This window comes from Pseudomonas sp. GM_Psu_1 (assembly GCF_026544185.1).
GTDB lineage: Bacteria > Pseudomonadota > Gammaproteobacteria > Pseudomonadales > Pseudomonadaceae > Chryseomonas > Chryseomonas oryzihabitans.
The window spans coordinates 1-55,307 of sequence record NZ_JALNUX010000014.1; the positions used below are offsets into that span (position 1 = coordinate 1).

The following is a 55,307-nucleotide window of genomic DNA, read 5'->3' on the forward strand; positions in this document are numbered from 1 at the left end:
TCACTCACGCGGGTGTCGGGGCGTCCTCCGGCAGCACGCCGATCTCGCGCAGGTTGCGCCAGAAGGCGGCGGGGATGGGCGCCCGCAGCAGCTCGGCGTTCTGTCGGGCCCGCTCCGGGGTGCTGCTGCCGGGAATGGTGGCGGCCACCGTGGGATGGGCCAGGCAGAACTGCAGGGCCGCGGCGCGGATGTCCACCCCGTGATCCTGGCAGACGCCCTCGATCAACTCGACCTTGCGGCGCAGTGCCGGCTCGGCTTCGGCATAGTTGTAGTGCTTGCCGCCCGCCAGCAGACCGGAGTTGTAGGGCCCACCCACCACGATGCCCACGCCGCGGCGTTCGCATTCGGGAAAGAGGGTGTCCAGGGCTTCGCGGTGGTCCAGCAGGGAATAGCGACCGGCCAGCAGGAAGGCGTCGGGATCGCTCTGCTCCAGTGCCAGGCGGCAGGGCTCCACCAGGTTGACGCCCAGGCCCCAGCCCATGATCAGGCCCTCTTCGCGCATCTCGGTAAGGGCCTTGGCCGCACCTTGCATGGCCTGGGCGAAGTAGTCGCGCCAGGCCGGGCCGTGCTGGTCCTCGGACAGGTCGTGGATCCAGACCAGGTCGAGGCGGTCGGTCTTTAGGCGTTCCAGGCTGGCCTCGATGGAGCGGCGGGCGCCGTCGGCGGAATAGTCGAGCACCCGCTTGAAGGGCAATTCATTGACGAACGGCGGCGCGTTTTCCGGCTGATCGGCCGGTTCCAGCAGGCGGCCGACCTTGCTGCAGAGGACGAAATCGTCGCGCGGCTTGTCGGCCAGCACCTCGGCGAAACGTCGCTCCGACAGCCCGGCGCCATAGTGGGGCGAGGTGTCATAGAGGCGGATGCCCGCGTCCCAGGCGGCTTCGAGGGTCGCCCGGGCCTCGGCGTCGCCTACCTCGCGGAACATGTTGCCCAGCGGGGCACCGCCGAATCCGAGGGAGGGGATATCGATACGCATGAGAGGTCTCCAGGGGTACGTGTCTGCATCCCGACCGGTGCCCCGCCGCTCCTGTTCCCCTAATCCGCCGGACGTAGCAGCGCCACCTCTGCGGGCGTGAGTGGACGACAGGCGCCCTCGGCCAGCGCCGGATCCAGTTCCAGGCTGCCGATGCGATCGCGGTGCAGGGCGATGACCTCGATGCCGAAGCGGCCGAACATGCGCTTGACCTGGTGATAGCGACCTTCGACCAGGGTCAGGTAGGCGGTGTGCTCGTCCAGCAGCTCCAGCCGCGCCGGTTGGGTGGTGAGGTCTTCGTAGGCGAAGTAGAGGCCCTCGGCAAAGGCCGCGACCAGGTGCTGGGGGATGACCTCGGCGGTGGTGACCTGGTAGCGCTTGGTCTGCTTGTGGCGCGGATGACTCAGGCCGCGCGACCACTGGCCGTCGTTGGTGAGCAGCAGCAGGCCGGTGGTGTTGAAGTCCAGCCGTCCGGCCAGGTGCAGATCGGCACGCTGGTCCGGGGCGAGACAGTCCAGCACCGTGGCATGGCGGGCGTCGACGGTAGCGCTCACGCAGCCGCGCGGCTTGTGCAGCATCAGGTAGCGGCCGCCGGGACCGTCCTGCAGCAGGCGCTCGTCGGCCTCGATGCGATCGAAGGCGAACACCTCCTGCGCGGCCTGCAGGGTGGTGGCGCCGTTGACCCTTACCCGGCCTTCCGCGAGCAGGCGCCGGGCGAGCTGCCGTCCCAGCTCGGGTCGGTTGCCCAGCCAGCGGTCCAGGCGCATCAGCGAGATTCGCCGGCGACGCCGGCCGCGCAGGCTGGGCAGAGGCAGCGTCGATCGCGCTCTTCCGCGGGCAGGCGTTCCAGGGCGGCGCGATCCATCGGTGTCTGCAGGCACCAGCAGTCGCGGAGCTCGCCACCGGCCGCCAGGACGCAGCTGTTGGCCTGGCCGCACAGCGGGCAGCGGGTGGGATCGAAGGGCGTGGGCGATGCGGCCATGGTGATCTCGTCGGGCGAAGCGGGCGGCAGAGTACCGGAAATTGCGACCTGGATAACGTCCGCTACGCTGGGGGTCTGCGTACTGTCGCATCCGGGGTGCAAGCTGCATCCTAGCTCCGATCGTCGGACCACCCGAGGAACCCATGACAATAACTGCTCTGCGCACCCTGATCCGTACCCTCATTCCCGGCACCCTGCTGGTCAGCCAGCTGGCGCTGGCCACCGAAGCCGATGTCGGCCAGACCCTGGCCCGGCAGGCCGGCATTCCCTGGCCGGCGGTGATCGCCCATCGCGGCGCCTCCTTCGACGCCCCCGAATCCACCGCCCCGGCCTACCTGGTGGCGCGGGAGCTGGGCGCCGACTACCTGGAACTCGACCTGCAGCGCACCAAGGACGGCCAGCTCATCGCCCTGCACGACGACACCCTGGAGCGCACCACCGACGTCGCCAAGCGTTTCCCCGAGCGCGCCAAGGCGCCGGTCAGCCAGTTCACCCTGGCCGAACTCAAGTCGCTGGACGCCGGCAGCTGGTTCAATCAGGCCCATCCCGACCGTGCCCGGCCAAAGTTCGCCGGACTCAGGATCCTCACCCTCGACGAGGTCATCGACATCGCCGAGGGCGGTCGCAACAAGCCCGGGCTGTACATCGAGACCAAGCAGCCCAAGCTGTTTCCCGGCATCGAGCGCGATCTCAAGGCCAAGCTGACCCAGCGCGGTTGGCTCGGCAAGCCCAAGGCCGGCGCCACCGGCGTCGCCGCCATGCCCGGGCGGGTGATCCTGCAGACCTTCGAGAAAGGCAGCCTGGAGCTCCTTCAGAAGGAGATGCCCGACACGCCGAAGATCCTGCTGCTGTGGCTGGGTGACGACTACATCCCGGCCAAGCCCGGGCCCACCTACGCCGAATCGGGCGAGGCCAGCAAGGCGGCCTACTATGCCAAGCAGCAGGTGCGCTCCGAGGGCGATTTCACCGCCTGGATCGAGTGGGCCAAGGCCCATGGCGCCATCGGCATCGGCCCCTCGGCGGCCCTTGAGGAGGGCGGCGACCAGAGCTATGCGGACCTGGTGAAGCCCTGGATGAACGACGTCGCCCACGAGCGGGGTCTGCTGGTGCATGCCTATACGGTGGACTCGGCGGTGGACTACGCCCGTCTCGCGCCGCGTGGGGTGGATGGCTTCTTCAGCAATCGCGCCGCCGAATTGCTGAAGTTCTATGAGCGTCCGGCCAAGCAGGCACCCGCGGCCCTGCTCAAGCAGCTGGGTTACTGAGTCCAGACGGGGGGCCTGGCGGTCTCCCCCATCGCCACCGGAGGCCTCCGCATGTCCCGCCATGCCTTCAACGGCGCCAAGCTGGCGCTGCTCTGCGCCGAGCAGATCCTGGTCTATCAGCGCGATGACAAGCCCGACATCCCCTGGCCGGCTCTCTGGGACCTGCCCGGCGGCGGGCGCGAAGACGACGAAACACCAGAGCGCTGCGCCCTGCGCGAGCTGGAAGAGGAATTCGGCCTGGTGCTGGACGAGGCGCGGCTGACCTGGGGACGTTGCTATCCACCGCGTCAGCCGGGCTATCTGCCCAGCTGGCTGTTCGCCGGGCAGTTGCATCCCGCCGAGATCGCCGCCATCCGCTTCGGTGACGAAGGCCAGCACTGGCAGCTGATGAGTATCGTCGACTTTCTCGCCCATCCCCAGGGCGTGCCCCATCTGCAGGCGCGGCTGCGGGACTACCTGGGCGAGCGGAAGGAAAGCGGACCGGCGTCTCTTAATCCCGGCTGAATGAACGCGCGATAATCGAGCGCGAGCGGCGGGCGCAGCTTAAGCTTTCTCCAGGCCCATCCGGGCCGTTCTGGAGATCTCCCCCATGCGCCATTTCCTCTTGGCGTCGCTCTGTGCCTTGACCTTCACCGGCTGCACCGTCTACGACACGTCCCCGCGCTATTACAGCCGTCCGGCACCCCCCGCGGCGGTCTTTTACGGCACGCCAGCCTATCCGCCGCCTGCGGTCATCGTGCGGCCCTATGGCTACGGCTACTACTATCGACCGGCCCCGCCACCACCGCCCCACTGGGGGCCGGGTCCCGGTTGGGGACCGCCGGGCTGGGGGCCGCGTCCGGGTTATGGTCCGCCCGGCTGGGGCCCGCGCTACGGTCCGCGCTGGTAGCGGGTTTGACAGGGGCAGCCGGCTTTTCTAGGGTGCTGCCCTTGTCTTGACCAGGAAGCCTCGAATCGTGGACGACGATCGCATCAAGCTCGACCCCCAATGGAAAGCCGCGCTGCGCGACGAATTCGAGCAGCCCTACATGCGTCAGCTGAGCGAGTTCTTGAGGCGCGAGAAGGCGGCGGGCAAGGTCATCTATCCACCCGGTCCGCTGATCTTCAATGCTCTTAATACCACCCCTCTGGATCAGGTCAGGGTGGTCATTCTCGGTCAGGATCCCTACCACGGTCCGGGCCAGGCCCATGGCCTGAGCTTCTCGGTGCAACCCGGGGTGCCGGCGCCACCGTCGCTGCAGAACATCTTCAAGGAACTCAAGCGCGACCTGAACCTGCCCATTCCCAACCACGGCTATCTGCAGCACTGGGCGGAGCAGGGCGTGCTGCTGCTCAACACCTCGCTGACCGTGGAGCAGGCCAACGCCGGCTCCCATGCGAAGGCCGGCTGGCAGCGATTCACCGATCGCGTCATCGAGGTGGTCAGCGCCGAGCGCGAGAATCTGGTGTTCCTGCTCTGGGGCAGCCATGCCCAGAGCAAGCAGACGCTCATCGATCCCCAGAAGCACCTGATCCTCAAGTCGGCGCATCCCTCGCCGCTGTCGGCCCACCGCGGCTTCATCGGCAACGGCCACTTCGGTCGCACCAACGAATTCCTGCGCAACGCCGGGCTCACCCCCATCGACTGGGCCTTGCCGCCGCTGGCGTAGGAGGGGCGCAGCCGGATTCTCAGGGTCAGGTCGCCGCCGCTACCGTCCGGGCCGGGCGCCGGTGGCACTGCAGGCACCAGCTCGTCCCGAGCAGGAGCAGGAGGATCGCCAGGGCTTCCAGGCGAGTCGGCCAGCGCCCGTTCCAGAGAAAGCCATAGGTCAGCGAGGCCAGGGTCTCGATGACGATGGCCTGGCCACTCAGGGTCAGGGGTAGCCGGCGGCTGGCCTGGTTCCAGCAGGCGCCACCGATCACCGAGGCGAGCAATGCCACGCCGGCAGCCACCAGCAGCGGCTGCAGCCAGTCCGCCGGTGCTCGCCACGCCAGCGCCTCGCCGAGCAACCAGGGCGCGGCCAGCAGGGCCTGGGCGCCGGTCATCCCGCCCAGCAGCAGGCCCCAATCGTGGGCGCCGATCGGCGTCCTGGCCAGGAAGCGCGTGTTGACCACCGCGAACCAGCTCCAGGCCAGCAGGGCGCCACAGGCGCACAGCAGGCCCAGGGCGGGCTGCTCGCCGACGGCGGTGGTGGTCAGCGTCTCGTAGCTGATCAGGGCCACGCCGAGCAGCGCGCAGCAGAGCGACGGCCAGAGGCGCCCGAAACTCACGGCGCCCGCGTCGCGCTGCCCGGCCAGGGCCACCAGCAGCGGGATCAGGCCGACGATCAGGGTGGTCGCCGCGATGCCGGCCTGCTTCACGCCCACGCCGACCAGGGTGTAGTAGCCCAGGTTGCCGATCAGGCTGAGCCAGAACAGGCGTCTGCCGTCGGCCCAGCTCAGTTGCGAGCGCAGTCGGCGCCAGCAGGGCAGCAGCAGCCCGAGAGACACCAGGCCGTAGCAGAGAAAGCGCAGCACGGCGAACTGGGCGCCGCTCAGGTCGGGGACCAGCGCCGGCGCCAGAAAGATCACGCCCCAGCACAGGCCTGCCGCCAGCCCATAGCCGATACCCACTGCCGATAGTTCTCGTTCCTGCATAGCACCGTCTCCACCCATTCGCCACCAGTGTGGCGACGGCGAGGGAAGCCGGTCTTGCGCGAGACTGCGCGGCTTTTTACCTGGACTGCTTAGCTGGACTGCATTACCCGGGCAGTCGCTGGCCGCGCCGCCAGGCGGCCGGGCTGATGCCCTGGCGGCGGGTCATGGCGCGGGTCAGGGCGGCCTGATCGGAAAAGCCGACGCGCAGGGCGATGTCGGCAATCGGTAGGCGGCTGTCGCCCAGCCAGCGCTGCGCCTGGCGCAGGCGTAGATCGGTCAGCCAGGCCTGGGGCGTCTGGCCGAAACGCTGGTGGAACAGCAGGTGCAACCGCGTCAGCCCCAGACCCGCCAGGCGGGCCATGGCCGCATTGTTCCAGTCACCCGCGGGCTGGGCCTCCACCTCGGCCAGCAAACGGTCGAAGGCCGAGCCGGCGGCAGTGGCGTCGAGCGAGGCGAGCAGCAGGCGGGTGAGTTCGGGCGCGTGTTGATCGAGGGTATCAGGCGAAGTCAGCTCGGCGAAGGTGATCAGCTGCCGCGTCGCGGGCTGGATCGCCAGCCCCGGCTGCCGCAGCGCGCGATCCAGAATGGGGGCAGGCAACCAGTCGGCGGCGCAATCGATCACCAGAAAGCGGCTGCCTGGCTCCGATTGCTGGGCATGACCGCAGTCGGGCGCCACCAGGGCCGCGAGCCCGGTATGCAGCCGCGTCCCGCTACGCCCGGCGAGTTCCAGCTCCATGCCGCCCTGGATGGGCAGCACCAGCTGCGCGAAGGCATGGGCATGGGGCTGGTGGTCGCCCTGATAGCGCTTGATGGCGAGGCGAGGAGTCAAGGCGCACCTCGGTGGAGAAGCGGGAGGTCGAGAGCCTTGATCCTAGCATGCCCCGCCGAGTCTCTTGGAGTTCAGCGCACCGGCTGCAGCGGCAATTCCACCTCGCCACCGCTGTTCAGATCCACGGTCACCGGCTCCTGGGTCAGGTACAGCGGACGACCGCCGAGCAGGATGCGGCCGCTGAGCAGATAGCGCTCGCCGCTCTTGACCTTGGCCGGGGCGTAGTCGAGGCGGAAGGGCACCTGGCCGGGTTGCTTGACGAACAGGGTGCGCTGGGCCAGACGACCGGCAGGGGTATCGCCGGCGCTGGCGCTGTAGAGGCTGACGGTGAGCTTGGCGGTGGGCGGTACCGGCTCGTTGGCGGTAAAGGTGGCCTGGCCGCTGAGGCTGGTCATGCTCGGCTGGGCCGGCACGCCAGGGGTGGTGGTCTGCGGCTGCTCGGTGGGCGGCAGCGGCTGGCCGGCTGGCGGCGGTGGCGTCGCGGGGCCGGGGCGCAGCCCGCTACAGGCGCTGAGCAGCAGCGAGGTGGCGAGCAGGGTGGCGATTCTTTTCATGGGTAGATCCTGGACTGAAATCGACTGCTGTGACCCATGGATGCTGGCTTAGTTGCCGGCTGGCACAGGGGATTCGGCTTCCGGCAGGTCCGGGGCCTCGGGCCGATCCAGGGCCACCTGGCGGATCGACAAGCGAATCTCCGCCGGCAGCACCCGCTTGCCCGCACCCTCGGCCAGTTCACCGAGCAGTTCATGGTGGCCCAGGGTGCCGTCGTCGGCCTTGCGCAACACCCCTTCGGCCAGCAGCGTCTGGATGAAATGGCGGAACAGCGACTTGTCGAAGAATTCCGGTGCATTGAGGCCATGCAGCACCGACAGCCGCTGGGCCATCACCGTGCAGAGTTCTTCCAGCTGCGGCGCGGTCAGGCTGTTCTGCCCGTGGTTGAGGATCAGCGCGGTGGTCATGTAGTAGCGCTGTAGGGTCTGCAGGATGGCCCGCGCCAGCAGGGTGAGGCGGACGAATTGCCGCGAGCTCGGCGCCGCGCGCACGAAGACGTCGTCCTCGATGCGCAGCAGACCGCGCTCCACCATAGCCTCCAGCCAGCCGTCCAGCACCAGCGGCAGCTCCTCGCGCTCCCAGTGGATGAACAGTTCGGCCTGCAGATAGGGATAGAGCGCCAGGGCGAATCTATGGATCAGCTCGCGGGTCATGCGCCCGGTGTTCTGGAAGAAACTGGCGATCAGCGCCGGGATGGCGAAGAGGTGCAGGACGTTGTTGCGGTAGTAGGTCATCAGGACCGCGTTCTGCTCGTCCAGGTAGAGGATGCGCCCCAGGGCGTCCTGCTGCTCGGAGAGGAAGCCGAGGGCGCGCACCTCTTCGATGATCGCCTGGCCGTCGCCCTCGGGCAGGGTGACGCTGGTGGAGTAGGGGACCCGTTTCAGCAGATCCAGATAGAGGTCTATGGCACGCACCAGGGCGCCTTCGTCGAGGGCCTGGCGATGGGTCGAGAGCAGCGCCAGGGCCACCAGGTTGACCGGGGTGACGGCCGCCGCGGCATTGATGCGGCGCACCACCCGCTCGCCCAGTTCGTGGGTGACCGAATTGAACCAGGCGGGCTTCAGGTCTTCGCCCAGGGGTTCGTCACGCCAGCCTGGACGGCGGGCATCGAGAAAGCTCTGCAGCGGGATGGGCTCGCCGAAGTTGACCCAGACCCGGCCGAAGCGCTGGCGCAGGGCGCCGAAGACCTTGACCAGGTCGAAGATGGATTCCTTCTTCTTGGCCGCGCCGCGCAGTTCGCCAAGGTAGGTGCGACCCTCGAAGACCTTTTCGTAGCCGATGTACACCGGCACGAAGACGATGGGCCGCCGGGAGTCGCGCAGAAAGCTGCGCAGGGTCATGGCCAGCATGCCGGTGCGTGGCTGCAGGGTGCGGCCGGTCCGCGAGCGACCGCCCTCGACGAAGTACTCGGTGGAGAAGCCGCGGCTGAACAGGCTGTGCAGATACTCGTTGAACACCGCGGCATAGAGGGCGTTGCCCTTGAAGCTGCGCCTCATGAAGAAGGCGCCGCCGCGTCTCAGGATGTTGCCCACCACCGGCATGTCCAGGTTGATGCCGGCGGCGATGTGCGGCGGGGTCAGGCCGTTCTGGAACAGCAGGTAGGAGAGCAGCAGGTAGTCGATGTGGCTGCGGTGGCAGGGGACGTAGACCACGGTATGACCGGGCGCCATCTCCTGGATCCGCTCGATGTGGCTGACCGTGACGCCATCGTAGATGCTGTTCCAGAACCAGCGCAGACCGACGTCCAGGCAGCGCACCACCGGATAGGAGAAGTCCGAGGCGATCTCCCGCGCATAGTGCGCCGCCTCGTCTTCGATGCGCCCGGGAGTGGCCTTGCGCTGGGCGATCTCGTGGGCGATGGTCGCCCGCACCTGGGGTGCCCGCAGCAGGCCGCGCAGCAGGGTGCGCCGGTGCGACAGGTCCGGACCGATCACCGCCTGGCGCACGTTGCGGAAGTGGATGCGCAGCCGGCGCATCACCAGACGCTCCAGGCGTTGCGGATCGGGGCGCTGGCTGGCCAATTCGCCCAGGGACAGTGGCTTGGAGAATTGCACCCGGGTCAGCCGGCCCAGCACCAGGATGCGCGCCAGCTTGCGCAGCCGGCCGGTCACCACCCAGTTGTCCGCCCAGAGCAGTTTCCAGGGACTGGTCTCGCGATCCGGCGACTGACCCCAGAAGACGCTGACCGGCACCAGCTGGACGTCCGCCAGCTGCTGCTCGGTTACCGCGGTGACCACCCGGCGCAGGGTAGGGGGCACCGAGCGCCGCGCCGGGCGCCCGCGCCAGTTGGCCTTGCCGGTGGCGTTGAAGTAGGCCAGTGGCTCGGTCTTGCTGCCCAGCACCAGCGGGCGCAGTGGTCGCGGCAGCCCGGCCTTGCGGCACTCCCGGTCGAGCACCGCCAGATCGCTCAGCGAGGCTTCGGGGAGGACATAGAGCACCGGCTTGGCGGGATCGATGCGGCTGAGCAGACTGGCCGCCTGGGTGGTCTCGGAGCGAACCCAGAGATAGAGCAGGCGCTTGAGCAGCGAGAAGGCCAGAAGGCGCAGCGGCGAACGGGTCATGGAGGGCTACCGGAATGACGGGGCGGCAGTGTGCCGGATGGCCTGGCGGGCGTAAAACCGCCCGTGTTGTTCTGACTTCGACCCGGCAGTCGGCGCCTTGTCCCCGCTGTCGAAAAAATGCCGCTTAAATCGTCGAAAACCCGGCGCTGGCGCGGCTTCCAGCCGTGATGGCACTTTGCGTAAAGAACGTTGCTTTTGCCGGGAAAGCCATGCTTCATAAGGTGTCGGCAAGTTGTTGCCAGTGGTCGGACCCGGGCTGCCAGCCTGGCGACCGATCCGATGCGCGATCCGTACCGATACCAAAAGGCAACCCGGTCGCCCAGGCTGTGGCGAGCGGGGATAGGAAATCCAGAAAGCTTCGGAGAGATGTGATGGGTGAGCAACGCGAAACCGGGACCGTCAAGTGGTTCAATGACGCCAAGGGATATGGATTCATTCAACGCGAGGGCGGTGCCGACGTGTTCGTTCACTACCGCGCCATCCGTGGTGAGGGCCACCGCTCCCTTACCGAAGGCCAGCAGGTGGAGTTCTCGGTGGTCGAGGGCCAGAAGGGCCTGCAAGCCGAAGACGTGGCCCGGGTCTAGGCCCGCTGTGCGAGGAGCGCAAGGCTCCTCGCACCTTCAGTTCACTCGGTGCGCCAGACGATCTCTTCGACGCCCGCCTCCGTCACCTTCAGCCAGCGATCGGCGGCTTCTTCCTCTTCTTCCTCGCTCCAGCCACTTGGCGCGCAGCGCACCTGCACCTGCAGGACCGCATGGGCATCGCGGGCACAGGCCAGATCGTCCACCCAGGGCGATACATCGCTTTCCAGCAGCAGGCTGTGCCATTTGCCCACCGCCTTCGGCAGCCAGGTGACCGGAATGGACTCGCCGCCATAGCGCAGGGTGCACTTGAAGGTCTGCCCACGCGCCTGCCAGGCGCAGGGCATGGCGAACACCTGTTCGAGCCAGGCCGAGACGGCGTCCTGGTCGACGTCCTTGAGATAGATTTCGATATCGGGCTGGCGCATGGGGCTTAGGCTCCGGATTTGACGATCCAATCGTAACGTACTGCCACCCGCACCTCGAAGGGCTCGGCGAGGACCCGCTCCCGGCGTTCGGCGTTGACGCGCCAACCGTGGGGGGTCATGGCCAGCAGGTCTTCACGGGTCTGGCGTTCGGCCAGCGGCAGCACGAATTCGAGCCCCTCACTGTGGGCCAGTTCCAGGCCCTCCGGCAGATCCTGCAGGTGCTTGTCTTCGGCATAGTCGCGCACCTCGTCATAGAGCCGCTGGCGCAGCTCCAGCAGGTGGGCGCTGGCCGGACCCAGGCGCAGGATGCCGCCGCCGGGTGCCAGCACGCGCTGGGCTTCGGCCCAGTCGATGGGGCTGAAGACACTGGCCAGCAGCTGGCAACTGGCGTCCGGCAGCGGCAGGCGCGCCATGCTCGCCACCAGCCAGGTCAGGGCCGGGGTACGCCGGCAGGCGCGGCGCACCGCCTCGCGGGAGATGTCCAGGGCATAGCCGTCGGCCGCGGGCAGCGCCTGGGCCAGGCGCGCGGTATAGAAGCCTTCGCCGCAGCCCACGTCGATCCAGCGCTGGGGCGCGCGTTCGGCGGCCAGGTGCGCCAGGCGCTCGGCCAGGGGCGCATAGTGACCGGCATCGAGAAAGCGTCGGCGGGCCTCGACCATGGCGGCGTTGTCGCCCGGGTCCAGACTCTTCTTGTGCTGCACCGGCAGGAGGTTCAGATAGCCCTGGCGGGCACGGTCGAATCTATGACCGGCGGCGCACCCGACGCCACCCTCGAGTTCGGCCAGCGGGGCTTGGCAGAGCGGACAGATCAGCTTCATGCAAGCAACCGCACCAGGGTGCCGTAGTACACCTCGGTCAGTAGATCCAGGTCGCTGGCCAGCACGTGCTCGTCCACCTGGTGGATGGTGGCGTTGACCGGACCCAGTTCAACCACCTGGGCGCCCAGGGTGGCGATGAAGCGACCGTCCGAGGTGCCGCCGCTGGTGGAGGCTTCGGGGCGGTAGCCGGTGACGGCTTCCACGCTGGCCGAGACGGCGTCGAGCAGGTCGCCCGGCTCGGTGAGGAAGGGCAGGCCGGACAGCGACCAGTCGATGTGCCAGTCCAGGCCGTGGCGATCGAGGATGGCCTCGACCCGGGCCTGCAGGCCCTCCACGGTGGATTCGGTGGAGAAGCGGAAGTTGAACAGCGCCTGCAACTCGCCCGGCACCACGTTGCCGGCGCCGGTGCCGGAGTTGACGTTGGAGATCTGGAAGCTGGTGGGCGGGAAGAAGGCGTTGCCGGCGTCCCACTGTTCGGCGGCCAGATCCGCCAGCGCCTGGGCGGCCAGATGAATGGGGTTGCGCGCCAGGTGCGGATAGGCCACATGGCCCTGTTTGCCGCGCACGGTCAGGCGACCGTTGAGCGAGCCGCGACGCCCGTTCTTGACCACGTCGCCTAGCAGCCGGGTGCTGGAGGGTTCGCCGACGATGCACCAGTCCAGTCGTTCGCCGCGCTCGCGGAGGCGCTCGACCACGGCACGGGTGCCGTGCAGGGCGGGGCCTTCCTCGTCACTGGTGATGAGGAAGGCGATGGCGCCGCGATGGTCCGGGTGGTCGGCGACGAAGCGCTCCACGGCGATGATCATACTCGCCAGGCTGCCCTTCATGTCGGCGGCGCCGCGACCGCGCAGCATGCCGTCGGCATCCACGTGGGCATTGAAGGGGGCCTGCTGCCAGGCCTCCAGGGGGCCGGTGGGCACCACGTCGGTGTGCCCGGCGAAGCACAGCACCGGACCCGCGCCGCCACGCCGCGCCCAGAAGTTGTCCACCTCTTCGATGCGCAGGGGTTCGAGGGCGAAGCCCAGGCGCTCCAGGCGCTGCATCATCAGGGCCTGGCAGCCTTCGTCCAGCGGCGTGACCGAGGCCCGGCCGATGAGGTCGCAGGCGAGTTCCAGGGTGGGGGTGAGGGCGGTGGTCATGGCGGGTCCCGGGAGGCGGCTAGGGTTCAGGGGGAGCGGTATGGTAAAGGAAAACCTATACTGTGGCTTTTGTGGAAAGCCTTCATGACGTTCGATGAACAACGCTTCGGCGGGATCGCCCGGCTCTATGGGCAGGAGGCCGTCGAGCGCCTGGCCGCCAGTCATGTCGCCGTGGTCGGCATCGGCGGGGTGGGCTCCTGGGCCGCCGAGGCCCTGGCCCGCAGCGGCGTCGGCCGCATAAGCCTGTTCGATCTGGACGACGTCTGCGTCAGCAACACCAATCGCCAGGTGCATGCGCTGGAAGGCCAGGTGGGGCGGCCCAAGGTCACGGTGATGGCCGAACGCATCCAGGCCATCAATCCGGCCTGCCAGGTCAAGGCGGTGGCAGACTTCGTCACCCGCGAGACCATGGCCGACTACATCACTGAAGAGCTCGACCTGGTGCTGGACTGCATCGACAGCGTGGCCTCCAAGGCGGCGCTGATCGCCTGGTGCAAGAGGCGCAAGATCGCCATCGTCACCACCGGCGGCGCCGGCGGCCAGATCGACCCCACCCAGATCCAGGTGGTCGACCTCAATCGCACCTACAACGATCCCCTGGCCTCGCGGGTCCGCTCGCTGCTGCGCCGCGACTACGGCTTCTCGCGCAATCCCAGTCGCCACTACAGCGTGCCCTGCGTCTTTTCCACCGAGCAACTGCGCTATCCCAAGCCGGACGGCAGCGTCTGCCAGCAGAAGAGTTTCGTCGGCGAAGGCGTCCGCCTGGACTGCGCCGGCGGCTTTGGCGCGGTGATGATGGTGACCGCCACCTTCGGCATGGTCGCCGCCGCCCGCGCCGTGGACAAGCTGATCCAGAAGCCGAAGAAATAGCGCTTTTCGTCGGTTGGGTTGAGCGCAGCGAAGCCCAACGGTGCCCCGATCGAGCCGGCCCTGTCGGGCGTGAAGGCGCCCGCGGGCGCGTAGGGTGGACAACGGCGCAGCCTTGTCCACGCGGGAGGTGCCGGGGTGCCAGTGGAAAACGCTGCGCGGTTTTCCACGCTACGAGGTTTCGAGCGAGTCGGCCCTCACCCCAGCCCTCTCCCCGAGGGAGAGGGGGTGGTACCGGCGCATCGGCTTAGACAACGGCACGCCTCAGCTAGGTAGGGTGGACAACGGCGCAGCCTTGTCCACACGGGAAGGGTGTCGGGATGCCAGTGGAAAACGCTGCGCGGTTTTCCAGGCTACGAGGTTTCGAGCGAGCCAGTCCTCTCCCGGAGGGAGAGGGGGCGGTAATGGCGCATCGGACGGACGACGGTACGTCTCTCTTTACATATCCTGCGGCGTTTCCCGGGCGGGGCGGTCGTCGGCGATGGCAGGGACGTGGAGGCCGGTCTTGGCCAGTTGCTGGCCTTCCATCTGCGGCTGGGTGGTCCAGGTGAGGATGTCGTAGTAACGGCGCACGTTCTGCACGAATTCCACCGTTTCGCCGCCGCGGGCGTAGCCGTAGCGGGTCTTGCTGTACCACTGCTTCTGCGCCAGGCGCGGAAGCATCTTCTTCACGTCCAGCCAGCGATCCGGATCCAGGCCCTGGGATTCGGCCAGGCGGCGGGCGTCGAGGATGTGGGCGATGCCGATGTTGTAGGTGGCCAGGGCGAACCAGGTGCGATCCGGTTCGTTGATGCTGTCGGGCAACTCGTCGCGGATCTGGTCGAAGTACTTGGCACCGCCGGTGATGCTCTGCTCGGGATCCAGGCGATTGGACACGCCCATGGCCTGGGCGGTGTTGTTGGTCAGCATCATCAGGCCGCGCACCCCGGTCTTGGAGGTGGCATCCGGCGTCCACAGCGATTCCTGGTAGCCCATGGCGGCGAGCAGGCGCCAGTCCAGCTGATGCTTCTGCGCCACCTTGCGAAAGTGTTTCTCGTACTTGGGCAGGCGTTCCTGCAGGTGCTGGGCGAAGGTGTAGGCGCCCACGTAGCCGAGCACGTCGACGTGGCCGTAGTAGCGCTCCTTGAGCTGCTGCAGGGTGCCGTCGCGGCGGACCTTGTCGAGGTAGGCGTTGACCGCGTCGAGCAGGCTATTGTCCTCGCCGGGTTGCAGCGCCCAGGCCTGGCCCTGGTTGTCGCCGAGGTCGAAGGCCACCCGCACGTTGGGGAAATAGACCTGGTTCATGGCCAGTTCGTTGGAATCCACCAGGGTCAGGTCGATCTGGCCTTCGTCGACCATGCGCAAGAGGTCGCTGACCTCCACCTGATCGGACTCGTCGAAGGTGAGCTCCGGCACCTGGGCCTGCAGCGCCCTGAGTTGTTGGGCCTGGCTGCTGCCCTTGAGCACCAGGATGCGCTTGCCGACCATGTCCTTGGGGGTGCTGGGGCGGACGGTGCCGTTGCGGTAGATGACCTGGGGCACCACATCCAGATAGCTGCGGGAGAATTTCAGATTCTGGCGATTGACCGAGGGCGTGAGGCCGGCGGCGGCGATCACCGGGCCGTCCGGCGCGGTCAGGCGATTGAAGAGGTCGTCGAGGTTGTCGGCGGTGCTGATTTCCAGGCGCACCTTGAGCGATTCGGCAAAGCCCTTGACCAGTTCGTATTCGAAGCCGGTCTCGCCGTTACGGTCCTGGAAATAGGTCGCCGGACTGTTGCGCGTCACCACGCGCAGGACGCCGGCCTGCTGCACCTGCTCCAGGGCGGTCGGCTTGGGCGGCGCAGGCACGTCCGCTTCCCCGCAGCTCATGAGCAAGGCGAGAAAGGGCAGGGTAAGCCAGGCGAATCGCTTGAAGGCTTTATTCAAATGGGCTAGCTCGGCCATACGGCATCAAAACGGCACTGGCGCCTTGCTGACGCGCCTCATCGGTCGGCCCCTCCGGGCACTCGTTATAGTCGGGACGCTCCGCGCCACCGGTCCGGCCAAAGGCTCTATCCTGAGCCCAATGTGGAGCCGCGTCCATGGGGCGCGGCAGGCCGTATCGGCGGGCAGTATACGCGAGAAGTGGCAAAGCGCCCATTTTATACATACAAGGGTGGTGGTAAGGCTGGATGAACCCTCGTCGCCGGAAGGTGTCCCCGGCGCGCCTTTAGGCTAGAATGCACGGCCCCAAAGTGACTTGGCCCCGAGGCTGTCCCCGATGCTGATCCTGCGCGGCGCTCCCGCTCTTTCTTCGTTCCGTCACGGCAAACTTCTCGACCAGCTGACTCGCCTGGTTCCCGGTGTCTCCGGGCTCTATGCCGAGTTCGTTCATTTCGCCGAAGTCGCCGGCACCCTGAGCGCGGAGGAAGAGGGCATCCTCGGCCGACTGCTGCAATACGGCCCCAGCGTCCCCCAGCAGGAACCCAGCGGCGCGCTGTTCCTCATCGTGCCCCGCCTGGGCACCATCTCGCCCTGGTCGAGCAAGGCCACCGACATCGCCCACAACTGTGGCCTGGCGCAGATCGAGCGCCTGGAGCGCGGCGTGGCCTACTACGTTGCCGGCGAGCTGGACGCCGCCGCCCATGCGCAACTGGCCGCGGCCCTGCATGACCGCATGACCCAACGCGTGCTGCCGACCCTGGACGCCGCCGCCGACATCTTCAGCCATGCCACGCCCAAGCCGCTCACCGCGGTGGACGTGCTCGGCGGCGGTCGCGCGGCCCTGGAGCAGGCCAACCTGGAGCTGGGCCTGGCCCTGGCCGAAGACGAGATCGACTACCTGGTCAAGAGCTTCACCGCCCTGGGGCGCAATCCCCACGACGTCGAACTCATGATGTTCGCCCAGGCCAACTCCGAGCACTGCCGGCACAAGATCTTCAACGCCAGCTGGGACATCGACGGTGAGAGCCAGGAGAAGTCCCTGTTCGGCATGATCAAGAACACCTACGAGATGAACCGCACCGGCGTGCTGTCCGCCTACAAGGACAACGCCGCGGTCATGGAAGGCTTCACCGCCGGGCGCTTCTACCCCGACGCCGAGTCCCGCGAATACGGCGCGCACAGCCAGCCCGTGCACATCCTGATGAAGGTGGAGACCCACAACCACCCGACCGCCATCGCGCCCTTCCCTGGCGCCTCCACCGGCTCCGGCGGCGAGATCCGCGACGAAGGCGCCACCGGTCGCGGCTCCAAGCCCAAGGCGGGCCTGACCGGCTTCACCGTCTCCAACCTGAACATCCCCGGTTTCGAGCAGCCCTGGGAACAGCCCTACGGCAAGCCCGAGCGCATCGTCACCCCGCTGGACATCATGATCGAAGGCCCGCTCGGCGGCGCCGCCTTCAACAACGAATTCGGGCGTCCGGCCCTGGCCGGCTACTTCCGTACTTTCGAACAGCAGGTCGAGACCCCCCGCGGTCCCGAGGTGCGTGGCTATCACAAGCCGATCATGCTCGCCGGCGGCCTGGGCAACATCCGCGCCGACCACGTGCAGAAGGGCGACATCTCGGTGGGCGGCAAGCTCATCGTGCTGGGCGGCCCGGCCATGCTGATCGGCCTGGGCGGCGGCGCGGCCTCGTCCATGTCCACCGGCGCCAGCTCCGCCGACCTGGATTTCGCCTCGGTGCAGCGCGAGAACCCGGAAATGGAGCGCCGCTGCCAGGAGGTCATCGACCGCTGCTGGCAGCTGGGTGAAAACAACCCCATCACCTTCATCCACGACGTGGGTGCGGGCGGTCTGTCCAACGCCTTCCCCGAGCTGGTCAACGATGCCGGTCGCGGCGGTCGTTTCGAATTGCGCAACGTGCCCAACGACGAGCCGGGCATGAGTCCGCTGGAGATCTGGTGCAACGAGTCCCAGGAGCGCTACGTGCTCTCCGTGGACGCCGAGAACTTCGAGACCTTCAAGGCCATCTGCGAACGCGAGCGCTGCCCCTTCGCCGTGGTCGGCGAGGCCACCGAGGAGCGCCAGCTGACCGTGGCCGACAGCCACTTCGGCAACAACGCCGTGGACATGCCGCTGGACGTCCTGCTCGGCAAGCCGCCGCGCATGCACCGCAGCGCGACCCGTGAAGCCGAACTGGGCGACGCCTTCGATGGCGCCGGCCTGGACCTGACCGAGTCGGTGGAGCGCGTCCTGCGTCACCCGGCCGTGGCCAGCAAGAGCTTCCTGATCACCATCGGCGACCGCACCATCACCGGCCTGGTCGCCCGCGACCAGATGGTCGGCCCCTGGCAGGTGCCGGTGGCCGACTGCGCCGTGACCGCCACCAGCTTCGACGTCCACACCGGCGAAGCCATGGCCATGGGCGAGCGCACCCCGCTGGCGCTGCTCGACGCGCCCGCTTCCGGCCGCATGGCCATCGGCGAGACCATCACCAACCTGGCCGCCGCGCGGATCGATAAGCTCGGCGACATCAAGCTCTCTGCCAACTGGATGGCCGCTGCCGGCCACCCGGGCGAAGACGCGCGCCTCTATGAAACCGTCAAGGCGGTGGGCATGGAGCTGTGCCCGCAGCTGGGCATCACCATCCCGGTCGGCAAGGACTCCATGTCCATGAAGACCCGCTGGCAGGACGGCGGCGAAGACAAGAGCGTCACCGCGCCGCTGTCGCTGGTGATCACCGGCTTCGCCCCGGTGCAGGACATCCGCCGCACCCTGACCCCGCAGCTGCGCCTGGACAAGGGCCAGACCGACCTGATCCTCATCGACCTGGGTCGCGGCCAGAATCGCCTGGGCGGCTCCATCCTCGCCCAGACCCACGGCAAGCTCGGCCAGCAGGCTCCCGACGTCGACGAAGCCGAAGACCTCAAGGCCTTCTTCGCCGTGATCCAGGGCCTCAACCAGGACGGCCTGCTGCTGGCCTACCACGACCGTTCCGACGGCGGCCTCATCACCACCCTGGTGGAAATGGCCTTCGCTGGTCACTGCGGCCTGGCCCTGCGCCTGGATGCCCTGGCCGCCGACCGTGACGAGCTGACCCGGGCGCTGTTCGCCGAAGAACTGGGCGCCGTCATCCAGGTGCCCCAGGACTTCACCCATGAAGTGCTGGCCCAGTTCAGCGCGGCCGGTCTGGAAGACTGCGTGGCGGTCATCGGCAACCCGGTCAACGGCTACGAGATCAACATCCACTACCACGACGAGCACCTCTACCGGGCCGAACGGCGCATGCTGCAGCGCGTCTGGAGCGAGACCAGCTTCCAGATCCAGCGCCTGCGCGACAACGCCGAGTGCGCCCAGCAGGAATTCGATGCCCTGCTGGAAGAGGATCATCCGGGGCTGTCGGCCAAGCTGGCCTATGACCCCAACGAAGACATCTGCGCCCCCTACATCAAGAAGGGCGTGCGGCCGCAGGTCGCCATCCTGCGCGAGCAGGGTGTCAACGGTCAGGTGGAGATGGGTGCGGCCTTCGATCGCGCCGGTTTCGCCGCCATCGACGTGCACATGAGCGACATCCTCTCCGGGCGCATCGACCTGGCGGACTTCAAGGGTGTGGTGGCCTGTGGCGGCTTCTCCTATGGCGACGTCCTCGGCGCCGGCGGTGGCTGGGCCAAGTCGATCCTGTTCAACGCCCGTGCCCGTGACGGCTTCCAGCAGTTCTTCGAACGCACCGATACCTTCACCCTGGGCGTGTGCAACGGCTGCCAGATGGTCGCCAACCTGCGCGAGCTGGTGCCCGGCAGCGAATTCTGGCCGCGCTTCGTGCGCAACCGCTCCGAGCAGTTCGAGGCGCGGGTGGCCATGGTCCAGGTGCAGGATTCGCCGTCGCTGTTCCTGGCCGGCATGGCCGGGTCGCGGCTGCCCATCGCCATCGCCCACGGCGAAGGCTTCGCCGAGTACCCGAACCAGCAGGCGCTGGTCGCGGCCGACGTCTCCGGCACCGTGGCGCTGCGCTATGTCGATGGTCACAGCAAGGTCACCGAGACCTATCCGGCCAACCCCAACGGCTCGCCGCTGGGTATTACCGGTCTGTCCAGCCAGGACGGTCGCGTGCTCTTGATGATGCCGCACCCCGAGCGCTGCTTCCGCGCCGTGCAGAACTCCTGGATCCCGGCCGACTGGCAGGGCGAGGACGGTGGCTGGATGCGCCTGTTCCGCAACGCGCGGGTCTGGGTGGACTAGGTCCTCACGCTTGTCCCTTTGACGAAACCCGCGCCCTGGCGCGGGTTTCGTCTTTCTGGGAAGGGCTTAAGCTGAAGGGGTCGTCCCCTGTCCCCGGAGGTCTCGATGTTCAAGCTGTGTTTCTACGTCCCGGACTCCCACCTCGAAGCCGTCAAGCAGGCGATCTTCGCCGCAGGCGGCGGCCGCATCGGCCGCTATGACAGCTGCTGCTGGCAGGTCCGGGGCCTCGGCCAATTCCGTCCGCTAGCGGGCAGCCAGCCGCATCTGGGCGAGCAGGGCAGTCTCGAACGGGTGGAGGAATGGCGGGTGGAGCTGGTGCTGGCCGACGAACAGCTCGCCCGCCAGGCCGTGGCGGCGCTCAAGGCGGCGCATCCCTATGAGACGCCGGCCTATGACGTGGTGCAGGTGCTGGATTTCTAGGGTTCAGGGATAGCCCAGGACCGTCTTGATCCGCGCCAGCTCACGCTCGATCCAGCGCGGATCCACCGCGCCCCAGTCGCGAATCTCGTAGCCACCTGCGTTGTTGCGGGCGCCTTCGCCCTGCACGAACTGGCAGTCGATATCCAGATCGGCCAGGGCCAGCAGGGTGTCCTGGGCGGTGCGCCGCGGCATGCCGGTGGCCGCCATCAGGGCCGGCACGCTGGTGGCGGTACCGCTGGCCACCAGCCAGGCCACATAGAGCCGGCGATAGAAGCTGGTCTTGGTCTTGCTCACGTCCATGAGAATCGTCCTGGCAATAAAAAGCCCACCGCGAGGGTGGGCTTCAAGGGCATCAGAGGGTGGCGATGCGCTGCCGCTGGTCCACCAGCTTGGCCAGGGCCTGCTCGGCCTCGGCCAGTTTGGCGCGTTCCTTCTCCAGCACCTCAGCCGGGGCCTTGGCGACGAAGCCTTCGTTACTCAGCTTGCCACCGACGCGCTTGACCTCGCCTTCCAGGCGGCCGATCTCCTTGTCCAGACGCGCCAGTTCCGCGTCCTTGTCGATCAGGCCGGCCATGGGCACCAGCACTTCCATCTCGCCGACCAGGGTGGTGGCGGACATCGGCGCTTCCTCACCGGCGGCCAGCACGCGGACCGATTCCAGCTTGGCCAGCTTGTTCAGCAGCGGCTCGAAATCGGCCAGGCGGCGCTGGTCCTCGGCACTGGCGTTGGCGACGATGATGTCGATGCGCTTGGCCATGGAGATCTTCATCTCGCCGCGGATCTGCCGCACGCCCAGCATCAGCGCCTTGACCCACTCGATGTCGCCTTCGGCGGCGGCATCGATGCGCGCCTCGTTGGCCACCGGCCAGGGTTGCAGCATCAGGGTCTCGCCCTGGACGCCGGCCGGCGCCTTGAGGCGCTGCCAGATTTCTTCGGTGATGAAGGGCATGAAGGGGTGCGCCAGGCGCAGCACCACTTCCAGCACCCGCGCCAGGGTGCGGCGGGTGCCGCGCTGGCGCTCGAGGGAGGCGTTCTCGTCCCACAGCACCGGCTTGACCAGCTCCAGGTACCAGGCGCAGTACTCGTCCCAGACGAATTCGTAGAGCGCCTGGGTGGCCAGGTCGAAGCGGAAGGCGTCGAGCTGACGGGTCACCTCGGCCTCGGTGCGCTGCAGCTGGGAGATGATCCAGCGATCCACCGAGGACAGTTCGACGGGTTCGTCGTTGACGCCGGTGTCCTGGCCCTCGACGTTCTCCATGACGAAGTTCGCCGCGTTCCACAGCTTGTTGCAGAAGTTGCGATAGCCCTCGACGCGACCCATGTCGAACTTGATGTCGCGGCCGGTAGTGGCCAGGGAGCAGAAGGTGAATCTCAGGGCGTCGGTGCCGTAGCTGGCGATGCCGTCCGGGAATTCGGCGCGGGTCTGCTTGGCGATCTTCTCGGCCAGCTTGGGCTGCATCAGGCCGCTGGTGCGCTTCTGCAGCAGGGTGTCCAGGTCGATGCCGTCGACGATGTCCAGCGGATCGAGCACGTTGCCCTTGGACTTGGACATCTTCTGGCCCTGGCCGTCGCGCACCAGGCCGTGGACGTAGACGGTCTTGAACGGGATCTGCCCGGTCAGATGGGTGGACAGCATGATCATCCGGGCGACCCAGAAGAAGATGATGTCGAAGCCGGTGACCAGCACGTCGGTGGGGTGGAAGGTCTTCAGCGCCTCGGTCTGCTCGGGCCAGCCGAGTGTGGAGAAGGTCCACAGGCCGGAGCTGAACCAGGTGTCCAGGACGTCTTCGTCCTGGCGCAGGGCGATGTCACCCAGGTCGTGCTTGGCACGCACCTCGGCCTCGTCGCGACCGACATAGACGTTGCCGGCCTGGTCGTACCAGGCGGGAATGCGGTGGCCCCACCAGAGCTGGCGGCTGATGCACCAGTCCTGAATGTCGCGCATCCAGCTGAAGTACATGTTCTCGTACTGCTTGGGCACGAATTGCACCTCGCCGCTCTCGACCACGGCGATGGCCTTGTCGGCCAGGGGCTTGGTGGAGACGTACCACTGGTCGGTCAGCCAGGGCTCGATCACGGTGCCGGAGCGGTCGCCCTTGGGCACCTTGAGCGCGTGGTCCTCGATCTTTTCCAGGCGCCCGGCGGCGTCCAGGTCGGCGACGATGCGCTTGCGCGCCTCGAAGCGGTCCAGACCGGCGTAGGCGGCGGGGAGGGTGGCATCGAACATGCCGTTGACGCTGCCGTCCAGATTGAACACCTGGGCGCCGGGCAGCACCGCGGCGTCGGCGTCGAAGACATTGATCAGCGGCAGGTTGTGTCGCTTGCCGACTTCATAGTCGTTGAAGTCGTGGGCCGGGGTGATCTTGACGCAGCCGGTGCCGAATTCGGGGTCGCAGTAGTCGTCGCCGACGATGGGGATGCGACGGCCCACCAGGGGCAGCTCGACGTACTGGCCGATCAGATCCTTGTAGCGCGGATCTTCCGGGTGCACGGCCACGGCGGCGTCACCCAGCAGGGTCTCGGGACGGGTGGTGGCGACCACCAGATGGTCCATGCCCTCGGCGGTACGGGCGCCATCGGCCAGCGGATAGCGCAGGTGCCAGAGGTGGCCCTTTTCGTCATGGCTTTCCACTTCCAGGTCGGAAATGGCGGTGTGCAGCTTGGTGTCCCAGTTGACCAGGCGTTTGCCGCGGTAGATCAGGCCGTCCTCGTGCAGGCGCACGAAGGCTTCCTTGACCGCCTCGGAGAGGCCGTCGTCCATGGTGAAGCGCTCGCGCGACCAGTCCACCGAGGAACCCAGGCGGCGGATCTGCCGGCTGATGTTGCCCCCGGATTCGTTCTTCCATTCCCAGACCTTCTCCAGGAATTTCTCCCGGCCCAGGTCATGGCGCGACAGGCCCTCGGCGCCGATGCGGCGCTCCACCAGCATCTGGGTGGCGATGCCGGCATGGTCGGTGCCCGGCTGCCAGAGGGTGTTGCGACCCTGCATGCGGCGGAAGCGGATCAGGGCGTCCATGATGGCGTTGTTGAAGCCATGGCCCATGTGCAGGCTGCCGGTCACGTTCGGCGGCGGGATCATGATGGTGTAGGGCTCGCCCGACCCCTGGGGCGCGAAATAGCCCTGGCGTTCCCAGGTCTGGTACCAGGAGGTTTCGATGGCGTGCGGCTGGTAGGTCTTGTCCATGGAGGGGGCTTTTGTCGCTGGAAGAGGAAAGCCTCCGAGTATAGCGACTCCGGCCCGCCGACGGCAGGGCGCCTTGGCGCCCCGGGCTCAGGGACGCTGCAGCAATTCTTCCAGGCGCTGCTGCAGGCGGCGCTGCAGTTCGGCTTCCAGGCGCGGCAACTGTTCGTCGAGCAGTTCCTGGAGGATGGCCGGCACCTCCTGGCGCAGACGTACCTGGGCCAGGTCTTCGTGGGGCGCGCTGGGCGTCGCGTCTTCGATGACGTCCGGCACGATCTGGTCGAGCAGCGGTGGGATGGCCTTGAGCCGCTCGGCGCTGGGGGCGATGACGTCGGAGAGGATGGGGATGCCATCGACGCTGCTCGGATGGACCGCGCTGCGGCTCTTGTCGAGCACTTGGCGGATGGCTTCGAGGTCTTGCAGGACGTGCGCGGGAGGCTTGGTGCTGGTCATGAAATCAGACACGTGACAGCTGATGGTCCTGTAGAGCATAGCCAAGCTTGCGGTAGAAGCGAAAACCTTCGCGCATCGCCTGGCGCACTTCGGGGGCTTCGACGACCACCTCGGCGATGCGGGCGAAACCGGCATGGCAGGGCGGCGGGGCGAGGCTGAGGTTGATCAGCAGCTCGCCTTGCTGCTCGGCGGGCGTGGTCAGACCCAGCACCACGGGGCTGTCGCTGGCGTTCTCCGCCAGATCGTGGGGAACGAAGCTGTCGGGACGGAACGCCCACAGCTGCTCGTCCAGGCGCTGGCGCTGCTCGACGTCGGCGCAGTGCACATAGACCGGCATGCCCTGTTTCCAGGCCTTGTCCACCAGCCGGCAGGCAAAGGCCAGCCGCGCCGCGGGATCGGTGGAAGGCAGAACATAGAAGTCGACACGGGTCATGGCGGATCACGAAGAAGGGGAGGGAAGCGGCAAGGCCGCGACGCAGGGGCGTCGCGGCCTCTATAGGCGTTAGCACGTGTTCAAAGTCTCGCGAGCTAGAGCCAAACAAGGCGAAAAGACCTGAGGAAGCGGAGTTTACAAAACGTAAATGAGCATTCCGAAGGTCTTTTCAACGCCGTTTGGCCGACGCGCAGCAGACTTTGAACAGGTGCTTAGGCCTCGGCGGTGCGGTCGAGCAGATACTGCACCAGCAGCGGGACCGGGCGACCGGTGGCGGCCTTGTCCTTGCCGCCGCTGATCCAGGCGGTGCCGGCCACGTCCAGGTGGACCCAGGGATAGGCCTTGGCATAGCGCGCCAGGAAGCAGCCGGCGGTGATAGTGCCGGCCTTGGGGCCGCCGATGTTGGCCATGTCGGCGAAGGGGCTGTCCAACTGCTCCTGGTACTCGTCGTGCAACGGCAGTTGCCAGACGCGGTCGTCGGCGCGATCGCCGGCCTGCTTGACCTGGTCGATCAGGGCGTCGTCGTTGCCCATCAGGCCCGAGACCAGCGAACCCAGGGCGGTGATGCAGGCCCCGGTAAGGGTGGCGATGTCGATCACCGCCTTGGGCTGGAAGCGCTCGGCGTAGGTGAGGGTGTCGCACAGCACCAGCCGGCCTTCGGCGTCGGTGTTGAGGATCTCGATGGTCTGGCCGCTCATGCTGGTGACGATGTCACCCGGACGGGTGGCGGTGCCGCTGGGCATGTTCTCGGCCAGGGCCAGGAGGCCGACCACGTTGATCGCCGGCTTGAGTTCCATGAGGGCGCGGAAGGTGCCCAGGACGCTCGCGGCGCCGCACATGTCGTACTTCATCTCGTCCATGCCGGCGCTGGGCTTGATGCTGATGCCGCCGGTGTCGAAGGTGATGCCCTTGCCGACCAGGGTGTAGGGCTGGGCACTCTTGGCGCCGCCCTTGTACTGCAGCACCACCAGGCGCGGCGGCTGGGCGCTGCCCTGGGCCACGGCGAGGAAGGAGCCCATGCCCAGTTCGCGCATCTTCTTCTCGTCGAGCACCTCGACGGAGAGCCCGGCGTCCTTGAACTGCTTGCCCAGGGCCTTGGCCTGATCGGCCACATAGACCGGGTTGCAGACGTTCGGCGGCAGGTTGCCGAAGTCCTTGGCGTAGGCGGTGCCGTGGGTGATCGCCAGGGCATGGGCCAGGGCGCGTTCGGCTTCCGGCTGGGAGGCCTTGGTGGTGACCAGGGTCAGCTTCTTCAGCGGCCGCGGCTCGGCCTTCTTGCTCTTGAAGCGATCGAAGACGTAGTCGCCATCGGCCAGGGTCTCGGCCAGCAGGCGCAGACGGGCATAGCCGTCGCGATTCTTGACCGGCACATCGCCCAGGGCGATGGCGGCGTCGCTGCCGCCCAGGCTCTTGAGCACGCCCAGGGCGCCGCTGGCCAGCTTGCGGTACTGGCGGTCGGAAAGTCCTTCACTGGCGCCGCTACCCACCAGCAGCACGCGCTCGGCCTTGATGCCGGGCAGATTGGTCAGCAGCAGGGTCTGGCCGGCCTTGCCGGCGATGTCGCCGCGCTTGACCGCCGCGCTCAGGGCGCCGGAGGTGGCGGCGTCCACGGCGCTGGCCGCTGCGTCGAGCGCACCGCCTTCACCGACGGCCACGACCAGCGTGGCGGTTTTCAGGGTTTCCGGACGAGCGTTTTTGACGACGAATTCCATTAGGAGAAGCTCCCCAAGACAAACACATGAGTTCGCAGGATATAATGCGGGGCTTTCGCCAGGGCCTTTCCCGGCGATCGGCCTTCAACGGGTGGGCCTTGCAACGCAAGCCATGCAGCCGAGCTAGTGTGAGCGTTCGCGCCAGAGCCTGACAACCCTGGAGAATCCTGTTTGATCGTCTTCCGCTATCTGTCTCGAGAAGTTCTCACCACCCTCGGTGCGGTCAGTGCCGTGCTGCTGGTGATCATCATGAGCGGCCGCTTCATCAAGTACCTGGCCCAGGCGGCCCAGGGCCTGCTGGATCCGGGTGTGCTCCTGCTCATCATGGCCTATCGCATCCCCGGCTTCCTGCAGCTGATCCTGCCGCTGGGCCTGTTTCTCGGCTTCCTGCTGGCCTATGGTCGGCTGTACCTGGACAGCGAGATGACCGTGCTCACCGCCACCGGCATGAGTCCGCGCCGCCTGCTGGCCTACAGCATGGCCCCGGCCGCGGTGGTCGCCCTGATCGTCGCCTGGCTGAGTCTGTCGCTGGCGCCGCTGGGCGTGCAGAAGGTCACCACCATCCTCAACCAGCAGGATGCCATGACCGAGTTCGATACCCTCGAACCGGGTCGCTTCCAGTCCCTGAGGGACAACTCTCGCGTCACCTACACCGAGCGCCTGTCGGCGGATCGCAGCCAGCTGGGCGGGGTCTTCATCTCCGAGCGCAACACCTCCACCGCCGGCGGCAAGGACCGTGGCGTGGGCGTGCTGGTGGCCGACACCGGCCGGCAGGAAATCCACCCGGACGGCAGTCGCTACCTGATCCTGCAGAACGGCTTCCGCTACGACGGCGTGCCGGGCCAGGCCGACTACCGCGCGGTGCAGTACGACACCTACGGTGTGCTCCTGCCCAAGCCCGCGGTCAGCGAGGACATCAGCGAGCGTGATGCCGTGACCACCGGCGAGCTGATGCGCAGCAACGACCTGCAGTACCGCGGCGAGCTGCAGTGGCGGCTGTCGCTGCCGATCCTGGTCTTCATCGTCACCCTCATCGCCGTGCCCCTGGCCAAGGTCAATCCGCGCCAGGGCCGTTTCCTCAAGCTGCTGCCGGCGATCCTGCTGTACATGGCCTATCTGTCGCTGCTGATCGCCGCCCGTGGCGCCCTGGACAAGGGCCGCCTGCCGCCGGCCATCGGGCTGTGGGGCGTGCACCTGCTGTTCCTGGTACTCGGCCTGCTGCTGGCCTTCTGGGAACCGCTCAAGGCGCGTCTGCGCGGTCACAAGCCGGAGGTGGCGGCATGAACAAGCTCGACTGGTACATAGGTCGCACCGTCTTCGTCAGCATCCTCGCGGTACTGGGGGTGATCGTCGGTCTGGCCCTGCTGTTCGCCTTCATCGACCAGCTCGGCGACTTCGACGACAACTACGGCGTGGCCGAGGCGCTCAAGTTCGTCCTGCTCACCACGCCGCGCCGGGCCTACGAGATGCTGCCAATGGCCGCACTCATCGGCTGCCTGATCGGCCTGGGCACCCTGGCCAGCAGCAGCGAGCTGATCGTGATGCGTGCCGCCGGCGTCTCCCTGGGGCGCATCGTCTGGGCGGTGATGAAGCCGATGTTCGTGCTGCTCATCGCCGGCATCCTGATCGGCGAGTACGTGGCGCCCTGGTCGGAGAACCTGGCGCAGAGCGGCCGGGCCCTGGCCCAGAGCGCCGGCAAGGCGCAGAGTTCGCGCCACGGTCTGTGGCATCGTCAGGGACACGAATACACTCACGTCAACGCGGTGCAGCCCAATGGCCTGCTCCTGGGCGTGACGCGCTACGAATTCGACGATAATCGCCACCTGCTGCAATCCAGCTTCGCCCAGCGCGGCATCTATCGCGGCGATCACTGGGAGCTGGAAAACGTCAGCATCACCGACTTCGGCAATCGCCAGACCAGCGTGCGCCAGGAGCCCAAGGTCACCTGGAACGTCGAGCTGACCCCGCAGGTGCTCGACACCGTGATCATGGAGCCGGATGCGCTGTCGATCTCCGGGCTGTGGTGGTACATCCACTACCTGGCCGATCAGGGGCTGAGCAACAAAAGCTACTGGCTGGCGTTCTGGTCGAAGATCTTCCAGCCGCTGGTGACCGCCGCCCTGGTGCTGATGGCGATCTCCTTCATCTTCGGCCCGTTGCGCTCGGTGACCCTGGGACAGCGGATCTTCACCGGGGTGATCATCGGCTTTGCCCTGCGGATCTTCCAGGATCTGCTGGGGCCGTCCAGCCTGGTGTTCGGCTTCTCGCCGCTGCTGGCCGTGCTGGCACCGGCGCTGCTCTGCGCCGTGGCCGGGGTGCTGTTGCTGCGCCGGGCCGGCTAGGGCCCGGCGGCGCCGTCCGCTAGGCGGCGCCCTTGCTCACGACCGGTTGCGGCTGCAGCCAGCCGGCGTGGGCTTCGCAGAAGCTCAGGATTCGCTGCACGCGGCGGATCTGATCCCGATGGCGGCATTCGCCCACCACGGTACGCACCAGCAGATCGACGTTCTGCATGTGGATCAGGCGCAGATCCGCGCTCATGTCGGGGCAGGCTTCCATCTCGTCCATGCGCGTCTCGCAACGCGAGAGCAGGCGCTCGATGAAGGCGGTGGAGAAGCGGGCGGGGGTCTGGGCCGTTTCCAGGTCCTTGACCGCCACCTGGGAGAGGGGGGAGAGCGTTTCCATGCGCAAGATCTCGCGTCCGTATCGATGTCTTACTATTGCATGCTTTGCCCTCGGGTTTCAGCTGCCGGTTGTCAGCTGGCTATCCGGTCGTTTGCCGGGCTCGGCGCGGATGTCCGGGCGTTTTGACGCCACCTCGAGCAGCGCTGATCGCGCCTCAAGATAAGACTGCTTCTGCTGCAGATCGGCCGGATGATCGATGGTGAGTCCGGCCAGATAGCGCTGCCAGGCGATCAGGTAGGCCTTCTGCGCATTGCGCAGCAGGCGATCTTGGCCGGTGGGTAACTGGCCCGTAGCCTGCTTTTCTTCGGCAGCGGCCTGGGTCTGGCAGCTGTTCAGCCGCTGGCGAAAGTCCGCCAAGCGCCCCTGCTCGCCCGCCAGGCGGGCGTTGTTGCCGTGCAGCACCAGCAATTCGCATCCATAGAGCGCACTGTGCAACCGGGCCTGCAGGGTCCAACTAGGCGAGCGATCCAGGTCGACAGCTGCACCGGCTGGCTGGGCCGGTTGCTGTACGGCGCAGCCTTGCAGTCCAAGCAACAGGACGATCAGCAGTGGTGCGGTTCGCCTCATACCTAGCCCTCGCTAAACAGATCGAGAATGCGAGCCTACTGGTAGCGTTCCCATTCGTGATACTTGTCCATCAGGTAATTCCCGACCGGCTGCCGCTTCTGGCAGTCCTCACCGCTCAGCGGACTCGGCTCGCAGATCGGGCCGGCATCGCTGTAGTGACTGCAGCCGGACAGTAGCAGTGCGAGGCCAAGCAATATCCATTTCAACAGGCATCCTTCCTCATGATGAAAGCGGGAGTGGGGTGATCAAGAGCGTACCTGATCAACGGGGCGGCGCATTCGTAAAGGTACAGAAGGCGCAGCGAGTGGAGACCCTCCAAGGCTGCGTATCTCGCAAATTCGGCCAATCTGTATGAATTGACCGTCTTGCTGCCCGGGTACCATACCCCTCCTGTCCTGATAGAGGCCGTCATGCAACTGAGCGACATTCCATTCGGAATCACTGATTGGTCGACAATCGAACCTGTAGTCCATGCGGGAACGACCGGCTCGGCTGTTTGGCGTACCTGCCAGTTTGGGGCAATACGAGTCCGCATGGTCGAGTACAGTGAGAGTTACCTTGCCGATCACTGGTGCAGCAAGGGGCACATCCTGCTGTGCCTGGACGGTCGATTGGATACCGAGCTGGTCGATGGTCGCGTCTTCACCTTGACCGCTGGCATGAGCTACCAGGTGGCCGACAATGCCGAGGCCCACAGATCCTCTACCGCGATTGGCGCCAGATTATTCATCGTGGACTAAGGCTCGTCTCGAGGCCGCAACCCGGGCGCCCCAGGCACAAAAAAACCGCCTCAAGGGGCGGCTTCTTCGGCCTCCAGCCAACACGGAGAAGGCCTGGAAGGTACAGCTTGGTGCCCCGGGGGAGACTCGAACTCCCACTCCTTTCGGAAACGGATTTTGAATCCGCCGCGTCTACCGGTTCCGCCACCGGGGCAATGGCGGCGGAGTATAGGGACGCGGGCAGGCCCGGTCAATCCAAAGTGCGTTGGTGAAAAAGGCCGCTTCCGGTAAGCTGTGCGGCCTTTCGAGATCTACCTGCCATGCACGTCGCCGACTTCCATTTCGACCTCCCCGAATCCCTCATCGCCCGTCATCCGCTGGCCGAGCGCCGCGGCAGTCGATTGCTGGTGCTCGACGGCCCCAGCGGTGAGCTCAGTCATCGCCACTTCGCCGATCTGCTGGGCTATCTGCGGCCCGGCGACCTGATGGTGTTCAACGACACCCGGGTGATACCCGCGCGGCTGTTCGGCCAGAAGGCCAGTGGCGGCAAGCTGGAGATCCTGGTGGAGCGGGTGCTGGACGAGGAGCGGGTGCTGGCCCATGTGCGGTCCAGCAAGTCGCCCAAATCGGGCAGCCGCATCCTCATCGACGGCGGTGCCGAGGCCGAGATGGTGGCGCGCCACGAGGCGCTGTTCGAGCTGAAATTCGCCGAGCCGGTGCTGCCGCTGCTGGAGCGGGTCGGCCACATGCCGCTGCCGCCCTATATCGACCGGCCTGACGAAGCCGAGGATCGCGAGCGCTACCAGACCGTCTATGCGCGCAATGCCGGCGCCGTGGCCGCGCCCACTGCCGGACTGCACTTCGACGAGCCGCTGCTGGAGGCCATCCGCGCCAAGGGCGTGGCGACCGCCTTCGTCACCCTGCACGTCGGTGCCGGCACCTTCCAGCCGGTGCGGGTGGAAAGGATCGAAGACCACCACATGCACCGCGAGTGGCTGCAGGTCGACCAGGCCGTGGTGGACGCCGTGGCCGCCTGCCGCGCCCGTGGCGGCCGGGTGATCGCCGTCGGCACCACCAGCGTGCGTTCGCTGGAAAGCGCCGCCCGTGACGGCGAGCTCAAGGCCTTCGCCGGCGAGACGGACATCTTTCTCTATCCCGGTCGGCCCTTCCACGTGGTCGATGCGCTGGTGACCAACTTCCACCTGCCCGAGTCGACCCTGCTGATGCTGGTGTCGGCCTTTGCCGGTTACCGCGAGACCATGGCCGCCTATGCCACGGCCGTGGCCGAGGGCTATCGCTTCTTCAGTTATGGCGACGCCATGTTCATCACCCGCAATCCCGGGGCCCAGGGCCCGGAGAGCTGATATGAGTTTCATGAATTTCGAATTGCTGGCCACCGAGGGCAAGGCCCGTCGCGGTCGCCTGACCTTTCCCCGCGGCGTGGTCGAGACCCCGGCCTTCATGCCGGTCGGTACCTACGGCACGGTCAAGGGCATGCTGCCCGACAGCGTCGCCGACATCGGCGCCCAGATCATCCTCGGCAACACCTTCCACCTCTGGCTGCGCCCGGGGACCGAGGTGATCCAGCGCCACGGCGACCTGCACGACTTCATGCAGTGGCAGGGACCGATCCTCACCGATTCCGGCGGCTTCCAGGTGTTCAGCCTGGGCGCGCTGCGCAAGATCAAGGAGGAGGGCGTCTACTTCGCCTCGCCGGTGGACGGCGCCAAGGTCTTCATGGGGCCCGAGGAATCCATGGCGGTGCAACGCGCCCTGGGCTCGGACATCGTGATGATCTTCGACGAGTGCACCCCTTATCCAGCGGACTTCGACACCGCGCGCCGCTCCATGGAGCTGTCGCTGCGCTGGGCCAAGCGCTCCCGCGAAGCCCATGGCGACAACCCCTCGGCGCTGTTCGGCATCGTCCAGGGCGGCATGCACGAGGAACTGCGCCTGAGGTCCCTGGAGGGCCTGGAAGGCATCGGCTTCGACGGCTACGCCATCGGTGGCCTGTCGGTGGGCGAGCCCAAGGAAGAGATGATCCGGGTGCTGGACTTCCTGCCGCCGCACCTGCCGGCGGACAAGCCGCGCTACCTGATGGGCGTGGGCAAGCCGGAAGACCTGGTGGAAGGCGTGCGCCGTGGCGTCGACATGTTCGATTGCGTGATGCCCACCCGCAACGCGCGCAACGGCCATCTGTTCATCGACACCGGTGTCCTCAAGCTGCGCAATGCCGTGCACCGTCACGACGAGACGCCACTGGATCCTACCTGCGACTGTTACACCTGCAAACATTTCTCCCGGGCCTATCTGCACCATCTGGATAAATGCGGGGAAATGCTGGGGAGTATGCTGAATACGATCCACAACCTGCGGTATTACCAGCGCGTGATGGCCGGTTTGCGCCAGGCTATCCAAGAGGGTAAATTGGCCGACTTTGTGGACGCCTTCTATGCTCGGCGCGGCCTGCCTACGCCGCCGCTCGACAGCTGAAAGCCCCTGTCCGATCGCCCTGGCGAAACGGCGCTCGCGCGTCCTTCGTCGGGGGCGTGAGCAGGGTCTCGAGGCGGTCGGAACGGCGGCGAGCGACCCCCGGCATCTCTTCTTTTTCCGTCATCCAACTCTGCAAGGAGTAGTGCAATGAGTTTTCTGATTTCCACGGCCCAGGCCCAGGAAGCTGCCGCGCCGGCCGCCAACGCTGCACCGGGAGGTGAATACATTCAGTTCATCTTCCTGATCGGCTTCGTGGTGATCTTCTATTTCCTGATCTGGCGTCCCCAGGCCAAGCGCACCAAGGATCACAAGAACCTGATCGGCGGCCTGCAGAAGGGTGACGAAGTGGTGACCACCGGTGGCATCGCCGGTCGCATCAACAAGGTCACCGACGAGTTCGTGGTGCTGGAAGTGTCCGACAACGTCGAGCTCAAGTTCCAGAAGGGCGCCATTGCCGCGACCCTGCCGAAGGGCACCCTGAAGGCCCTCTGAGTCTTCCTCAATCTAGCTAATATCGGGGCGCGCAAGGCGCCCCGCCTTTATCTCGGGCGGTGTCATGCTCAACAAATATCCCCTCTGGAAGTACCTGCTGATCCTGGCCGTACTGGTCGTGGGCGTCATCTATTCGGTTCCTAATCTGTACCCCGACGATCCGGCCCTGCAGATCAGCGCTTCCAGCACCGAACGCACGGTGACCCCTGCCGATGTGCAGCGGGTGAACGCGGCTCTGGCGCAGGCGCAACTCGCCGTGAAATCCAGCGACGTCAACGAGAGCGGCAGCCGGGTGCTGATCCGCCTGATGCGCGCCGACGATCAGCTGCCGGCCCAGGAAGTGGTCCGCCGCACCCTTGGCGACGACTTCGTGGTCGCCCTGAACCTGGCGCCCACCACCCCGCAGTGGCTGCGCAAGCTCGGTGCCAGCCCCATGAAGCTGGGCCTGGACCTGTCCGGTGGTGTGCACTTCCTGCTGGCTGTGGACATGGACAAGGCCGTGGACGCGCGCCTGAAGGTCTATGACAACGAGGTCAAGACTCTGCTGCGTCGCGAGAAGGTGCGCTATCGCAGCATGCCCGACCAGAACGGCGCCCTGCAGCTGGGCTTCACCGATGCCGCCGATCTGCAGCAGGCGCAGAGCCTGATCCGCAAGAACTACACCGATTTCGAGCTGACCACCGACACCCGTGGTGACCTGCAGGTGCTGCGTCTGCAGCTGACCGAGGCCAAGCTGCGCGAGATCCGCAACTATGCCGTCACCCAGAACCTGACCACGGTGCGCAACCGGGTCAACGAACTGGGCGTGGCCGAGCCGCTGGTGCAGCGCCAGGGCGCCGACCGCATCGTGGTCGAGCTGCCGGGCGTGCAGGACACCGCCGAAGCCAAACGCATCCTCGGCAAGACCGCCAACCTGGAATTCCGCCTGGCCGCCACCGCGGACACCCCGCGCGCCTCCACCGAGAGCTTCGAATTCCGCGAGCCTGGTCGTCCGGCGGTACCGCTGGAGCGTAACGTCATCATCACCGGTGACCAGGTCACCGACGCCTCGGCCAGCTTCGACGAGAACGGCCGGCCCCAGGTCAACATCCGCCTGGATGGCCATGGCGGCGATCTGATCAACCGCGCCACCCGCAGCAACGTCGGCCGCAGCATGGCCGTGGTGTTCATCGAGCAGCGCCCGGTCACCCGCTACACCACCCAGACCGTGGACGGCGTACAGAAGGAAGTGGCGGTGCCCGGCTTCGAGGAGGAGCGGCGCATCATCAGCCTGGCGACCATTCAGTCGGCCCTGGGCAACAGCTTCCGCATCACCGGCCTGAACGGCTCGGGCGAGGCCTCGGAACTGGCGCTGCTGCTGCGTGCCGGTGGCCTGGCCGCACCCATGTACTTCGCCGAGGAGCGTACCCTCGGCCCGAGCCTGGGTGCCGACAACATCGAGAAGGGTATCGATGCCTCGCTGTGGGGCATGGTCTTCGTCTCGCTGTTCCTGATCGCCATCTACCGCTTCTTCGGCCTGCTGGCTACCATCGCCCTGGGCTTCAACATGGTGCTGCTGATGGCCTTGATGTCCATCCTGCATGCCACCCTGACCCTGCCGGGCATCGCCGGTATCGTCCTGACCATGGGTCAGGCGGTGGACGCCAACGTGCTGATCTTCTCGCGGATCCGCGAAGAGATCGCCAACGGCATGCCGATCCAGCGCGCCATCCATGAGGGCTTCAGTCGCGCCTTCACGGCGATCCTGGACTCCAACCTGACGACCCTGCTGGTGGGCGCCATCCTGTTCGCCATGGGCACCGGGCCGGTCAAGGGCTTCGCCGTGACCATGTCGCTGGGTATCTTCACCTCCCTGTTCACCGCCATCTTCGTGACCCGTGCCATGGTCAACCTGATTTATGGCGGCCGGAACGTCAAGAAGCTGTGGATTTGAGGACGCGGCGATGAAAAAGACCATCAACTTCATGGGCGTACGCAATATCGCGTTCGCCATCACCGCGCTCCTGACCGTTCTGGCGCTGTTCAGCTGGTTCTACAAGGGGCTGAACTTCGGCCTGGATTTCACCGGCGGTACCCTGATCGAGCTGCGCTACGAGCAGCCCGCCGACCTCGGCAAGATCCGTCAGGAGTTGCAGGGCGCCGGCTTCGAGGAGGCGGTGGTGCAGAGCTTCGGCGCCACCACCGATGTCCTGGTCCGGATGCCGGGTGACAACCCGCAGCTGGGCCAGCAGGTGACCAGCGCGTTGCAGAAGGCGAGCACCGAGCGCTTCTCCCTGACCCGTACCGAGTTCGTCGGTCCGCAGGTGGGCGAGGAACTGCGTGACCAGGGCGGCCTGGGCATGCTGCTGGCCCTGGGTAGCGTGCTGGTCTACGTGGCCTTCCGCTTCCAGTGGAAGTTCGCCGTGGGCGCGATCATTTCGCTGGTGCACGACGTGGTGGTGACCCTGGGCCTGCTGTCGTTCTTCCAGATCACCTTCGACCTGACGGTGCTGGCGGCGGTCCTGGCCATCATCGGCTACTCGCTCAACGACACCATCGTGGTGTTCGACCGGGTGCGGGAGAACTTCCGGGTACTGCGCAAGGCCAGTCTGATCGAGAACATCAACGTCTCGACCACCCAGACCCTGCTGCGCACCCTGGCCACCTCGATCTCGACCCTGCTGGCCGTGGCGGCGCTGCTGTTCTTTGGCGGCGACAACCTGTTCGGCTTCTCCCTGGCGCTGTTCATCGGCGTGCTGGCCGGTACCTACTCGTCGATCTATATCGCCAACGTGGTGCTGATCTGGCTGGACCTGAAGAGCGAGGACCTGATTCCCCCGCAAGCCAAGGAACTCGACGACCGTCCCTGATGTCCCAGGCATGGCAAAGGGCCAGGTGCCCGCTATGACAGAGTAGTCAGGAGGTTGTAGTGAACAAGTCGATGCTCGTAGGTACGGTTCTGGGAGCCATCGTCGCCACCGCTGGTGGCGCCGTGGCGTACAGTTTCGTCGACCGCGGGCCTCAGTACGCCGAGGTCGTCGCCGTCCAGCCGGTCAAGGAAACGGTCAAGACCCCGCGCGAGGTCTGCAAGGAGGTCGCGGTGACGCATCGGCGGCCTGTTCAGGACCAACACCAGATCGCCGGGACCGCCGTAGGCGCGGTCGTCGGCGGTCTGCTGGGCAACCAGGTCGGCAACGGCAGCGGCAAGACCCTGGCGACCATCGCCGGTGCCGTGGGCGGTGGTTACGCCGGCAACAAGGGTCAGGAATACATGCAGAACCGCGACACCTACACCACCACCCAGACCCGCTGCAGCACGGTCAACGACAGCAGCGACAAGGTGGTCGGCTATGACGTCAAATACCTGCTGGATGGCAAGATCGGCCAGGTCCGCATGGACCACGAGCCGGGCAAGCAACTGGAAGTGAAGAACGGCCAGGTACTGGCCAGCCAGTGATTCGCGTGACCGGCTGAAGCCCCAGGGCTGCAGCCAACAAAAAACCCGCTGCCAGGTGACTGGCAGCGGGTTTTTTTATTGGCTCTTGCGCGGTGATCCGAAAGCTCTGCCGCGCCGGCCAGGGCGCGCAGGGCGCCCTGGCCGGTGTCGTCATTTAGACGGCGGGGCGGGGGGTTTCTGCTTTGGGCCGAAGCCACCGCCGGGCGGAGATCCACGCCGGCGCCTCGAACAGACCGTTGATGCCGCGGGCTTCCAGCAGCTTGGCGATGGCCACCGGCACCAGGATGCCGAAGGCGCAACCGGCGACGATGTGCAGCAGGCCGTCGTTGATGTGCAGGCCCTTGCTCAGGACGATGCGGGCGCCACTGCCGCTGAGCACGTGCATCACGTAGATGGGCATCGACAGCGCGCCCAGGGTCAGCACCCATTGCAGCGGCCGCTGCGCCAGCACCATGCAGAGGCTGCTGACGAAGACGATGCCGTTCAGCGCCAGCACCAGGGTGGCCAGGCCACGATCGGTGTAGACCAGGCCCAGCAGGCCGTGGAACCAGTATTCGAGCACCACGAACAGCAGACCCGAACCCAGCATCACGCGACCGGCCTGTTCCTCGATGGCCTGCTTGAAGTTGTTGAACCAGACGCCGAAGGCGAAGAACACGAAGTTCTGCGCGGTAAAGGTGAAGAAGAAGTCTTCCGGGCCGGCGTTCTGGAACAGATAGACCAGGGCGCCAAAGGCGAACACGGCGAAGAAGGCCAGCGGCTTGGCCCAGCGATAGGCGAGCATGGCCAGGCAGAACACCAGGAACAGCGCATAGAGGAACCAGAACTGCTGGCGTGGCTCCCAGACCGTCAGGACTTCGCTGAAGCTGACGCCGCCATTGGTGTAGCGCGACATCAGCGCCTCCACCGAGCCCTGCAGCAGCGACCAGACCAGGAAGGGATAGACGATGGTGTCGATCTTGTTCACCAGCAGGCCGCCGGTGCCGCGCTTGATGAAGGAGCTGTAGAAGAACAGGCCGGACAGGAAGAAGAACAGCGGCATGTGGAAGCTGTAGATGACGCTGTCCACCAGGCCGTGGAATTCGGCGTCCTGCAGGATGCCGGCGTTGAGCAGGCCGCGGACGACATGGCCGTAGACGACCAGCACGATGCCTATGGCCTTGGCATAGTCGACCCAGAGATTGCGAGTGTTCATTGAATGATCCTTTTCAAAAGAGAACCTGTGCAGCTGAAGCCAAAGCACTGGGGCAAACGAAAGCGGGAACGCTGCGGCGCCAGGGCGCGCGTTGCGACAGGTTCGGTCATGGTAGGACTCCCGAAGGAACGACGTCCGTAAGTAGCCGGTTACAGGAAGGGGCTCCTTGCCCGCGTTCTGACCGTGGCTATCTGCCATTGTTCATGGCTTGTTTCCGGCCATACGTGAACGGGGCAACACTTTGATGGCCAAAGGCCCAATTGTCCGACGAGCTGTAACCGGATGTTTAGAGAGAGTCTTTGACGAACTGCAGCTGCTTCTCCTTGAGCAGGGGCTCGTAGCGCGGCGAGGTATAGATCAGCAGGACCTGCTTCTTGCGTGCCGCCTGGGCGCTGAACTTGTAGACGACGGTGTCGTGGTCGAAGGCCAGATAGGCCTGGGCGTCGTCGTCCTGGGTCAGGCGCTCGAAGGCGGCGGCCGACGACTGGGAAGAGGGCTTGCCGTATTTCTGGGTGAGGCCTTCGGCGATCAGGAAGGACTGCGCCAGGGGCGTGACGATGGACAGGCGCAGGAAGCGGCCATCGATGAAGAAGGCGCCGGCCTCGACCTTTTCACCGGCGAAGGTCAGGTCGGTGCATTCGAAATACTCGACGCCAACGACGTCGATCTTGCGCGGCTGGAAGGTGCAGAGCTTTCTCGCCAGAAAGGCTTTCTGCTCGGTGCCGAAGGCGATCCCGGCGTAGCCGTCGACGGCCTGAGCCAGCGCCGGGACAAGCGCCAGTAGCGCCAACAGGGGCGCGCGCAGAGGCGACAGGTAGGACCTGGCGGTCATGGTGATCCGGATTCCCTTCACGAAGGCCCTTGGGCCCACTCAACCCGACGGATGCTAAGAGCTCCGCCGGGGCTTTGCCACCGCTGTCGACGGCTTTTGTCGAGAGGTTCAGGGTTGGCGTCAGGCGATGCCGGGCGGAATCTGGTCCTTGCCGTAATCCTTGAGCTTTTCCAGATTTTCCGGCTTCTGGTGCTCGGGGACGTCGTCGCCGTCGGCGGGGGTGTCCAGGGGTTCCTGATCGCGGGTGTCTTCGCTCATGGCAGCGCTCTCGGCAGGGGATGTCCGACTTTGAGGGGGGCGCCGACCCGGCGGTTCCGCAGCGTCAGGCGCTGCCGTCGTCGCTGAGCCAGCCTTCGCGGTGGGCCAGGCGCCAGGCGAGCAGGGCGGAGATCAGGCCGCGCAGCGCCATGAAGGCAAGAAAGGCCAGCCACAGGCCGTGGTTACCGAGGCCGCGCAGCAGCCAGCCGAGCGGCAGCGCCAGCAACAGGGCCAGCAGCATCGAGTTGCGCATCTCCCGGGCGCGGGTGGCGCCGATGAAGAGGCCATCCAGCAGGTAGCTGACCATGGCGATCAGCGGCAGCACGGCCAGATAGGGCAGGTAGGCGTGAGCCGCCTCGCGTACCGCGACGATGTCGCTCTGCAGGGCGATGAACAGATCGCCGCCGAGGGCGAAGGCCAGGGCGAAGCCGAGGCTGGCCAGCAGTGACCAGCCACCGGCGATCACCAGCACCCGGCGCAGGGTGGCGCCCTCGTGGGCGCCCAGGGCATGGCCGGCCAGGGCCTCCACCGCATGGGCGAGGCCGTCGAGGGCGAAGGCGGTGACCAGCAGGCCATTGAGCAGCAGGGCGTTGACCGCCACCGTGGTCTCGCCCAGCTGGGCGCCCTGGGCGGCGAACAGCAGGAACACCGCCTGCAGCGCCAGGGAGCGGATGAAGATGTCGCGATTGACCGCCAGCAGCGGCCGCCAGCTGGCGAGGCGGCGCAGCGCCGGGCGATCGATCCGGCCGGGCCACAGCCGCAGGCGGCGCAGCACCAGCCAGAGGCCGAGCAGCATGCCGCTCCATTCCGCCAGCACCGAGGCCAGGGCGATGCCTTGCACCCCGGCGCCGAGACCCAGCACGAAGCCGGTTACCAGCAGCAGGTTCAGGGCATTGGTGGTGAGCAGCAGCACCAGCGGCGTGCGCGCATCCTGGGTGCCGAGCAGCCAGCCGATTACCGCGTAGCTGAGCAGCGCCGCGGGCAGGCCGAGCAGGCGCAGGTGCAGGAAGCGCGCGGCCAGGTCGGCGAAGGCGGGATCCAGGCCGAGCCAGGCAAGCAGCGGTTCCAGCGCCAGGCTGGCGGCCAGCAGCAGGAGCAGCGACAGACCCAGCCCGAGCAGGCCGGCCTGCAGGAGGATCTGGCGCAGAGCGGCGCCGTCGCGGCGGCCGCTGGCCTGGGCGGCGAAGCCGGTGGTGCCCATGCGCAGGAAGCCGAGGATGCCCAGCAGGGCGGTGTAGAAGGCGCCGCCCATGGCCACCGCGGCGAGCTGACGGGCTTCGGGCAGATGACCGGCGATGGCGCTGTCGACCAGGGTCACCAGCGGCACGCTGAGATTGGACAGGATCATCGGCGCGGCCAGGGCCCAGACGCGGCGGTGCAGCAGGGGGTGACGCCAGTCGGCAAGCAGGGTGGACATGGGCTAATCGCAGCGGCGGCGGAGGGGGCATTGTAGGCCAGCCGGCCCGGGTGGTCCTCCGCCGCAGCGCCTGCGGGGATCAGTCCAGTTGGCCGCCGCCTTCGCGCAGGTCCGCCCGGGTGGTCGCCGCGCAGGTGAGCGCCAGGCGCAGACCGGCGATCAGGGTCTCCAGGGCCATGGACGGCGCGCCGGGCTGAGCGGCGGCCTGGGCCGGCAGATAGGGGATATGGATGAAGCCGCCGCGTACCCCGCTGCCCTGCAGGCGATGCTGCAGGCCGTAGAAGACGTGGTTGCAGACGAAGGTACCGGCGGTCTGGGACACCGCCGCGGGAATGCCGGCGTCGCGCAGGACCCGGGTCATGGCCTTGATCGGCAGGGTGCTGAAATAGGCCGCCGGGCCATCGGCCACCACCGGCTCGTCGATGGGCTGGCGTCCGGCGTTGTCGGGGATGCGGGCGTCGTCGACGTTGATGGCGATGCGCTCCAGCGACAGCTCGGCCCGCCCGCCGGCCTGGCCGACCGCCACCACCAGGGTCGGGCGATGGCGCTCGAGCAGCTCATCCAGCACCCGGAGCGCGGTGCCGAATTCGGTCGGCAGCTGCGCCGCGACCACCGGCAGATCGCCGAGGCACTCGCCATCCAGCCGGCGCACGGCTTCCCAGGAGGGGTTGAGGGTCTCGCCGCCAAAGGGCGCGAAGCCGGTGAGCAACAGGGTCATGGGATACCTCACATCAGCAGATAGAGCAGCACCACGTTGCAGGCCAGCACCGCCAGGGCGGTGGGGACCTGGGCCTTGATCACGGCATTCTTGTCGTCCAGCTCCAGCAGGGCCGCCGGCACGATGTTGAAGTTGGCCGCCATGGGCGTCATCAGGGTGCCGCAGTAGCCGGAGAACATGCCGATGGCGGCCATCACCGCCGGATCGGCGTGGTAGACGCCCACCAGCACCGGCACGCCGATGCCGCCGGTCATCACCGGGAAGGCGGCGAAGCCGTTGCCCATGATGACGGTGAAGGCGGCCATGCCCACCACATAGACCACCACCGCCACCAGGCGCAGGTCGAGGGCCACGTAGGCGGTGGCCAGGTGCGCCACCGCCTTGCCGACGCCGGCGTCGGTAAAGACCAGGCCGAGCATGGCCAGGGCCTGGGGCAGCACCAGCGACCAGCCCAGGGCATCGGTCAGGCGCCGCGATTCGCGCATCGCCTGGATCGGGGTGTCGCGGGTCAGCCAGCAGGCCAGCGCCAGGGCCACCAGGGCGCCCAGGCCGAGGGAGACGAAGGTGACGTTCTTCGGGTCGAGCAGCGGCAGGCCGGCGATCTGCACATCCTTAAGCAGGACGCTGCCGATCACCGTCACCACGGGAATGGCCAGTGCCGGAATGAACAGGCGATTGCCCAGGCGGCCGGCGCTGGCACGGGTCTCGCGTTCAGGACGACTGGCGTGATGACCGCTGCCCACCGCACCGCAGCCGGCGAGCACCGCCATCAGCAGCACCCCGGCGCCCACCCAGGCGGGTGGCAGGCGATCGCCGATCAGGAAGACCAGGCTGAACAGGCCCCAGAACAGGCCGCTGGTCCAGCGCTTGGGGTGCTGACGATCGGCCAGAGTCATGACCGCGGTCAGCGCCAGGATGGCGCCGGCCAGCCAGAACAGGTACTGGATCGACAGGATCATGGCCGCACCTCCCGGTTCGCGGTCAGCTCGCGATAGAGCTGGCGATCGAAGCGGTGCAGGCGCAGGGCGTGGATGAAGAAGGCGCAGAGCGCCGTGGGAATGCCCCAGAGGGCGATGTGCAGGGGTTCGACATCGAGTCCGGCACCGAGCAGGAAGGTGTGCATCAGGGCGATGGCGCCAAAGGCGACGAAGATGTCCTCGCCAAAGAACAGGCCGACATTGTCGGTGGCAGCGCAAAAGGCCAGCAGCCGCTGGCGCAGGGCCTCGGGCAGGCGGCCATGGAGTTTTTCGGCGGTGCCTTCGGCCATGGGCGCCAGTAGCGGACGGACCATCTGCGGATGGCCGCCGAGGCTGGTCAGCCCCAGGGCGGCGGTGGTCTCGCGGACGAAGAGGTAGAAGATCAGCAGGCGGCCGACGGTGGCGTTGCGAAAGCGGGCGATCCAGTTCTGCGCATGCAGGCGCAGGCCGTGGCGTTCGAGCAGGCCGATCACCGCCAGCGGCAGCAGGATGATCAGCGGCAGGGCGCGCGCCTTGATGAAGCCGGTGCCGATGGCGGCGAGCAGCGCCTCGGGGCTGAACTGGGCGGCGATCCCGGTGGCCACGGCGGCCAGGGCGACGACCAGCAGCGGATTGAACCTCAGCACGAAGCCGACCACGATGACCAGCACGCCCAGCAGCGGCCAGAGGTTGACGGTGGTTTGCATAGGTGGATGTCTCCAGCGGGTCCACCGCGCTCCGGGCAGACGGTGCGGCGGACGGTAGGAAGCCGCGGGCGGCTTCGGCTGATCCAGGCAGTGCCCGCGGCACCGCTCGTTATTGTTGTCAGACGTCACTTGGCATAACGCCGGCTGGCATCTTTCGCCGCCGGCGGAGCTGGCGTCCAGCAAATAAAACTGTTCGCCGCCGATAGGGAAAAGCGGGGCAGACAAGCTCGCCGGTGGGGGTAAAGTGGCGGGGTAGCCTTGTCGAGGTCCCCATGAATCTGCGCTTTCTCGATACCTTCGTCTGGGTCGCCCGCCTGGGCAGTTTCCGCCTGACGGCGGAAAAGCTGTCCACCACCCAGGCGGCCATTTCCAGTCGCATCGCCGTGCTGGAGAGCGAACTGGGCGTGCAACTGTTCCTGCGCGACTCCCGCGGCGTGAGCCTGACCGCCGAGGGCCATCGGGTACTGGGCTACGCCGAACGGATGCTGGCCACCCAGCGCGAGCTGCACGAGGCCCTGGGCCATGGCCAGACCCTGGAGGGCCGCCTGCGCATCGGGGTGATGGATACGGTGATCCACAGCTGGCTGGACCAACTGATCGCCGCGGTCACCCAGACCTATCCGGCCATCGAGCTGGAATTGACCGCGGACACGGCGCTGAATCTGGCCGAGCAGCTGGCGCGGGGGCAGCTCGACCTGATCTTCCAGACCGATCTCCTGCGCGCCGAGGGCATCCGCAATCTGCACCTGGCCAGCTATCCGGTGCGCTGGCTGGTGGCCAGCGACAGCCACCTGGCGCGGCCCTACGCAAATCTGGCCGAACTGGCGGGCGAACGGCTGATCACCTTTTCCCGCCATTCCCGCCCGCACCAGGACATCCTCGGCCTGCTCCAGCGCGAGGGCATCGCCGAACCGCGGGTCTGTTGCATCAACTCGGTGGCGGCCATCATCAAGCTGATGGGCGAGGGCTTCGGTATCGGCGCCCTGCCGCCGGCCCTGGTGATCGAGGAATTGGCCCGCGGCAGTCTCATGCCCCTGCCGCTGGCCGGCCCGCCGCCCTTCGATGTCCAGGCCAGCTGGCATGGCGGCGCCGGCCTGGCGCTGAGCGAGGCGGTGGTGGCCCTGAGCCAGACGGTGGTGGCCGACTGGTGCACGCGGCTGGGGCCGGAGCGCGCCTTGCCGGTGCTGGTCTAGCCAAGGTGTTTCAACAGCTTCTTATCGCCAGCGCCCGGAATCTTTTGTTGGACAGCGGCGCTCCGGCTTTCCGACACTCGAGCTACCTTCTCAGAGGATCCTGTCATGCCCGCTCGCCTGCTGCTCAATTGCGATTCCGGTGAAAGCTACGGTGCCTGGTCCATGGGTGACGACGCCCATGCCATTCCCCTGGTCGATCAGGCCAACCTGGCCTGCGGCTTCCATGCCGCCGATCCCCTGACCATGCAGCAAGCCGTGACCCTGGCGGTGGCCAACGGCGTGCAGATCGGCGCCCATCCGGCCTATCCCGATCTGGTGGGCTTCGGTCGGCGACCCATGGCCTGCACCCCGCCTGAGGTGGAAGCCATGATCCTCTACCAGATCGGCGCCCTAGACGCCTTCTGCCGCGCCGCAGGCGTGCGCGTCGAGTACGTGAAGCCCCATGGCGCCCTCTACAACGCCCTGGTCAAGGACGATGCCCTGTTGAGCGCCGCGCTCTCCGCCTGCGCCCGCTATCGCCAGGGACTGCCGCTGATGGTGCTGGCCAGGGCCGACAATGATCGCGAGCGCCGGCTGGCCGAAGCCGCCGGGGTGCCGCTGCTGCTGGAAGCCTTCGCCGATCGCGCCTATCTGGCCGACGGCTCCCTGGCTCCGCGTGGCCAGGTCGGGGCTGTCCATCACGACCCCGAACGCATCCTCGCCCAGGCCGTCGCCATCGCCCGCGGCGAAGACTTTCCCGGTTTCGATGGCCAGCCCATGCGGCTGCAGGCCGACAGCCTCTGCGTGCATGGTGATAACGCCGAATCCCTGGCGGTACTACGGCGGCTGCGCGCCGCCCTGGACGCCCTATGATCGTCTGCAAGCCTTTTGGCGTTGCGGCGCTGCTGCTCGAACTGGCCGAGCATCCCGATGCCGAGCTGCCGCCGCGCATCGCCCGCCTGGGCGAGCGGATTCGCCAGCGCTTCGGCCCGGCGGTGACCGATCTGGTGGCGGGCTGGACCAGCCTGCTGGTGCACTACGATCCCCTGCGCTTGACCCTGGCCGAGCTGCAGGCCGGCCTCGACCCCCTGCTGGCCGACTGGCCGGGCGCCGCGCCAGCGGGCGAGGGCGGGCGCCTGCACCAGGTGCCGACGCTCTATGCCGGCCCCGATCTGGCCGAGGTGGCCGAGCGCTGTGGCCTGAGCGAGGGCGAGGTCATCACTCTGCACAGCGGTCGTGACTATCAGGTGGGCGCCATCGGCTTCATGCCGGGCTTCGCCTTTCTCGGCGAACTGGACGAACGCCTGGCGCTGCCCCGGCGCAGCACGCCGCGGACCCACGTACCCGCCGGCAGCCTGGCCATCGCCGAGCGCCAGACCGCCGTCTATCCCCAGGCTTCGCCGGGCGGCTGGAATCTCATCGGTCGCTGCCTGTGGACGGTCTTCGATGCCCGGGCCGAGCCGCCGTGCCTGCTGGCACCCGGTGATCGGGTGCGCTTCGTACCCGTCGACGAAGCGGCCTTTCGCGCCCAGGGAGGTCAGCCATGAGCGGACTGCAGGTCATCAAACCCGGTCCCCTGACCCTGCTGCAGGATCTGGGGCGCCAGGGCTGGCAACACCTGGGGGTAGCGCCCTCGGGGCCCATGGACGGCCATGCCGCGCGCTGGGCCAATCGCCTGGTGGGCAATCCGGTCGCGGCGCCGCTGCTGGAGATCGCCCTGGGCGGCGCCGAATTCGAGATCGAGACCGATACCTGGCTGGCGCTGACCGGTGCGCCGCTGGATGCCCGCCTGGATGGCGAGCCCCTGCCGGCCTGGTCGTGTTTTCCGGTAAGGGCTGGCGCGCGCTTGCGCCTGGGCTTCGCCCAGTCCGGGCAGCGCGCCTACCTGGCCGCCGCCGGTGGCGGCTTCCAGGCGCCGGCGACGCTGGGGAGCGTGGCCAGCAACCGGCGCGAAGGCCTGGGCGGGCTGGAGGGCCAGGGCGCGCCGCTGGCGGCCGGCCAGCGGCTGGGCTGCGCGGCGGTGAGCGCGCTGCATGCCCACGGCTGCGGCCCGGCCGCGCGTTTCGTGCCGGACTATCGCGAGGTGCCGACCCTGCGGGTGATCCTCGGTGGCGACGCCGAGGCCTTCGGCCCGGCGCAGCAGCAGGCGCTCTGCACGCAGTCCTGGCGCATCAGCCCGCAGTCCGATCGCATGGGCATCCGCCTGGCCGGCGAGGTGCCCCTGGCGCCCCCGCGTCGCCAGTGGTCGCTGGGCGTGGTGACCGGTGCCATCCAGGTGCCGCCCGATGGCCAGCCCATCGTGCTCATGGCCGATCGCCAGACCATGGGCGGCTATCCGCTGCTGGGCTTCATCCACCCGCTGGACCTGGCGCGCCTGGCCCAGTGCCCGGCCCATCACGAGGTGCGCTTCGCCCCGGTGGAGCTGGCCGAGGCCCAGGCCGAGTGGCGGCGGTTCCTGGCCTTCTTCGGCGGCTGACGATGCAACCGGTCACGGCTGAGGAATCTTGTCCGCTTCGATGAGTCGCACGCTCAGGGGCGACGCCGACTTCCCTTTCTCGGCGTCTGGCTTGAAACTTGCCTCACACGTCCCCCTGAGACGACCGACAAGAAGGAGCTGGAACCGGCGATGAAAACTCCCAAACGCATCGAGCCGCTGATCGAGGACGGCTTGGTCGATGAGGTGATACGGCCCCTGATGAGTGGCAAGGAAGCGGCGGTCTACGTGGTTCGCTGCGGCAGCCAGGTACGTTGCGCCAAGGTCTACAAGGAGGCCGACAAGCGCAGCTTCCGCCAGGCCGCCGAGTATCAGGAGGGGCGCAAGGTGCGTGGCAGTCGGGAAAACCGCGCCATGGCCAAGGGCTCTAAGTTCGGTCGCCGCGAGCGCGAGGACAACTGGCAGAACGCCGAGGTGACGGCGCTCTATCGCCTGGCCGATGCTGGGGTGCGGGTGCCCAAGCCCCACGACTTCCTCGATGGCGTGCTGCTGATGGACCTGGTCACCGACGGTAATGGCGAGGCCGCGCCGCGGCTCAACGACGTGACCCTCACCGCCGAGGAAGCGCTGCGCTACCACGAGCTGATGATCGGCCAGATCGTGCGCATGCTCTGCGCTGGCCTGGTCCACGGCGACCTTTCCGAATTCAACGTGCTGCTGGCCGAGGACGGCCCGGTGATCATCGACCTGCCTCAGGCGGTGGACGCCGCCGGCAACAACCACGCCTTCCGCCTGCTGGCGCGGGACGTGGAGAACATGGCGCTGTATTTCGGTCGCTTCGCCCCGGAATTGCGCAAGACCCGCTATGCGCCGGAGATGTGGGCGCTGTTCGAGAAGGGCGAGCTGTTCGCCAATACCCGCCTGACCGGCGAATTCGTCGAACGCGAAGGCCAGGCCGACGTCCATGCGGTGATGCGCGAGATCGAGGCCGCCCGGCGCGACGAGGAGCGTCGCCAGGCCGCGCGGCGCGAGCAGGACGAGCCCAGCGTGCGCGAAGAACCGCCGCCGCCCTGGCTAAGCTGATCGTTAAGTAGAACGATTAGCGCTGCGATGAGACGAACGGCCCCAGTGGTCGGGCGATGAACGGCGTCCTCCGGGCGCCAGCGCGCTAAACTGGGCACTGAACAGCACAGGACTCTTTTCATGCAAGGCCATCCGGACGTCATCAACTACCTCAACCAGCTGCTGCGCGGCGAGCTGGCGGCGCGCGACCAGTACTTCATCCACTCGCGGATGTACGAGGACTGGGGCCTGATGCGCCTGTACGAGCGGATCGGCCACGAGATGGAAGAGGAAACCCAGCACGCCGATGCCCTGCTGCGCCGCATCCTCTTCCTCGAGGGCACGCCGGACATGCGTCCCAACGCCATCACCGTCGGCCAGACCGTACCGGAGATGCTGCGCGCGGACCTGGCGCTGGAGTACGAGGTACGCGAAGCCCTGGCCCAGGGCGTGGCCCTGTGCAACCAGCACAAGGATTTCGTGACCCGCGAGATCCTGGTGGTGCAGCTGGAAGACACCGAGGAAGACCACGCCTACTGGCTGGAGCAGCAGCTGGGCCTGATCGACAAGATCGGTCTGCAGAACTACCTGCAATCGCAGATGAAGGGCGGCACCACGCCCCATGGCGCCGGCCTCTGAGGTCGGCCGAGCGGCGCCGCTGGGCGTCGCTCAGGACGTGCGGGCGTCGTCCTCCGGCGCCCGTGGCAGATAAATTGAGATGCAGGTCCCCACGCCCGGCGTGGTGTCGATCTGGATCTGGCCACCCGACTGGTGCACGAAGCCGTGCACCATCGACAGGCCCAGTCCGGTGCCCTGACCCGGCGGCTTGGTGGTAAAGAAGGGATCGAAGATCCGCTCCAGGATCTCCGGCGCGATGCCGGTCCCGGTGTCGCTCACCTTGACTCTCACGTAATCGCCTGCTGGCAGGTCCTCCGGCCGCTCCGGCGCATCCTCCGGCAGATTGGCCGTGGACAGCCGCAGCTGGCCGCCCTGGGGCATGGCGTCCCGGGCGTTGATCGCCAGGTTGAGCAGGGCGCTTTCCAGTTGCACGGCATCGATCACCGTCGACCAGAGCGGCTCCGCCGGCTCGGCCTGCACCTCGATCGCCGGGCCGACGCTGCGGCGGATCAGCTCTTCCATGGCCAGCATCAGCTCGTTGACGTCGGTGGGCTTGGGTTCCAGGGTCTGCCGCCGGGAAAAGGCCAGCAGCCGCTGGGTCAGGGAGGCCGCGCGTGCGGCGTAGGCCTGGGCGCCACCGAGCAGCCGGTCGAGCTGGTCGGTCCGGTGCTGCTGCAGGCGGCGCTCGATCAGCTCCAGGCTGCCGATGATGCCGGCCAGCAGGTTGTTGAAGTCGTGGGCGATGCCGCCGGTCAACTGGCCGATGGCCTCCATCTTCTGCGCCTGGTGCAGCGCCTGCTGCGCCTGGGTCAGTTCGGCGGTGCGCTCGATGACACGCTGTTCGAGGGTCTCGTTGGCGGTCCGCACCGCCTGGAACAGCTGGGCCTGCTCGATGGCGATGGCCGCGCGAGCGGCCAGGGCGACCATCAGGCGTTCGTGGCGGGCGTTGAAGCGCCCCGGCTCCGGATGGCCGAAGCCCAGCCCGCCCAGCACTGCGCCACTGCGGGCCACCACCGCGACGGCCAGATAGCTGCGCACCGGCAGCCGACTCGCGCGGCCTTGCGGCGCCAGGACGTGGCCGAGCTGTGGGTCGCTCGCCAGGTCGTCACTGCGGACCACGCCCGCGCTGCCCAGGGTGGTGACGAACAGGGTGGTGGCAGCGGATTCTCCGATCTGCTCGAAAAGGTCCCGCTCGACGCCGGACAGGGTGAAGCGCTGCAGACGTCCGCCACCTTCTTCATGGCGTTGATGAAAGTAGGCGCCGAATTCCGCGCCCGTCAACTCCACTCCGGCATCGGTCACGGTCTGCACCAGGTGCGCCAGATCCAGCTGGCTGGCCAACTCCGTGTCGATGCGCTTGAGGGCTTCGAGGGTGCGGGTTTCCTCGCGCAACTCGGCCTCGGCCTGCTTGCGGTCGCTGATGTCGACCAGGAATTCGAAGGCGCTGCCATCGGGCAGGCGCTTGGCGGCCACCAGCGCCCAGCCGGTCGAGCCGTCGCGGCGCCGATAGCTGCGCTCCTCGGGCGGCACCTGAGCGTCGGCATGGGGCAGTAGCGGTGCGGGCCAGGCGATGCGCCCGGCGGCCAGGTCCTCGCGGTCATGGCCGCTCATGCGCAGGAAGGCGTCATTGGCATCGATCAGCCGCCCCTCGGCATCGAAGCAGAGGGCGCCCACCGTCTCGATTTCCAGGGCGGTGCGGAAGCGTCGTTCGCTGGCCTCCAGCGCGGCGCGCGCCAGATGGGCTTCGGTGACGTCCTGCCCCTGGCAGAAGATGCCGATCACCTGGCCGGTTTCGTCGGTCAGGGGTTCGTAGATGAAATCCAGGTACAGGGTGCGGACCGGTTCGCCCGCGGTTTCCAGGCGCAGGGGCTGGTGCTCGGCGACGAAGCGGCGACCGCTGCGATAGACCTGTTCGAGCCACTCGAAGTAGCCCTGATTGTGCAATTCGGGAAAGACCTCGCGCACCGTCAGGCCTTCGCGGGGCCGGCCATCGAACAGGCGGCTGTAGGCGACGTTGACGAAGTCGAAGACGTGATCCGGGCCGCGCACGATGGCGACGAAGCCGGGCGCCTGCTCGAACATCCGCCGCTGGCGGGCGGCATCCGCGGCCCGACGGCGCTCGTCGAGGATGCGCTGGGTGGTCTCGTGGCCCTGGTTGAAGATCCCGGCGATCTCGCCGCCTTCGCCACGGATCGGGGTGAAGCTGTAGTTCCAGTAGGTCTCGGTGACCACCCCCTGGCGCAGCATCGGCAGCAGCTGGTCGAATACCGAAAAGCCCTGGCCGCTGCTCAGGACCTGCCCGAACTGCGGCCCCACCACCGGCCAGATGTCCTGCCAGACCTCCTGCGCCGGGCGACCCAGGGCCCAGGGATGCCGCTCGGCGGGAATCGGCGCCCAGGCATCGTTATAGAGCAGCAGCAGGTCGGGGCCCCAGTAGATGGCGGTGGGAAAGCTGGAATTCAGGCAGATGCTCAGTGCGGACCTGAGAGATTGCGGCCACTGAGAAGGCGGGCCCAGAGGGGATTCCGACCAGTCGTGACTGCGCAGCCGGGCGCCCATCTCGCCACCGCCGGCGAGAAAGTCCAGTTCGTTCCAGTCGGCAAGCTGCGCTGCCATCTATCGTGTCTCCCCACCCACCGCCGTAGTTCCAGCCGTTCAGACCACAATCGAACCGGAACTGCAGGACCAGGCGCGGATTTTTTCGGCCGCGGCCTTACAACCGGGGCGCATAGCGCTCGATGGCTTCGGGCAGGGCCCAGCCGGCGGCGAAGGCCAGCACCAGTACGACCAGGGGCAGCAGCACCCACCAGGTCCGCGGCGGGATCGGCTCCAGGCGATTGCCGCCGGTCCTCTGCAACAGCGCCAGGCTCAGGCCGCAGAAACCGCCGGCGAGCAGGGCGCCGGCCAGGATGTCGGTGGGCCAGTGCACGCCCAGGTAGACGCGGCTGAGGGCGATGAGCACCGCCGGCAGGGCAGCGATCACCAGCCAGGCGAGGCGCCCGCGCGGACCATAGCGGCGGCCGACGAGGATGCCCAGGGTCAGGAAGAAGGCGAAGGAGGCCGAGCTGTGGCCGCTGGGCAGGCTGTAGGTGGTCAGGGGTTCGGCGAGCACATCGGGGCGCGCGCGGGCCAGCAGATTCTTCAACTGGCCATTGGCCAGAGCGGTCCCCAGAGTGGTGCCCAGGGCGAACAGCAGCGGGCGCCACTGGCGGAAGGCGGCCAGCACCAGGATCAGCACGGCGGCCAGGATCAGCTGGGTACGGAAATCGCCCATGCGGGTGATGACCACGGCAACCAGGTTGAGCCAGCCCTCGCGATGCTCCTGCACCAGCGCCATCAGGCCTTCGTCGAAGGCGCGCAGGTGGTGCCAGCCGAACAGCAGGGCCAGCAGCCCGGCCAGGCAGAGGGCGCCGCTGATCAGGGTGGTGCCGGCGCGCTCGCGCCAGGCACCATGGGCGATGACCGCCACCAGCGCCGCGATGCCGCCGAGGATGATGCCGGCCTGCTGCCAGAAGCCTTCCGGCAAGGGTAGGCGGAAGGCCGCGCCAGTCACCCAGCCCGGGCCGAGGTAGGCGATGGACCAGCCGGCGGCGGCCACCAGGCTGACACTGACGAATTTGACCAGGGGCATGTCCAGCATGCCGGCGATCAGCGGCAGCAGCGGGCGCAGCGGACCGATGAAGCGACCCACCAGCAGACTGGCCACGCCGTATCTGTGGATGAAGCCCTCGGCCGAGCCGATCCATTCCGGATGGGTGCGCAAGCCGGGAAGGCGGCGGATGCCCTCGTGGAAGCGGCGGCCGATGAAGTAGGACACCGCATCGCCAAGGATGCCGCCCAGAAAGCCCAGCAGCAGGGTATCGAAGAGATTAAGCGCGCCATTGCCGGCGGCGACGGCCACGGCGAACAGGATCACCGTGCCCGGTACCACCAGCCCGGCCAGGGCCAGGCACTCGAGAAAGGAGATGATGAAGATGGCCACGCCCAGCCACTGGTGGTGCTGGTTGATCCACTGGGTCAGGCCGTCTAGCAGTTCCGTCATCGAAAGGCTTCCTGGGGGCTGGGGGTTGCGTCCTCAGACCCATGGGGAAAGCCTTGGTTGCCTCAAGGACGCGGATCGAGACGCAACGCCTCGGGGCTGGGGGATTGTAAGTCGCGCTCGGGAATTTCCCAGACCAATAACTGTGGCGGGGTTTGTCGGAAGGCAGGACTGGCGAAATAGTCCCGTGCCGCACCGGCGAAATGCCCGCCGTCCTTGGCGAAACGCCCGACGCTGGCGCCCAGGGCCTGTTCCAGGAAGGGCAGGAAATTGGAATTGCGCGAGAAGGAGGTGCCGATGAGCGCCATATTGGGCAGGTCCCCATCGCCGAACAGGTCATCGCTGGCGCCGGCCGCGGCGCGGCTGTCCACCTGGGTCAGGCGCAGCACCTCGGGGGTCGGCTGCAAGCGCGGCGGCAGCCAGTCCAGGCCGGCCAGGCGCACCAGGTCACCGGGTCGCGGTGCCGGCGCCAGCAGCGTGCGAGTGAAGGCCCGTGCCGGGCTGGCCTGGAAGGGGAGCGCCTGGATGCGCAGCGCCAGGGCGCGGGCCGCGGCCTCGGCACCGGCCTCGTTCCAGTGGGTATCGGTGCGCAGGAAGGCGGCGCTGCCCAGGGGCGTGAGCGCCGTGGTCAGGTCGAGCACCGGTACCCGCGCGGCACTCAGCATCCGCGTCCAGTCGGCGACCCGATTGGCGAAGGCGGCCGGGCGTCGCAGTCCGCACAGCTGGTCGGCGGCGATGCGACTCTTGTCCGGCACCACGGCGACCAGCAACTGGATGTGCCGGGCGGCCAGCTGCTGGCGCAGTTCGATCACCGTCTGGGCGCGGGCCCGGGCATTGGCGGCGGCCTGGCGCGAGACCTCGAGTTCTTCGGCGAGAAACAGCCAGCCGGGGCAGCCCTGGCGCACCCGGGGTCCGCTGTCGCCCAGCAGCAGCCAGCTGGCGCCGCGTTCCAGGCGGGCGGCCGCTTCCGGCAACGGCGCCTTGGCCAGTTCCTTGGCGATGTGGTGGGTGATCTCGCCTTCGAGCAGGGCATGGCGATCCACCCTTTCCGGCCAGAGCGAAAGGCGATCGGTGAGCAGCGCCCAGGCGCAGGACAGCAGGCCGATCGCCAGGAACAGGGCGAAGACCACTCCGGCGAGCGGGGCCAGCCGCACGCTGCTGGCGCTGGGCGGTTGCGGTGCGGGTGAGGGCGGCAGGGCGGGAGCGCTCATGACGGCGGCCTCAGAACTGGAAGTAGAGGAAGGGCACGGCTTCGCGACTGGCGATCAGCGCGAAGCAGAGCAGGAAGCCGGCCACCGGCCAGGCGGCGCCGAGGACGCGCAGCAGGGCGCTGTCGGGCAGGCGCGCCTCGATGCGCGCCTGCCACAACGGGGCCAGGATGCAGGCCACGCCCAGGGCGGCGGCCAGGCCGTGCACGGGCCTCAGGGTCACGGCCAGGGCATCGCCGAGGGCGAAGCCGTGCAGACCGAACTGGCCGGCGTACAGCGACAGCGCCGTGGCGAAGTCCGGCGCGCGGAACAGCGTCCAGGCCAGGGCCACGAACAGCAGCGTCAGGCCATGGGCCAGGGGCCGCGGCAGCGGCCGGCCGCCGAGTTCGTCCCAGAGCCGGTCCAGGCACAGCGCCAGGCCGTGCAGCATGCCCCAGAGCAGGTAGTTCCAGCTGTCGCCACCGTGCCAGAGACCGGCGATGGCCATGGTCAGGAAGAGGTTGCGATAGGTGCGCCAGCGACCGCCGCGATTGCCGCCCAGGGAGATGTAGAGGTAGTCGCGCAGCCAGCTGGACAGCGACAGGTGCCAGCGCCGCCAGAAATCCTGGATGCTGCGGGCGAGATAGGGCCGGTTGAAGTTTTCCGGAAAGTGGAAGCCCAGCATCAGGCCCAGGCCGATGGCCATGGCGCTGTAGCCGGCGAAGTCGAAGAACAGTTGCAGCGAATAGGCCAGGCAACCGATCCAGGCGTCGACGAAGGAGGGCTGGTCGAGGTGGAAGGCCACGTCCACCAGCGGCGACAGGGTGTCGGCCACCAGCACCTTCATGCACAGGCCGATCATGAAGCGGCGCGCGCCGAGGGCGAAGTTCTCGCGATTGAACCAGCGCTGGTTGAGTTCGCGGCGCACCCAGTCGTAGCGGATGATCGGGCCGGCGATGGAATGGCCGAACATGGAGATGTAGGTGGCGTAGTTGACGAAGCTGCGCTCCACCGGCACCACGTGGCGATGGACGTCCACCAGGTAGGAGATGGCCTGCAGCACGATGAAGGATAGCCCGGCCGGCAAGGCCACCTTCTGCCAGTCCAGCGGCAGGGCGCCGGCGGTCACCAGCACCTGGCTCCAGGTGGCAGCGACGATGTTGGCGTACTTGTACCAGCAGAGCACCGCCAGGTTGATCACGATCAGCCCGGCGAGCAGTTGCAGCCGGGTCCTCGAGCCTTCGCGCGCGCGATCCACCAGCAACCCGCCGACCCAGGCCAGCAAGGCCAGGGCCATGTGCAGCAGCAGGAACAGCGGACTCAGCCAGCCATAGAACAGCCAGCTGCCCACCAGCAGCACCCCGTTGCGCCCGCCGGGCCGCGCCAGGGCGTAGACCAGCAGGAACAGCGGCAGGAAGAGGGTGAGGAATTCCAGCGAGGCGAAGACCATCGAGCGGCTGTCCTTAGTGGGCGATAGCGTCCTGGGTGGCGAGCAGCCGCGGACCGCTGGCGCCAGGCAGCAGCAGCACGCTGTAGCGCTCGCCGGCCTTGAGTTCGCCCAGGTCCAGCGCTGCGCCCGTGGCCTGGCCGGCGCAGGTCAGCTGCACCTTGAGCGCCACGGCGTTGAGACTGCGGCGCTGCAGGGTGCCGTCGGCCACGTCCTTGAAGATCTCGGCATTGCGCCCGGCCGCCTGCAGGCCCGGGGTCGCGCACTGCGGATCCAGGCTGTAGAAGGCCAGCGAGGCCTTGAGCGCATTGAAGTCGTCGGGTTGCTCGCGTACCAGGCGCTGGACCAGCGGGGTGCCGGGCAGGACCACCAGGGTGGCGAATTCACCGGCGGCCACAGTCAGCTCCAGCGGGGCCTTGGCCGCGCCCTGGACCAGTTCGCCCTTGATCGCCTTGGTCGCCGGCACGGTCAGGTAGTCGGAGACCGGCTTGGCGGCCTCCAGCTGCAGCCGCGCGGCGGAGCCGGAGGCCTGCAGCGCCAGGGGCTGGCTGCCGGCGTTGACGAAGCGGAGGAAGGCCGAGTCTTCGCTGGGGCCGGTGGGGTAGAGGGACACCTCGGCCTGGGCGACCCCGCCCACCAGCAGGCCGAGCAGCAGCAGGGCCTTCACTGGGCGGCTCCCTTGAGCTTGTCGGCAGGCAGCTTGTTCAGGGCGTCGACGATGGCCGAACTCCAGGACTTGTAGCCCGGACCGGTCAGGTGCTGGCCGTCGATGGTGGCCCACTGGCCGGGCTTGGCGAAGCTCAGGGAGTCGATGTAGCTGCAGGGCGCGACGTTGCTGGCGAGGAAGCCGGACATCAGCTTGACCCGCTCGAAGGTCTTGCCGTACTTGCCGCCCTCGGTGCCCCAGGTCGGACCGACCCAGGCGCA

55 protein-coding genes and 1 tRNA gene (1 of these 56 running past the window's edge) are annotated in these 55,307 nt (G+C 67.4%); 23 read left to right on the forward strand and 33 right to left on the reverse strand.

Features of this window, described 5'->3' with window-relative positions; translation table 11 throughout:
- Nucleotides 1–4 precede the first annotated feature (4 nt).
- The 3 genes from OXS31_RS19645 to OXS31_RS19655 are packed head-to-tail and all read right to left on the reverse strand — an operon-like array spanning nt 5 to nt 1,955.
- Complete coding sequence (locus OXS31_RS19645; protein ID WP_027597250.1) at nt 5–976, reverse strand: aldo/keto reductase; 972 nt, start codon at nt 974–976, stop codon at nt 5–7.
- 59 nt (nt 977–1,035) lie between these two features.
- On the reverse strand, nt 1,036–1,740 hold the full coding sequence (locus OXS31_RS19650) for a pseudouridine synthase (protein WP_267401458.1): 705 nt from the start codon (nt 1,738–1,740) through the stop codon (nt 1,036–1,038).
- Entirely contained in the window at nt 1,740–1,955 is a 216-nt protein-coding gene (locus OXS31_RS19655; RefSeq protein ID WP_144947158.1) for a cysteine-rich CWC family protein, read from the reverse strand. Before OXS31_RS19655 ends, OXS31_RS19650 begins: the two co-directional genes overlap by 1 nt.
- A gap of 143 nt (nt 1,956–2,098) precedes the next feature.
- Between OXS31_RS19655 and OXS31_RS19660 the strand changes: the two genes are divergently transcribed.
- The 4 genes from OXS31_RS19660 (at nt 2,099) to ung (ending at nt 4,869) form a co-directional block, all read left to right on the forward strand.
- Nucleotides 2,099–3,220: a glycerophosphodiester phosphodiesterase gene (locus tag OXS31_RS19660; RefSeq protein WP_007163045.1), complete on the forward strand. Its 1,122-nt coding sequence runs from the start codon at nt 2,099–2,101 to the stop codon at nt 3,218–3,220.
- Between the two features lie 51 nt (nt 3,221–3,271).
- Nucleotides 3,272–3,724: an NUDIX hydrolase gene (locus OXS31_RS19665; RefSeq protein WP_007163044.1), complete on the forward strand. Its 453-nt coding sequence runs from the start codon at nt 3,272–3,274 to the stop codon at nt 3,722–3,724.
- An 85-nt stretch (nt 3,725–3,809) separates the two neighbouring features.
- A complete protein-coding gene (locus OXS31_RS19670; protein ID WP_007163043.1) occupies nt 3,810–4,109 on the forward strand; it encodes a hypothetical protein in 300 nt (99 codons plus the stop codon).
- A 64-nt stretch (nt 4,110–4,173) separates the two neighbouring features.
- Nucleotides 4,174–4,869 carry a uracil-DNA glycosylase gene (gene ung, locus OXS31_RS19675; RefSeq protein ID WP_143008558.1) on the forward strand — a complete coding sequence of 232 codons (696 nt, stop codon included), beginning with the start codon at nt 4,174–4,176 and terminating at the stop codon, nt 4,867–4,869.
- Nucleotides 4,870–4,894: 25 nt separating this feature from the next.
- On the opposite strand, the gene OXS31_RS19680 is transcribed toward ung, so the two are convergent.
- From OXS31_RS19680 to plsB, 4 genes are all read right to left on the reverse strand, one after another.
- A complete protein-coding gene (locus tag OXS31_RS19680; protein ID WP_042138522.1) occupies nt 4,895–5,836 on the reverse strand; it encodes a DMT family transporter in 942 nt (313 codons plus the stop codon).
- A gap of 103 nt (nt 5,837–5,939) precedes the next feature.
- The gene (locus tag OXS31_RS19685) at nt 5,940–6,665 is read right to left on the reverse strand and encodes an AraC family transcriptional regulator (RefSeq protein WP_052382694.1); all 726 of its coding nucleotides are present in this window, start codon (nt 6,663–6,665) and stop codon (nt 5,940–5,942) included.
- A gap of 71 nt (nt 6,666–6,736) precedes the next feature.
- Nucleotides 6,737–7,219 (reverse strand): YbaY family lipoprotein, encoded by a 483-nt coding sequence (locus OXS31_RS19690; RefSeq protein ID WP_027602445.1) that lies wholly within the window; start codon nt 7,217–7,219, stop codon nt 6,737–6,739.
- 48 nt (nt 7,220–7,267) lie between these two features.
- A complete protein-coding gene (plsB, locus tag OXS31_RS19695; protein WP_042138519.1) occupies nt 7,268–9,778 on the reverse strand; it encodes a glycerol-3-phosphate 1-O-acyltransferase PlsB in 2,511 nt (836 codons plus the stop codon).
- A gap of 371 nt (nt 9,779–10,149) precedes the next feature.
- Here plsB and OXS31_RS19700 point away from each other — a divergent pair, with 371 nt between their 5' ends.
- On the forward strand, nt 10,150–10,362 hold the full coding sequence (locus OXS31_RS19700) for a cold-shock protein (RefSeq protein WP_027597241.1): 213 nt from the start codon (nt 10,150–10,152) through the stop codon (nt 10,360–10,362).
- A gap of 41 nt (nt 10,363–10,403) precedes the next feature.
- Here OXS31_RS19700 and OXS31_RS19705 read toward each other — a convergent pair whose 3' ends face one another.
- From OXS31_RS19705 to dapE, 3 genes are read right to left on the reverse strand one after another with little or no spacing between them, the layout of a single operon-like run.
- Nucleotides 10,404–10,787: a hypothetical protein gene (locus tag OXS31_RS19705; protein WP_267401469.1), complete on the reverse strand. Its 384-nt coding sequence runs from the start codon at nt 10,785–10,787 to the stop codon at nt 10,404–10,406.
- A 5-nt stretch (nt 10,788–10,792) separates the two neighbouring features.
- Entirely contained in the window at nt 10,793–11,605 is an 813-nt protein-coding gene (locus OXS31_RS19710; protein WP_042138516.1) for a putative RNA methyltransferase, read from the reverse strand.
- Nucleotides 11,602–12,744: a succinyl-diaminopimelate desuccinylase gene (dapE, locus tag OXS31_RS19715; protein ID WP_007163034.1), complete on the reverse strand. Its 1,143-nt coding sequence runs from the start codon at nt 12,742–12,744 to the stop codon at nt 11,602–11,604. The genes OXS31_RS19710 and dapE overlap by 4 nt, the downstream gene beginning before the upstream one ends.
- 84 nt (nt 12,745–12,828) lie before the next feature.
- Here dapE and tcdA point away from each other — a divergent pair, with 84 nt between their 5' ends.
- A complete protein-coding gene (gene tcdA / locus OXS31_RS19720) occupies nt 12,829–13,614 on the forward strand; it encodes a tRNA cyclic N6-threonylcarbamoyladenosine(37) synthase TcdA (RefSeq protein ID WP_007163033.1) in 786 nt (261 codons plus the stop codon).
- Nucleotides 13,615–14,049: 435 nt separating this feature from the next.
- On the opposite strand, the gene mltF is transcribed toward tcdA, so the two are convergent.
- Nucleotides 14,050–15,534: a membrane-bound lytic murein transglycosylase MltF gene (gene mltF / locus OXS31_RS19725; protein ID WP_027597238.1), complete on the reverse strand. Its 1,485-nt coding sequence runs from the start codon at nt 15,532–15,534 to the stop codon at nt 14,050–14,052.
- Nucleotides 15,535–15,850: 316 nt separating this feature from the next.
- On the opposite strand from mltF, the gene purL reads away from it, so the two are divergent.
- Nucleotides 15,851–19,750: a phosphoribosylformylglycinamidine synthase gene (purL, locus tag OXS31_RS19730; RefSeq protein ID WP_169853973.1), complete on the forward strand. Its 3,900-nt coding sequence runs from the start codon at nt 15,851–15,853 to the stop codon at nt 19,748–19,750.
- A gap of 105 nt (nt 19,751–19,855) precedes the next feature.
- Complete coding sequence (locus tag OXS31_RS19735; RefSeq protein WP_267401471.1) at nt 19,856–20,170, forward strand: YqfO family protein; 315 nt, start codon at nt 19,856–19,858, stop codon at nt 20,168–20,170.
- Between the two features lie 3 nt (nt 20,171–20,173).
- Here OXS31_RS19735 and OXS31_RS19740 read toward each other — a convergent pair whose 3' ends face one another.
- The 5 genes from OXS31_RS19740 to OXS31_RS19760 form a co-directional block, all read right to left on the reverse strand.
- The gene (locus tag OXS31_RS19740) at nt 20,174–20,470 is read right to left on the reverse strand and encodes a winged helix-turn-helix domain-containing protein (RefSeq protein WP_027602453.1); all 297 of its coding nucleotides are present in this window, start codon (nt 20,468–20,470) and stop codon (nt 20,174–20,176) included.
- A gap of 52 nt (nt 20,471–20,522) precedes the next feature.
- A complete protein-coding gene (locus OXS31_RS19745) occupies nt 20,523–23,354 on the reverse strand; it encodes a valine--tRNA ligase (RefSeq protein ID WP_267401472.1) in 2,832 nt (943 codons plus the stop codon).
- 87 nt (nt 23,355–23,441) lie between these two features.
- The gene (locus OXS31_RS19750) at nt 23,442–23,804 is read right to left on the reverse strand and encodes a hypothetical protein (RefSeq protein ID WP_267401474.1); all 363 of its coding nucleotides are present in this window, start codon (nt 23,802–23,804) and stop codon (nt 23,442–23,444) included.
- 4 nt (nt 23,805–23,808) lie between these two features.
- A complete protein-coding gene (locus OXS31_RS19755; RefSeq protein ID WP_115945841.1) occupies nt 23,809–24,237 on the reverse strand; it encodes a DNA polymerase III subunit chi in 429 nt (142 codons plus the stop codon).
- 212 nt (nt 24,238–24,449) lie between these two features.
- Entirely contained in the window at nt 24,450–25,949 is a 1,500-nt protein-coding gene (locus OXS31_RS19760; protein ID WP_267401476.1) for a leucyl aminopeptidase, read from the reverse strand.
- A gap of 171 nt (nt 25,950–26,120) precedes the next feature.
- On the opposite strand from OXS31_RS19760, the gene lptF reads away from it, so the two are divergent.
- Nucleotides 26,121–27,233 carry an LPS export ABC transporter permease LptF gene (gene lptF / locus OXS31_RS19765; RefSeq protein WP_027602457.1) on the forward strand — a complete coding sequence of 371 codons (1,113 nt, stop codon included), beginning with the start codon at nt 26,121–26,123 and terminating at the stop codon, nt 27,231–27,233.
- Nucleotides 27,230–28,291 (forward strand): LPS export ABC transporter permease LptG, encoded by a 1,062-nt coding sequence (gene lptG, locus OXS31_RS19770; protein WP_007162971.1) that lies wholly within the window; start codon nt 27,230–27,232, stop codon nt 28,289–28,291. The genes lptF and lptG overlap by 4 nt, the downstream gene beginning before the upstream one ends.
- 19 nt (nt 28,292–28,310) lie before the next feature.
- Here lptG and OXS31_RS19775 read toward each other — a convergent pair whose 3' ends face one another.
- Genes OXS31_RS19775 through OXS31_RS19785 form a run of 3 tightly spaced genes read right to left on the reverse strand, consistent with a single transcriptional unit; the run spans nt 28,311 to nt 29,404 of the window.
- Complete coding sequence (locus tag OXS31_RS19775) at nt 28,311–28,631, reverse strand: hypothetical protein (RefSeq protein ID WP_007162970.1); 321 nt, start codon at nt 28,629–28,631, stop codon at nt 28,311–28,313.
- A gap of 57 nt (nt 28,632–28,688) precedes the next feature.
- The gene (locus OXS31_RS19780; RefSeq protein ID WP_267401482.1) at nt 28,689–29,198 is read right to left on the reverse strand and encodes a hypothetical protein; all 510 of its coding nucleotides are present in this window, start codon (nt 29,196–29,198) and stop codon (nt 28,689–28,691) included.
- 35 nt (nt 29,199–29,233) lie between these two features.
- Nucleotides 29,234–29,404, reverse strand: a complete 171-nt coding sequence (locus tag OXS31_RS19785; RefSeq protein WP_156930116.1) for a hypothetical protein — start codon at nt 29,402–29,404, stop codon at nt 29,234–29,236.
- A gap of 204 nt (nt 29,405–29,608) precedes the next feature.
- On the opposite strand from OXS31_RS19785, the gene OXS31_RS19790 reads away from it, so the two are divergent.
- Nucleotides 29,609–29,938, forward strand: a complete 330-nt coding sequence (locus OXS31_RS19790; RefSeq protein ID WP_027602459.1) for a DHCW motif cupin fold protein — start codon at nt 29,609–29,611, stop codon at nt 29,936–29,938.
- A 108-nt stretch (nt 29,939–30,046) separates the two neighbouring features.
- Here the strand turns inward: OXS31_RS19790 and OXS31_RS19795 are convergent.
- A tRNA-Leu gene (locus tag OXS31_RS19795) sits at nt 30,047–30,131 on the reverse strand.
- A gap of 106 nt (nt 30,132–30,237) precedes the next feature.
- On the opposite strand from OXS31_RS19795, the gene queA reads away from it, so the two are divergent.
- The 6 genes from queA (at nt 30,238) to OXS31_RS19825 (ending at nt 36,338) form a co-directional block, all read left to right on the forward strand.
- A complete protein-coding gene (gene queA, locus OXS31_RS19800) occupies nt 30,238–31,281 on the forward strand; it encodes a tRNA preQ1(34) S-adenosylmethionine ribosyltransferase-isomerase QueA (protein ID WP_267401483.1) in 1,044 nt (347 codons plus the stop codon).
- A gap of 10 nt (nt 31,282–31,291) precedes the next feature.
- Complete coding sequence (gene tgt / locus OXS31_RS19805) at nt 31,292–32,410, forward strand: tRNA guanosine(34) transglycosylase Tgt (protein ID WP_007162952.1); 1,119 nt, start codon at nt 31,292–31,294, stop codon at nt 32,408–32,410.
- Between the two features lie 147 nt (nt 32,411–32,557).
- A complete protein-coding gene (gene yajC, locus OXS31_RS19810) occupies nt 32,558–32,902 on the forward strand; it encodes a preprotein translocase subunit YajC (protein ID WP_007162951.1) in 345 nt (114 codons plus the stop codon).
- A gap of 64 nt (nt 32,903–32,966) precedes the next feature.
- On the forward strand, nt 32,967–34,835 hold the full coding sequence (secD, locus tag OXS31_RS19815; protein ID WP_027597225.1) for a protein translocase subunit SecD: 1,869 nt from the start codon (nt 32,967–32,969) through the stop codon (nt 34,833–34,835).
- A gap of 10 nt (nt 34,836–34,845) precedes the next feature.
- Nucleotides 34,846–35,751, forward strand: coding sequence for a protein translocase subunit SecF (secF, locus tag OXS31_RS19820; protein ID WP_027597224.1), 906 nt, complete (start codon nt 34,846–34,848; stop codon nt 35,749–35,751).
- A gap of 59 nt (nt 35,752–35,810) precedes the next feature.
- Nucleotides 35,811–36,338: a glycine zipper 2TM domain-containing protein gene (locus OXS31_RS19825; RefSeq protein ID WP_007162948.1), complete on the forward strand. Its 528-nt coding sequence runs from the start codon at nt 35,811–35,813 to the stop codon at nt 36,336–36,338.
- A gap of 154 nt (nt 36,339–36,492) precedes the next feature.
- Here OXS31_RS19825 and OXS31_RS19830 read toward each other — a convergent pair whose 3' ends face one another.
- The 7 genes from OXS31_RS19830 to OXS31_RS19860 form a co-directional block, all read right to left on the reverse strand.
- Complete coding sequence (locus OXS31_RS19830; protein ID WP_027597223.1) at nt 36,493–37,533, reverse strand: acyltransferase; 1,041 nt, start codon at nt 37,531–37,533, stop codon at nt 36,493–36,495.
- Between the two features lie 286 nt (nt 37,534–37,819).
- Nucleotides 37,820–38,365, reverse strand: coding sequence for a hypothetical protein (locus OXS31_RS19835; protein ID WP_042136318.1), 546 nt, complete (start codon nt 38,363–38,365; stop codon nt 37,820–37,822).
- Between the two features lie 120 nt (nt 38,366–38,485).
- Nucleotides 38,486–38,623: a hypothetical protein gene (locus OXS31_RS19840; protein ID WP_007159685.1), complete on the reverse strand. Its 138-nt coding sequence runs from the start codon at nt 38,621–38,623 to the stop codon at nt 38,486–38,488.
- A gap of 64 nt (nt 38,624–38,687) precedes the next feature.
- Nucleotides 38,688–40,040, reverse strand: coding sequence for an MATE family efflux transporter (locus OXS31_RS19845; RefSeq protein WP_042136316.1), 1,353 nt, complete (start codon nt 40,038–40,040; stop codon nt 38,688–38,690).
- 79 nt (nt 40,041–40,119) lie between these two features.
- A complete protein-coding gene (gene pcp, locus OXS31_RS19850) occupies nt 40,120–40,758 on the reverse strand; it encodes a pyroglutamyl-peptidase I (RefSeq protein ID WP_042136313.1) in 639 nt (212 codons plus the stop codon).
- A gap of 8 nt (nt 40,759–40,766) precedes the next feature.
- A complete protein-coding gene (locus tag OXS31_RS19855) occupies nt 40,767–41,717 on the reverse strand; it encodes a DUF979 domain-containing protein (RefSeq protein WP_027597219.1) in 951 nt (316 codons plus the stop codon).
- Complete coding sequence (locus tag OXS31_RS19860) at nt 41,714–42,421, reverse strand: DUF969 family protein (protein ID WP_027597218.1); 708 nt, start codon at nt 42,419–42,421, stop codon at nt 41,714–41,716. The genes OXS31_RS19855 and OXS31_RS19860 overlap by 4 nt, the downstream gene beginning before the upstream one ends.
- 272 nt (nt 42,422–42,693) lie before the next feature.
- Here OXS31_RS19860 and OXS31_RS19865 point away from each other — a divergent pair, with 272 nt between their 5' ends.
- The 6 genes from OXS31_RS19865 (at nt 42,694) to bfr (ending at nt 47,728) form a co-directional block, all read left to right on the forward strand.
- Entirely contained in the window at nt 42,694–43,614 is a 921-nt protein-coding gene (locus tag OXS31_RS19865; protein WP_027597217.1) for a LysR family transcriptional regulator, read from the forward strand.
- Between the two features lie 105 nt (nt 43,615–43,719).
- A complete protein-coding gene (locus OXS31_RS19870; RefSeq protein ID WP_267401484.1) occupies nt 43,720–44,466 on the forward strand; it encodes a 5-oxoprolinase subunit PxpA in 747 nt (248 codons plus the stop codon).
- Nucleotides 44,463–45,140, forward strand: coding sequence for a 5-oxoprolinase subunit PxpB (gene pxpB, locus OXS31_RS19875; protein ID WP_267401485.1), 678 nt, complete (start codon nt 44,463–44,465; stop codon nt 45,138–45,140). Before OXS31_RS19870 ends, pxpB begins: the two co-directional genes overlap by 4 nt.
- A complete protein-coding gene (locus OXS31_RS19880; protein ID WP_074583873.1) occupies nt 45,137–46,069 on the forward strand; it encodes a biotin-dependent carboxyltransferase family protein in 933 nt (310 codons plus the stop codon). Before pxpB ends, OXS31_RS19880 begins: the two co-directional genes overlap by 4 nt.
- Before the next feature lie 150 nt (nt 46,070–46,219).
- Nucleotides 46,220–47,110 (forward strand): PA4780 family RIO1-like protein kinase, encoded by an 891-nt coding sequence (locus OXS31_RS19885; RefSeq protein WP_027597213.1) that lies wholly within the window; start codon nt 46,220–46,222, stop codon nt 47,108–47,110.
- Between the two features lie 120 nt (nt 47,111–47,230).
- Complete coding sequence (bfr, locus tag OXS31_RS19890) at nt 47,231–47,728, forward strand: bacterioferritin (protein ID WP_007159675.1); 498 nt, start codon at nt 47,231–47,233, stop codon at nt 47,726–47,728.
- A 30-nt stretch (nt 47,729–47,758) separates the two neighbouring features.
- Here bfr and OXS31_RS19895 read toward each other — a convergent pair whose 3' ends face one another.
- From OXS31_RS19895 to OXS31_RS19920, 6 genes are all read right to left on the reverse strand, one after another.
- Nucleotides 47,759–50,323 (reverse strand): ATP-binding protein, encoded by a 2,565-nt coding sequence (locus tag OXS31_RS19895; RefSeq protein WP_144947109.1) that lies wholly within the window; start codon nt 50,321–50,323, stop codon nt 47,759–47,761.
- A 97-nt stretch (nt 50,324–50,420) separates the two neighbouring features.
- Nucleotides 50,421–51,749: a bifunctional DedA family/phosphatase PAP2 family protein gene (locus OXS31_RS19900; RefSeq protein WP_267401486.1), complete on the reverse strand. Its 1,329-nt coding sequence runs from the start codon at nt 51,747–51,749 to the stop codon at nt 50,421–50,423.
- A gap of 62 nt (nt 51,750–51,811) precedes the next feature.
- The gene (locus OXS31_RS19905) at nt 51,812–52,957 is read right to left on the reverse strand and encodes a cell division protein FtsQ (protein WP_267401487.1); all 1,146 of its coding nucleotides are present in this window, start codon (nt 52,955–52,957) and stop codon (nt 51,812–51,814) included.
- Nucleotides 52,958–52,967: 10 nt separating this feature from the next.
- Nucleotides 52,968–54,383, reverse strand: coding sequence for an MBOAT family O-acyltransferase (locus OXS31_RS19910; RefSeq protein WP_027597209.1), 1,416 nt, complete (start codon nt 54,381–54,383; stop codon nt 52,968–52,970).
- Between the two features lie 13 nt (nt 54,384–54,396).
- Nucleotides 54,397–55,047, reverse strand: a complete 651-nt coding sequence (locus OXS31_RS19915; protein ID WP_077171791.1) for an alginate O-acetyltransferase AlgF — start codon at nt 55,045–55,047, stop codon at nt 54,397–54,399.
- Nucleotides 55,044–55,307, reverse strand: partial view of a cell division protein FtsQ gene (locus tag OXS31_RS19920; protein WP_027597207.1) — the end only. It continues 402 nt past the right edge of the window; only the last 264 of its 666 coding nucleotides appear in the window; its start codon lies off the right edge, out of view; the stop codon is at nt 55,044–55,046. Before OXS31_RS19920 ends, OXS31_RS19915 begins: the two co-directional genes overlap by 4 nt.

Coding starts and splice junctions, on each gene's coding strand:
- OXS31_RS19690 (WP_027602445.1), bottom strand. CDS start 7,219: ATGAAAAGAATCGCCACCCTGCTCGCCACCTCGCTGCTGCTCAGCGCC.
- secF (WP_027597224.1), top strand. CDS start 34,846: ATGAAAAAGACCATCAACTTCATGGGCGTACGCAATATCGCGTTCGCC.
- OXS31_RS19665 (WP_007163044.1), top strand. CDS start 3,272: ATGTCCCGCCATGCCTTCAACGGCGCCAAGCTGGCGCTGCTCTGCGCC.
- OXS31_RS19670 (WP_007163043.1), top strand. CDS start 3,810: ATGCGCCATTTCCTCTTGGCGTCGCTCTGTGCCTTGACCTTCACCGGC.
- mltF (WP_027597238.1), bottom strand. CDS start 15,534: ATGGCCGAGCTAGCCCATTTGAATAAAGCCTTCAAGCGATTCGCCTGG.
- lptG (WP_007162971.1), top strand. CDS start 27,230: ATGAACAAGCTCGACTGGTACATAGGTCGCACCGTCTTCGTCAGCATC.
- OXS31_RS19840 (WP_007159685.1), bottom strand. CDS start 38,623: ATGAGCGAAGACACCCGCGATCAGGAACCCCTGGACACCCCCGCCGAC.
- OXS31_RS19650 (WP_267401458.1), bottom strand. CDS start 1,740: ATGCGCCTGGACCGCTGGCTGGGCAACCGACCCGAGCTGGGACGGCAG.
- OXS31_RS19750 (WP_267401474.1), bottom strand. CDS start 23,804: ATGACCAGCACCAAGCCTCCCGCGCACGTCCTGCAAGACCTCGAAGCC.
- plsB (WP_042138519.1), bottom strand. CDS start 9,778: ATGACCCGTTCGCCGCTGCGCCTTCTGGCCTTCTCGCTGCTCAAGCGC.
- pxpB (WP_267401485.1), top strand. CDS start 44,463: ATGATCGTCTGCAAGCCTTTTGGCGTTGCGGCGCTGCTGCTCGAACTG.
- OXS31_RS19855 (WP_027597219.1), bottom strand. CDS start 41,717: ATGATCCTGTCGATCCAGTACCTGTTCTGGCTGGCCGGCGCCATCCTG.
- OXS31_RS19860 (WP_027597218.1), bottom strand. CDS start 42,421: ATGCAAACCACCGTCAACCTCTGGCCGCTGCTGGGCGTGCTGGTCATC.
- OXS31_RS19910 (WP_027597209.1), bottom strand. CDS start 54,383: ATGGTCTTCGCCTCGCTGGAATTCCTCACCCTCTTCCTGCCGCTGTTC.
- OXS31_RS19710 (WP_042138516.1), bottom strand. CDS start 11,605: ATGAAGCTGATCTGTCCGCTCTGCCAAGCCCCGCTGGCCGAACTCGAG.
- OXS31_RS19880 (WP_074583873.1), top strand. CDS start 45,137: ATGAGCGGACTGCAGGTCATCAAACCCGGTCCCCTGACCCTGCTGCAG.
- OXS31_RS19865 (WP_027597217.1), top strand. CDS start 42,694: ATGAATCTGCGCTTTCTCGATACCTTCGTCTGGGTCGCCCGCCTGGGC.
- OXS31_RS19775 (WP_007162970.1), bottom strand. CDS start 28,631: ATGGAAACGCTCTCCCCCCTCTCCCAGGTGGCGGTCAAGGACCTGGAA.
- OXS31_RS19745 (WP_267401472.1), bottom strand. CDS start 23,354: ATGGACAAGACCTACCAGCCGCACGCCATCGAAACCTCCTGGTACCAG.
- OXS31_RS19835 (WP_042136318.1), bottom strand. CDS start 38,365: ATGACCGCCAGGTCCTACCTGTCGCCTCTGCGCGCGCCCCTGTTGGCG.
- OXS31_RS19830 (WP_027597223.1), bottom strand. CDS start 37,533: ATGAACACTCGCAATCTCTGGGTCGACTATGCCAAGGCCATAGGCATC.
- purL (WP_169853973.1), top strand. CDS start 15,851: ATGCTGATCCTGCGCGGCGCTCCCGCTCTTTCTTCGTTCCGTCACGGC.
- bfr (WP_007159675.1), top strand. CDS start 47,231: ATGCAAGGCCATCCGGACGTCATCAACTACCTCAACCAGCTGCTGCGC.
- pcp (WP_042136313.1), bottom strand. CDS start 40,758: ATGACCCTGTTGCTCACCGGCTTCGCGCCCTTTGGCGGCGAGACCCTC.
- OXS31_RS19870 (WP_267401484.1), top strand. CDS start 43,720: ATGCCCGCTCGCCTGCTGCTCAATTGCGATTCCGGTGAAAGCTACGGT.
- OXS31_RS19845 (WP_042136316.1), bottom strand. CDS start 40,040: ATGTCCACCCTGCTTGCCGACTGGCGTCACCCCCTGCTGCACCGCCGC.
- OXS31_RS19895 (WP_144947109.1), bottom strand. CDS start 50,323: ATGGCAGCGCAGCTTGCCGACTGGAACGAACTGGACTTTCTCGCCGGC.
- OXS31_RS19905 (WP_267401487.1), bottom strand. CDS start 52,957: ATGAGCGCTCCCGCCCTGCCGCCCTCACCCGCACCGCAACCGCCCAGC.
- dapE (WP_007163034.1), bottom strand. CDS start 12,744: ATGACCACCGCCCTCACCCCCACCCTGGAACTCGCCTGCGACCTCATC.
- OXS31_RS19645 (WP_027597250.1), bottom strand. CDS start 976: ATGCGTATCGATATCCCCTCCCTCGGATTCGGCGGTGCCCCGCTGGGC.
- OXS31_RS19660 (WP_007163045.1), top strand. CDS start 2,099: ATGACAATAACTGCTCTGCGCACCCTGATCCGTACCCTCATTCCCGGC.
- OXS31_RS19900 (WP_267401486.1), bottom strand. CDS start 51,749: ATGACGGAACTGCTAGACGGCCTGACCCAGTGGATCAACCAGCACCAC.
- tgt (WP_007162952.1), top strand. CDS start 31,292: ATGAATTTCGAATTGCTGGCCACCGAGGGCAAGGCCCGTCGCGGTCGC.
- secD (WP_027597225.1), top strand. CDS start 32,967: ATGCTCAACAAATATCCCCTCTGGAAGTACCTGCTGATCCTGGCCGTA.
- OXS31_RS19735 (WP_267401471.1), top strand. CDS start 19,856: ATGTTCAAGCTGTGTTTCTACGTCCCGGACTCCCACCTCGAAGCCGTC.
- OXS31_RS19705 (WP_267401469.1), bottom strand. CDS start 10,787: ATGCGCCAGCCCGATATCGAAATCTATCTCAAGGACGTCGACCAGGAC.
- OXS31_RS19700 (WP_027597241.1), top strand. CDS start 10,150: ATGGGTGAGCAACGCGAAACCGGGACCGTCAAGTGGTTCAATGACGCC.
- OXS31_RS19760 (WP_267401476.1), bottom strand. CDS start 25,949: ATGGAATTCGTCGTCAAAAACGCTCGTCCGGAAACCCTGAAAACCGCC.
- tcdA (WP_007163033.1), top strand. CDS start 12,829: ATGACGTTCGATGAACAACGCTTCGGCGGGATCGCCCGGCTCTATGGG.
- yajC (WP_007162951.1), top strand. CDS start 32,558: ATGAGTTTTCTGATTTCCACGGCCCAGGCCCAGGAAGCTGCCGCGCCG.
- OXS31_RS19790 (WP_027602459.1), top strand. CDS start 29,609: ATGCAACTGAGCGACATTCCATTCGGAATCACTGATTGGTCGACAATC.
- OXS31_RS19780 (WP_267401482.1), bottom strand. CDS start 29,198: ATGAGGCGAACCGCACCACTGCTGATCGTCCTGTTGCTTGGACTGCAA.
- OXS31_RS19885 (WP_027597213.1), top strand. CDS start 46,220: ATGAAAACTCCCAAACGCATCGAGCCGCTGATCGAGGACGGCTTGGTC.
- queA (WP_267401483.1), top strand. CDS start 30,238: ATGCACGTCGCCGACTTCCATTTCGACCTCCCCGAATCCCTCATCGCC.
- OXS31_RS19680 (WP_042138522.1), bottom strand. CDS start 5,836: ATGCAGGAACGAGAACTATCGGCAGTGGGTATCGGCTATGGGCTGGCG.
- OXS31_RS19740 (WP_027602453.1), bottom strand. CDS start 20,470: ATGGACGTGAGCAAGACCAAGACCAGCTTCTATCGCCGGCTCTATGTG.
- OXS31_RS19755 (WP_115945841.1), bottom strand. CDS start 24,237: ATGACCCGTGTCGACTTCTATGTTCTGCCTTCCACCGATCCCGCGGCG.
- OXS31_RS19655 (WP_144947158.1), bottom strand. CDS start 1,955: ATGGCCGCATCGCCCACGCCCTTCGATCCCACCCGCTGCCCGCTGTGC.